Source organism: Roseomonas sp. F4 (assembly GCF_053891155.1).
On record NZ_JBSSHK010000007.1, the window covers coordinates 1 to 54755 of the forward strand.

A 54755-nucleotide genomic window follows, 5' to 3' on the forward strand; every position below is an offset into this window, starting at 1 on the left:
AGTCGCACGCCACCAAACATAAAAGCCGCCTCGGAGCACAGCTCCGCAGGCGGCTTTCGCGCGTCTCAACGTGCCAAAGCCACCGAAGGGCCGGAACGCCAACCCTTTATCCTGCGACGCAGGATCGGAAATCGCCCTGGCCTCTCAGACACATAAGCTTCACGCCAACGCCATGCCACTGAAATAGCTTGCCTCTACCCCTCCGGCGCGTTGTGCGGGGGCATCTGCCCAGAGGCGATTCATCCTCCGAACGGCGCATGCGGAGGATAAAGAGGCAGCATGGCGGGTATCGTCATTGAGGGCGTGCGAAAGCAGTTCGGCGATTTCGCGGCGCTGCGCGGCGTGTCGCTTTCCGTGGCGCCGGGCGAATTCGTCGCCCTGGTCGGGCCCTCAGGCTGCGGCAAGACGACGCTGATGCGCATCGTGGCCGGCATCGAGCGTCAGGATGTGGGCCGCATCAGCATTGGTGGGCGCGATGTGGGCGGGCTGCGCGCGGCGGATCGCGACGTGGCCATGGTGTTCCAATCCTATGCGCTCTACCCGCATCTGACGGTGGCGCAGAACATCGCGGTGCCGCTGACCATGCGGCGGCTGTCCACCATGCAGCGCATGCCACTGCTGGGCCGCTTCTGGCCGGGTTCGCGCGCCAGGCGGGCCGCCATCGCTATGGATGCGGCGCAGGCGGCGCAGGCGCTCGGCCTGCGAGAGATGCTGGATCGTCGCCCGGCGCAGCTTTCGGGCGGTCAGCGGCAGCGCGTGGCGCTGGCGCGCGCCATTGTCCGCAGCCCGAAGGCCTTCCTGATGGATGAGCCTCTGTCCAATCTCGATGCCGCGCTGCGGGTGCAGACGCGGCGGGAGATTGTGGACATCCATCGCCGCGTCGGCGCGACCACGCTCTACGTGACGCATGATCAGTCCGAAGCGCTGACCATGGCGGATCGCGTCGCCGTCATGCAGGCCGGCGAGATCCTGCAAGTGGATACGCCGACGCGCATCTACACCGATCCTGCGGATCTGCGCGTCGCCACTTTCATCGGCTCACCGCGCATCAACACGCTGGCGGCGGACATACAGGCCGATGGCAGGGTGCTGGTGGCGGACGCGCCCATGGGCCTGCGCGCCTCCGGCGCCCCGGGTGCCGCCACGCTGGCGCTGCGGCCGGAGGATGTGCGGATCGCCGCCGATGGCGCGCTGCCGGCCATCGCCGAGCATATGGAATTCCTGGGCGAGAGCACGCTGCTGCACGCCCGCCATGCCACCCTCGGCACGCCGATCACGCTGCGGCTGGCGCCGGGTGCCAGGGTTCCGGAAGGGGTCTTTCGGGTGGGTTTCGCGGCGGCGGGTGCGTTGGTTTTCGGCGCCGATGGCAAGCGCCGCGGCGTGCGGATTCGGGAAGCCGCGCATGTCTGAGGCGGTGGCGCTGGCACGCCCGCGGTCCGGCGCCCATGGCGAAGGATTCGTGGGCTGGATGCTCTGCCTGCCCGCGGCACTGTCCTACCTGCTGCTGTTGCTACTGCCGACGCTCGCCGCCGTGCTGCTGGCCTTCACGGATTATGAGCTCGGCGCGCCGGGGCTGAACTGGATCGGCCTCGGTAATTTTCTCGAATTGCTGGGCGACCAGGGCTTCCGCATCTCGCTGCGCAACACGCTGGTCTATGTCGGCCTGGTCGCGCCGGCCTCGATTCTCGGGGCGCTGGTGCTGGCCTTGCTGATCGAGGCGGCGACGCGTGGGCGTGCGCTGTTCCGCGCGGTGTTCTTCCTGCCGGTGGTCTCGCTGCCCGTCGCGATGGCGACCGCCTGGCAGTACCTGCTGCACCCGACCATCGGCCCGTTGAACGCGGCCCTCGCACAACTCGGCATCGCCGGTCCGGCCTGGCTGACGTCTTCGGATACCGTGCTGATCTCGCTCGCCTTCATCGGAGTCTGGGAGGCGATCGGCTTCAACCTCGTGCTCTTCCTGGCCGGCCTCACCGCCATCCCGCGCGAACTGTACCAGGCGGCGGAGGTGGATGGCGTGCCATTGGCCTGGGAACGTTTTCGCCTGGTGACCTGGCCGTTGCTGGGGCCGACCACGCTGTTCGTCGTGACCATCACCATGATCCGCGCGGTGCGCACCTTCGACAGCGTCGCGGTGCTGACCCAGGGTGGCCCGAACCGCGCCTCGGAGGTGCTGCTCTACACCATGTACACCGAGGGCTTCACCTTCTTCCGCCTCGGCTATTCCGCAGCAATCACGCTGATCTTCCTGGTTATCGTGCTGGCGCTGATGCTGTTGCAGACCAAGGTGCTGGACAAGCGGGTGCATTATGGCTGAGCCGCGCATGCGCCATTGGCCCGAGGCCCTGCGCCTGGCCTTCCTGCTGGCTCTCGGGCTGCTGTTCCTGATGCCCTATATCTGGATGATTTCGGCCTCCCTGAAGCCGCTGGACGAGATCTTCCGCGCCTCGCTGGAGCTGTGGCCGGAGGGTGGCGGCACGCTGCGGAACTATGCGCGCGTGCTGAATCAGGTGCCGGTACTGCAATATCTGTGGAACGGCGTCGTCGTCTGTGCGGGCATCCTGTTCTTCCAACTGCTCTTCGCCGTGCCTGCGGGCTATGCCATCGCCAAGCTGCATTTCCCGGGGCGGGATTTGCTGTTCGGCGCGGTCATGCTCGGGCTGCTGGTGCCCTATCACGTGCCGGCACTGCCGCTGTATGTCGGCTTCAGCGCCCTCGGCATGCTGAACACCTATGCGGCGCTGATCACGCCTTCCATCATCTCGGTCTTCGCGATCTTCCTGTTCCGGCAGTTCTTCAAATCGCTGCCCGATGAGCTGATCCACGCGGCGCGCATCGATGGCATGGGTGAGCTGTCCATCGTCTGGCGGGTAATCCTGCCCAATGCCATGCCCGCCGCCACGGCCTTCGCCATCTTCTCCGTCGTCGCGCATTGGAACGACCTGTTCTGGCCGCTGATCGTGGTGAGCGGCGCGGATCGGGCCACGCCCGCGCTCGGCGTGCTGACCTTCCGGTCGGAGGAGGCGGGCGACGATTTCGGCGCCTTGATGGCGGCTTCCGTGATCATGACCGCGCCGCTTGTCCTCGCTTTCCTGCTGGCGCAGCGGCGCTTCGTGGAAGGCATCGCGACCACCGGCCTCAAGGGCTGAAGCCTCTACTGACCAGGAGACCGCCATGTCCATCCGCATGACCCGCCGCGCCGCCTTGGCGCTGCCTGCCGCGCTTGCCCTGCCCAGCATCGCGCGCGCGCAGCAGCCGGTGGAGATCACCGTGCATTATGCGCAGCCCTTCATCTTCAAGCCGTCCTACGACGCGATCACCGAGGCCTTCGCCCGCGTCGAGCCGAATATCCGCATCACCTACGTCACCTCTCCCAGCTATCCGGAGGGCACGCAGCTTCTGCTGCGCCAGGCGGCGACGAACCAGCTGCCGGACCTGTCCTTCCAGGGCCTGAACCTGCTGCGCGTTTTTGCGGAGCGCGGCATCGCGCAGGACCTGATGCCCTTCGTGACGCGGGACGGCGCGCCGGCGGCGCAGGGCTACACCGATGGGCTTCTCAGCCTCGGCCGCTTCAACAACTACCAGGCCGGCCTGCCCTATGCGGCCTCCACCGCCATCACCTTTCTGAACGCGGATCTGGCGCGCCGCGCCGGCTTCGATCCGGACAACCTTCCGACCGACTGGGACGGTCATATCCGCCTCGCGGCTGCGGTGAAGGCGCGCGCCGGCGGCGCCGATGGCATCTGGTTCGCCTGGAGCGAATGGATGTTCCAGACCCTGGTGCTGGCCCATGGCGGCAGCATGATGACGCCGGACGAGAGCGACATCGCCTTCGACGGCGCCGAGGGCCTGGCGACGCTGCGCCTGCATGACCGCTATGTGCGGGAGACGCAGATGCCCGCGCTGAACGCCAATACCGCCTCCCAGGCCTTCGCGGCGGGTCGCCTCGGCGCCTTTTACTGGACCACGGCGGTGGTGCGGAACACCATCCAGAGCGTCGGCCAGAGCTTCGACTTCCGCACGCTGCCGCTGCCCGTCGTCGCTGGCGTGCCGAATGGTACGCTGGCCACTGGTGGCGCTGCCGGCATGCTGACGGCGCGCGATCCGGCCAAGCGTGAGGCGGCGTGGAAATTCCTGCGCTTCGCCACCGGCCCGGAAGGTCAGGCGCTGATGGTGATGAACAGCGGCTACGTGCCCTGCAACCAGATCGCCATCGACGATCCGCGCTGGCTCGGCGCCTTCTATCGCGAGAACCCGCTGTTCCAGGCTGCGGTGGCGCAGATGGCCCGCCAGGCGCCATGGTTCGCCTTCCCCGGCTCCAACGGCGTCCGCATCACCCAGGCCATGAACAACAACATCGCCCGCGTCATCGAAAGCAAGGCGACCCCCGAAGTCGCGCTGGCCGATATGGCGAGTGAAGTGCGCCGCCTGCTGCCGCGCCGCAGCTGACAGGACCCCACGCATATGACCCGCCGCGTCATCCAGATCAGCGACATCCATCTGTCGCCCGTCCATACCGAGTTCCAGGCGAATTTCGACACCCTCCGCGCCTGGCTTGCGGCCAATCCGCCGGACCTCATCATCTGCACTGGCGACATCGCGCTCGATGGCGCCGATGACGCGGCGGATCTGCGCCATGCCGCCGAACAGCTCGCCAGCCTGCCCGCGCGCTGCCTGATGATCCCGGGGAATCACGACGTCGGCGATTACGCCGCGCTCGGGGGCCGGCAGCCCGTCGATGCCACGCGGCTGGCGCGCTGGCGCGATGTGGTGGGCGCCGACCACTTCGTGGAGGATCTGCCCGCCTGGCGGCTGATCGGCCTCAACACGCAGTCCATGGGCAGCGGCTTGCCGGAGGAAGCCGCGCAATCCACTGCGCTGGCGGAGGCGGTTGCCAGCGCCGAGGGTCGCGCCATCGGCCTCTTCCTGCACAAGCCGCTCTGCCAGCAGCGACTGGACGACACGGCCGTGAATTACTGGCCTGTGTTGCAGCCGGCGCGTGGCGCGCTGGTCGCCGCCTTCGGCGCCACGCCGCCGCGCTTCGTGGCCTCCGGCCATATCCACCAGTGGCGCGACCATGCGCCGGAGGGGCTGCGCCAGATCTGGGCGCCGCCGGTCTCTTTCGTCGTCGGCGGCGAGGAAAGCCAACCCAGCATCGGCAGCAAGCTGCTCGGCGTGGTGGAGCATCTTCTGCATCCGGACGGCACGCATGACAGCCGGCTTGTCACCATCGATGGCCTGGCGCTGCTCGACCTTGGCAAGTTTCCGCATCTCTATCCCCGACCCGCGTCCTGAACCCGGAGAGAAGCCCATGAACCGCCGCGACATCCTGCTGGCCGGCCTCGCCGCTGGCCTTCCCTTGGGCTCCGCCGCCGCCCAGGCGGCGCGCGCCACCTGCTACAACTGCCCGCCGGAATGGGCCGATTGGGGCGGCATGCTGCGCCTGTTGCAAAGCCGCATCGGCGTGACCGTGCCGCCGGACAACAAGAATTCCGGCCAGTCGCTGGCGGCGATGATCGCCGAACGCGCCCGCCCGGTGGCCGATGTGGTCTATCTCGGCGGTCAGGTCGGCCCGCAGGCGCGGGAGGCCGGGGTGCTGGCGCCCTACGAGCCGGAACGCTTCGACCGCATCCCGGCCGGGCTGAAGGATGAGGAAGGCCACTGGTTCACCATCCATTCCGGCACGCTCGGCCTGTTCGTGAACACCCAGGCGCTGGGCAACCGGCCGGTGCCGGAAAGCTGGGCCGACCTGCTGAAGCCGATCTATCGCGGCATGGTCGGCTATCTGGACCCGACCTCGGCCGCGGTTGGCCAGGTAGGCGTCGTTGCCGTGAACCTGGCGCTGGGCGGCACCTATGAGAACTTCGACCCGGCGATGACCTTCTTCCGCCGCCTGCGTGACAACCAGCCGATCGTGCCGAAGCAGACCGCCTATGCGCGCGTGCTGTCGGGCGAGATTCCGATCCTGCTCGACTACGACTTCAACGCCTATCGCGCGCAATACGCCGATGGCGCGCCGACGCGCTTCGTCATCCCGGCGGAGGGCACGCAGGTGCTGCCCTATGTCATGGGCCTGGTGGCGAATGGGCCGAACCCCGAATCCGGCAAGCGCATGCTGGATTTCGTGCTGTCCGATGAGGGCCAGCGCCATTGGGCCGGCGCCTATCTGCGCCCGGTTTTCCCGGAACTGATGACGGAGGCCGCGCAGGCCCGCTTCCTGCCGGCGGCCGACTATGCCCGCGCCACGCCGCTGGATGTCCGCCGCCTGTCGGCCGCCGTGCGCAGCCTGGCCGAGCGTTACCAGCGCGAGGTCGGCTGATGCCGGACCGCCTGCGCGCCGCGCTGCTGCTTGCGCCCGCGCTGGTGGTCTTCCTCGCCTTCTTCCTGGTGCCGCTCGGCCAATTGGCCGTGGCCGGCGGCGCCGGGGGCTACAGCACCATCCTGACGGAGCCGCGCTATCTGCGCAGCCTCGCCTCCACCCTGCTGGTGGCGGTGGGCACCACGGTGATCACGCTGGCCATCGCCACGGCGGTGGGTCTGTTCCTGGCGCGCCGGCGCTTTCCCGGGCGCGGCACGCTGCTGGCGCTGCTGACCCTGCCACTGGCCTTCCCAGGCGTGGTTGTGGGCTACCTGGTCATCATGCTGGCGGGGCGGCAGGGGCTGGTGGCCAATATCTCGCTGGCGCTTGGCGGGGATCGCATTGTCTTCGCCTATTCGCTGGCCGGGCTGCTGCTCGGCTATGTGTATTTCTCCATCCCCCGCACGCTGCTGACGGTGATGGCGGCGGCGGAAAAGCTGGACCCGCGGTTGGAGGAGGCGGCGCGTTCGCTCGGCGCTTCGCCACTTGCCGTGCTGCGCGACGTGCTGCTGCCGGGGCTGGCGCCGGCGCTGACGGCGGCGGGGGCGATCTGCTTCGCGACGGCGACGGGCGCCTTCGGCACGGCCTTCGCGCTGGCGTCGCGCATCGATGTGCTGCCGATGGTGATCTATACGGAATTCACCTTGCAGGCGAACCTCGCCGTGGCGGCGGCTTTGTCCTTCCTGCTTGGCATCGCCACGTGGGCGGTGCTGGCGCTGGCACGCGGCGCCAGCGGGGGCGCGGCGGCATGAGGAGGGGCATCGGCTTCTGGACGGGTCTCGGCTTCACGCTGCTGATCTCGGCCTTCCTGATCCTGCCTGTGCTGGCCTCCGTCATCGCCGGCGTCACCACCAATCAGTTCGTCGGCCTGTCCAGCGGCTTCACCACGCGCTGGCTGCTGGAGGTCTGGGCGAATTACGGCGGCACCGTGCTGCTGTCGCTGCGCATCGCGCTGGCGACGCTGGTCTTGACACTGCTGCTGGGCATTCCCGCCGCCTATGTGCTGGCGCGCCATGCCGGCGTCGCGGCGCGGCTGGTGGAGGAGGCGCTGGTGATGCCGGTGGCGGTGCCCGGCCTCGCCACGGCGCTCGGGCTGATCCTGGCCTATGGCGCGGTTGGTGATCTCCGCGCTTCCTGGCTGTTCATCCTGGTGGGCCATGTCGTGTTCTGCCTGCCCTTCATGCTGCGCTCCGTCCTCGCCGTGCTGCTGGCGCTGGATCTGAAGGGGCTGGAGGAGGCGGCACGCGCCTGCGGTGCCAATTGGCCGCAGCGCTTTCTGGGCGTGGTGCTGCCCAATGCCCGCGGCGGCATTCTGGCCGGCAGCCTGATGGTCGTCACCCTGTCGCTCGGCGAGTTCAACATGACGCTGCTTCTGCACACGCCCTTCACCCGCACGCTGCCGGTGGGCCTCGCCGATGCCTATACCGCGCTGCGGACCGAAATGGCCTCCGCCTATACCCTGATCTTCTTCGTGCTGATCGTGCCGTTGCTGAGCGCCATGCAATGGGCCGCGAACCGCGCCGACCGCCCGGGCAGCATGCGATGAGCGTCGCCATCCGGCTCGAAGCCTGCGGCAAGACCTGGCCCGGCGGCACCGTCGCGCTGCATCCGCTGAACCTCGACATCGCGGCCGGCGAGACGCTGGTGCTGCTCGGCCCCTCCGGCTGCGGCAAGACCACGCTGCTGCGGCTGATCGCGGGGCTGGAGAGCCCGGATGCCGGTGGCCGTGTGATGTTCGATGGCGAGGACGTCACGCGCCTGCCGATCGAGCGGCGCCATGTCGGCATGGTCTTCCAGTCCTATGCGCTGTTCCCGAACATGGATGTGGCGACCAACATCGGCTACGGCCTGCGCGTGCGCGGCGTGGCCCGCGCCGAGGCGCGCCGCCGCGTGGATGAGATGTTGGCGATGATGCGTCTGACAGAGCTTGGCGGGCGGCGGATCGAGGCCTTGTCCGGAGGCCAGCGCCAGCGCGTGGCGCTGGCCCGCGCCATCGCGCCGCGGCCGCGCGTGCTGCTTTTGGATGAGCCGCTCTCGGCCCTGGATGCGCGGCTGCGCGAACAGCTTCGCCTGGAGATCGACGGACTGCTGCGCGGGCTCGGCATCACCGCGATCTATGTCACGCATGACCAGGCGGAGGCGATGGCGCTGGGCGATCGCATCTGCGCAATGGATCGTGGCCGCATCGCGCAGATCGGCACCGGGCGCGACCTGTATCACAGCCCCGCGAATGACTTCGTCGCCGGCTTCGTGGGCGACACCAATCGCCTGCCGACGCCGGAGGGTGAACGCCTGGTGCGGCCTGAACAGTTGACGCTGCACCCGCGCGATGACGGCGCCTTCACCGTGCTGCGCGCGACCTTCCTCGGCCCCTTCGTGCGGGTGCTGCTGCGCGACGCGCAGGGCCATGAGGTGCGGGCGGATCTGCGCGACGAGGAGATTCCGGCACCCGGCACGCGCGTCGAGATCCGTCTGCGGAACACGGCGCGGTCGGTCGTCTGACCGACCGCGCCACGCCGTCAGGCGATGGTCAGGCCGACATCGACATTGCCGCGCGTTGCGTTGGAATAGGGGCACACCTGGTGCGCCTTGTGGACCAGCGCTTCCGCCTGGTCGCGGGCGATGCCGGGCAGGGTCACGGTGAGGTCGGCGGTGATGCCGAAGCCGCCTTCGCTGCGCGGGCCGATGCCGACCTTGGCGGTAACGGTCGCCTGGTCCGGCACCCGCACCTTCTCCTGCCCTGCGACGAACTTCAGCGCGCCCAGGAAGCAGGCGGCGTAGCCGGCGGCGAAGAGCTGTTCGGGGTTGTTGCCCTCCCCGCCCGCGCCGCCCAGTTCCTTCGGCGTGGTCAGCTTCACGTCCAGCGCCCCATCGGCGGTGCGGGCGCGGCCATCGCGGCCGCCCTGGGCGGTGGCTTCGGTGCGGTATTTCACATCGACGGACATCGGGATCTCCTTCGGCGGGCGCCGCCCGCTGTTGTTGGTGAGCTATTTAATAGTGCACAATTTAATGGAACGCAATGGGGAAATCGCACTACAATGCCGCCATGACCCAGCCCGCCGCCTGCCTCCGCCTGGAGCAAAATCTGTGCTTCGCCGTCTACGCCGCGAACCACGCCTTCACCGCCGCCTACAAGCCGCTGCTGGAGCCGTTGGGCCTGACCTATCCGCAGTATCTGGTGCTGCTGGTGCTGTGGGAGGTGGAGGCACCCACCGTGAAGGCGCTCGGCCAGCGCCTGCATCTGGATTCCGGCACGCTGACGCCGCTGTTGAAGCGCATGGAATCGGCGGGGCTGGTGCAGCGTCGCCGCGATGCCGAGGATGAGCGCCAGGTGCGGATCGTCCTGACGCCAAGGGGCCGCGCGCTGGAAGCCGAGGCCATCGCGGTGCAGTCCCAGCTTTTCTGCGCGCTTCAGGCCCCCGGGGCGGAGTTGGAGGAACTTCGCGCGCGGCTCGCCACCCTGACCCGCAACCTCCGCCAGTCGCAGGCTGTCGAGGGCGCCGTCAGCCGCCCAGAAAATCCTTGATGGCGGCGTCATAGCCGGCATCCCGCTGCCAGCGCGCCGTTGCCGTCTTGTCCGGCAGCCCCGCCAGGTCCTTCGGCGCCGTCCCGTCCCGCAGCGCCTTCAGCGTCGCATGCACCGCCTGCATCGCCGCCGGGAAGGTGGCGTGGCCTTGCAGCGCCACCCGCGCGCCGTGTTCGGCCAGGGTCGCGGCGCCGCCAATGCCGGCCTTGGCGCTGCCGACCAGGATCGGCAGGCCGGTCGCTGACCGCAGGGCATCGAGCTGGGCGAGCTCGGTCAGGCCGGTGACGAAAATGCCGTCCGCCCCGGCCCCGGCATAGGCCTTGGCACGCGCCACCGCATCCTCCGTCCCCGTGATCGACAAAGCGGAGGTACGGGCGATGATGACCAGCGAAGGATCGATCCGCGCCGCCAACGCCGCGCGGATCTTGCCGAGGCCCTCTTCCGGCGACAGCAGCGCCGGCTTGTCGGGGCCATAGGGGCGCGGCAGCAGCGTGTCCTCGATGGTCAAGGCGGCGACGCCGGCCGTCTCCAGCTCCTCCACCGTCCGCATCACGGACAGCGCATTACCATAGCCGTGGTCGGCGTCGACCAGCAGCGGCGGGGCGCCGGCGCGGGTGATGCGGCGGATGAGGTCGGCGAATTCCGTTAGCGTCAGGATGATATGGTCCGGTGCGCCGAGCACGGCCAGCGAGGCGACGGAGCCGCCGAGGATGGCGGTCTCGAAGCCCAGATCGGCGGCGATGCGGCCGGAAATCGCGTCGAAGACACTGGCCGGATGCACACAACCTGTGCCTTCCAGCACCGCCCGGAAGGCCTTTCGCCGTTCTGTCGCCGTCATCGCGCAAATTCCCCCGGATCGTTTCCGGGGGGAAGGTTAGCGCGCCGCCGGGTGGCTGACAGCCCACCCGACGGCGCCTTTCCACCCGGCCGCGCCATGGGGGGGGCACGCGCGAGCCAGGTGGTAAGGATGCCGGCGAGTTACCCCTCGCCGGCCAGCGGCAGGGCGACGAAGGCGCCGCCACCCTCCCGCGACAATTGCAGCGCGATCGCCGGGCGCCCCTCGCGCCGGGCGGTGGCCACCGCCTCCGCCACGTCGCGTGGGTTGCGGACCTCGCGGCCACCGGCGCGGATGATAATGTCGCCAGCCCGCACGCCGCGGCTTTCGGCGACGCTGCCGGGGTCGACACCCGCCACCTGCACACCTGCCGCCGGCTCAGCCTGGGCTTGGCCCTGCGGCTGACCCTTGCGGGTGCCGGGCGCCAGCTGGGTCGGCGCCGGGGCAAGCCGCAGGCCCAGCGTGCCGGGCCGCGCCGCCGCATCCGGCCGCGCCTCCGCCTGCTGCTGCGCCGGGGGCTCGCGCTGGCCCAGCGTCACCGCCTGTTCCACCCTCTGCCCATCCCGCAGCACGGCCAGGGTTGCGCGGCTGTCGGGTGCCATCTCGGCCACCGCCAGGGCCAAGTCGCGCGGGGTTGCCACGTCCCGCCCTTCCAGCCCGATCACCACATCGCCGGGGCGAAGGCCGGCGCGGGCGGCGGGGCTGTTCGGCTCGACATTCGCCACCAGGGCGCCACGCGGATTGGGCAGGCGCAGCGCCTGGGCCATTTCCTCATTGATCGGCTGCATCGCCACCCCGAGCCAACCGCGGGAGACGCTGCCATCGCGCTTCAGATCCTCGATCACATGCCGCGCCATGCGCGCCGGCACGGCGAAGCCGATGCCGACATTGCCGCCGCCGCCGGGGGCGTAGATGGCGGTGTTGATGCCGACCACCTCGCCATTGCCGTTGAACAGCGGGCCACCGGAATTGCCCGGATTGATCGGGGCATCGGTCTGGATGAAGTCGTCATAGGGCCCCGCGCCGATCTGCCGCCCGCGGGCGGAGACGATGCCAGCGGTCACCGACCCGCCGAGGCCGAAGGGATTGCCCATGGCCACCACCCAGTCGCCCACGCGCAGCGTGTCGCTGTCACCCCAGGTCAGGGTCGCCAGCGGCCCACCGGCCTCCACCTTCAGCAGCGCCAGGTCGGTCTGCTGGTCGCGGCCGACCACGCGGGCCGGCAATTCGCGGCCATCGGCCAGTTCCACCCGCACCTGCGTGGTATCGCCCACCACATGGTTGTTGGTGACGATGAAGCCCTCCGCATCGATCACGAAGCCGCTGCCCTGACCCGTGCGGGCGCGGCCCTGAGGCGCACCCGGGCGAGGCACGCCACGGCGGAAGAAGGGCTCCATCGGGGAACCGCGCAGCTCCGGCGGCACCTCGGCCTGGGCCGCGGCTGGCGCCTCCCCGGTCACGGTCACGCGCACCACGGCGGGGGCGACGCGGGCGGCGAGGTCACCGAAACCTGCGGGGCCGGCCTGGCGCGGCAAGGTGATGGCCGCGCCTGGCTGGGCCGGCACCGTCTCCGCCTGGCCGGAGAAGGGCAGGGTGGTCAGTGCGGTGGTACCCAAAGCGAGCGCCAGCAGCCCGGCTGCGAAAAGCTTGCGCACCGGCTTGCGTGAGGTGGTGGTCTCGGCGGAGTTGCTCATGTGGTGGCGTCCTCTCTAGTCAAACCGCGTGATTCAGACTTTTCGGTGAGGCCACCTCAAGTCATCACGCTCTAGCGGCATGCCATCCGGGATGGCCCAATGCGGCATCTGGGGCGCCCGCCTCACCGCCGCTTCGCGGCCAGTCTACGAATTCGTAAGGTTGAGGAGGTCCTGCTTGCGCATCCTGCTGGTCGAGGACGATGCCGGCACGGCGGCGGAGGTGGCGCGGGGCCTGACCGGGGCCGGGCATCTGGTGAACCATGTGGCGGACGGCAAGGCCGGCCTCATGGAGGCAATCGGCGGCGGCTATGACGTGCTGGTGGTGGACCGGATGCTGCCGGGGCTGGATGGCCTCGGCCTGATCCGCGCCCTGCGCGCCGCCGGGGTGGCGACCCCCGCCTTGATGCTGACCGCCCGTGCCGGCCTCGGCGACCGGGTGGAGGGCCTGGATTCCGGCGCCGACGACTATCTCGCCAAGCCTTTCGCCTTTTCCGAATTATTGGCGCGGGTGCATGCGCTGGGCCGCCGCCCGGCCCTGCATGCAGAGCCCAGCGTGCTGCGGCTGGCGGATCTGGAAATGGACCTGCTGCGCCGCAGCGTTACCCGCGCCGGCCAGCGCATCGACCTGCAACCCCGCGAATTCCGCCTGCTGGAGGTGCTGCTGCGCCAGGCCGGGCGGGTGGTGACGCGGAACATGCTGCTGGAACAGGTCTGGGAGATCCATTTCGACCCGCGCACCAGCGTGGTGGAGACGCATATCAGCCGGCTGCGCGCCAAGCTGGGCGAGCCCAGCCTGATCCACACGCTGCGCGGCAGCGGCTATGTGGCGCGTGCCCCCGATGCGTGAGGAGGCACCGGCGCGCTGGTGGGCGACCACCGGCTTCCGCATCACCCTGCTGCATCTGGCGCTGACCCTGGCGGGCACCGCGCTGCTGGCCGGCATCGGCTTCTTCACCGCCTCCCGCTTCGCGACCCAGCAGATCCAGGCCGAGATCGAGCGCGATGTCGGCGTGCTGCTGAATGCCGGGCGGCTGGGTGGCGTGCCCTCCATCGCCCTGTCGATCGAGGCGCGGATCGCCGCCGATCGCAGCGGCACGCAGTATTTTCTGCTGACGGGGTCGGAGGGTGGGCGCATCGCCGGCAATCTGGCGGAGGCGCCGCTGCGGCCCGGCTGGGCGACCATGGCGCTGGATGCGGCGCAGGCGGAAAGCGCGCTGCTTGCCTACGGCACGCCGCTCAGCGGCGGGCATTTCCTGCTGGTCGGCCGCGACCTCGGACCGGTGCAGGCGCTGGAGGCACAGTTGCTGGCCAGCGCCGGCTGGGTCGGCGGCGCGGCGCTGCTGCTGGCACTGGGCGGCGGGCTGGTGGTGGGGCGCAGCGTGGTGCGCCGCGCCGCGCAGATGGAACGCGCCCTGGCGGAGGTGGAGGCCGGGCGGTTGGACACCCGCCTCGTCGCCCGCCCCGGCGGCGATGAATTCGACCGGCTGGCGCGGCGGGTGAATGCGACGCTGGACCGCCTCCAAGGCACCATGGCGGCGCTGCGTCAGGTGACGGACGACATCGCCCATGACCTGCGTACGCCCCTGACCCGGCTGCGCGGCCGCCTTGAATCCCTGGCCGAGGCGACGCCGGAGGCCGAGGAGGCGGTGGCGGAATGCGACCGCATCCTGGATATTTTCGCGGCCCTGCTGCGCATCGCCCAGGTGGAAAGCGGCGCCCGCCGCGCCGCCTTCGCCGAGGTGAACCTCAGCCAGGTGATGGAGACGGTGGCGGAGCTTTACGGCAGCGCCGCCGCCGAGCGTGGCCAGACCCTGGCCACCGATCTCGCGCCTGACGTGACCTTTCGGGGGGATCGGGAATTGCTGACGCAGATGCTGGCCAATCTTGTGGAGAACGCGATCCGCCATGGGCGGGAGGGTGGCCGGGTGTCGCTGGCGCTGCGGCCGGGGCCGGAGATCACCGTGGCGGATGACGGGCCGGGCATTCCAGCGGCCGACAAGCCCCTGGTCTTCCGCCGCTTCCATCGTCTGGACCACGCGCGCGCCACGCCGGGGGCCGGGCTCGGCCTGGCGCTGGTGGCGGCGGTGGCGGAATTGCACGGGCTGGCGGTGACGCTGGAAGATGCGGAGGCCGGCCCGATGCCAGGGCTGCGCGTGCGGCTAAACGCGGCCGGCTGACACCATCGCGGCGTTCAGCCATTCGCAAAAGGCCTGCACGGTGGACCGACGGGCGGCCATTTCGGTCATCACCAAGTGATAGCCGGTGCCGTCATCCAGTTCCTGTTGGAAAGGTCGCACCAGGCGCCCCCCCGCCAGCGCATCCGCCACCAGCACGCGCCAGGCGACCGCGATGCCCTGTCCAGCCTCGGCCGCGGCCAGGGTCAGGGCGGTTTCGTCGAAGCGGGGGCCGGCCGTCGCCAAGGCCGGGTCCAGACCGGCGGCGATCGCCCAATCCCGCCAATGCGGCCTTTCGGCGTAATGCAGCAGGGTGGCGCGGGGCAGGGCCTCCGACGGAGGCAGGTTTTCCGGCAGGTAGCCGGGGGCGCAGACCGGAAAAAGCACCTCCTTCGTCAAAGGCTTCACCACATGGCCGGGCCAGTCACCGTCCCCGGCACGGATCGCCACATCCACATCGGCGCCGTGCAGCTGCGCGAAATAGCGATGCGTCTCCAGCCGCAGGGCGATCCAGGGATGGGCGCGGGCGAAATCGGCGATGCGCGGGGCCAGCACCCGCATGGCGAAGGTGCGGGCGGCATTGACCACCAGGGTGGTGCGGCTGCGCGGCTGGCCGATGCGGAACAGCCCGGCCTCCAACTGCTCCAGCCCCCGCCGCACGTAATCCGCCAGCAGGTCCCCGGCTTCGGTGAGTTTCAGCCCGCGCGGGCCGCGCTTGAACAGGGTTTCGGCCAACTGGCCTTCCAGCGACTTGATCTGCCGGCTGATCGCGCCCTGGGTCACGCCCAGCTCCTCCGCCGCGCGGGCCATGTTGAGGTGGCGCGCGGCGGCGTCGAAGGCGCGCAGCGCCTGGAGGGGGAGGGCGGATACGCCTTGAGGCAGGCTCATGGCGGAACACCTTAAACACGCGCTACCGGCAGGGCCAGGGTGGGGGCACCCTGCCGCGAACCGTCCGGGAGTCGTCCACCCCCATGTCCGCCCGCTTCGATCCCGTCACGCTGCAGATCCTGTGGAGCCGGCTGATCTCGATCGCCGATGAGGCGGCGGCGGCGCTGCTGCGCACCTCCTTCTCCACCATCGTCCGCGAATCCAACGATTTTGCCACGGTGCTGATGGATGCGGAGGGCAACAGCCTGGCGGAGAACTCCATCGGCATTCCGAGTTTTGTGGGCCTGCTGCCGCGCACGCTGAAGCACATGCTGGCGGAATATCCGCTGGAGGAGCTGCGGCCGGGCGATGTGCTGATGACCAATGATCCCTGGATGGGGACCGGGCATCTGCTGGACATCACCACGGCCATGCCGGTGTTCCACCAAGGCAGGCTTGTGGCCTTTGCCGGCGCCACCTCCCACATGCCGGATATCGGCGGCACGCTATGGTCGGCCGATTGCACCGAGGTCTTCGAGGAAGGGCTGCGGATTCCGCCCACGAAATTCCTGGTCCAGGGCCAGGAGAACCGGGAGGTGGTGCGCTTCATCCGCGGCAATGTGCGCGTGCCGGACCAGGTGATGGGCGACATCCAGGCGCAGATCACCGCCATCACCGTCTGCGCCCGGCGGGTGGTGGAATTTTTGGGGGATACCGGCCTCGCCGATCTCACGGCCCTGTCCGCCACCCTGCAATCCCGCGCCGATGCGGCGATGCGCCAGGCGATCGCCGCGCTGCCGGACGGCACCTGGCACGGCACGGTCTACGCGGATGGCTATGAGGAGGCCGAGACGCGCATCCAATGCGCGGTGACCATCGCCGGCGACAGCCTCAGCGTGGATTACGCCGGCACTTCCCCGCAGATCGCGCGCGGGCTGAACAGCGTGATGAACTACACCTACGCCTATACCGTCTATCCGCTGAAATGCGCGCTGGACCCGATGACGCCGCGCAACGAGGGCAGCTACCGCGCCATCGGCGTGACGGCGCCGGAAGGCAGCATCCTGAACCCGCGCTGGCCCGCCGCGGTGAATGCGCGGCACCTGACCGGGCTTTTCCTGTCCGGGGCGCTGTACAAATGCCTGGCGCAGATCGCACCGCAGCTGGTGGTGGCGGACAGCGCCTCCCCAGCGCCACGTCCCGTCACGACCGGGCTGGATGCGCGGGGCGAGCGCTTCAGTCAGGTGCTGTTCGGCAGCGGCGGCATGGGTGCGACCCAGGGTCGCGACGGGCTGAACACCACTGCCTTCCCGACCAATAGCGGCTCCGGCTCCATCGAGGCCTTCGAGGCCTCCGCTCCCATCCTGGTGTGGCGCAAGGACCTGCTGCCGGACAGCGGCGGGCCGGGCCAGTTCCGCGGTGGGCTGGGCCAGGAGATTGAGCTGGAGGTGATGACCGACCAGCCGGTGCGGCTTTCCCTGATCTCCGACCGCATGAAGCATCCCGCGACCGGACTGGATGGCGGCGGTGCGGGCGCGCCGGCCCTGGTGCAGCTGCAGGATGGCCGCAAGCCGCATCCGAAGTCGCGCAGCATGCTGGCGCCGGGGGATCGGCTGACCATGCATCTGGGCGGTGGCGGCGGCTATGGCGACCCGGCGGCGCGGGACCCGATGGCGCTGCAGCGGGACATCGCGGATGGTTACGTCACGCCCGAGGGGGCGCAACGCGACTACCGGAGGAAACAATGACCCATAAGATCACCCGCCGCGCTTTGGCGGCGGCGATGGCGGCTGTCCCATTCGCGGCCCGCGCCCAGGCCCCCTGGCCGACCCGGCCCTTGCGCATGATCGTGCCCTTCGCGCCGGGCGGTGGGTCCGACACGCTGGGCCGGCTGCTGGCGACGCCGCTGGGCGCTGAGCTGGGTCAGCCGGTGGTGGTGGAAAACCGCGCCGGCGCCGGCAGCCAGATCGGCGCGGAAGCCGTGATGCGCAGCCCGCCGGATGGGTTGACGCTGCTGCTGGGCGACACGCCGTTGGCGACCATCCCGGCGGTGCAGGCGGCGACTGGCCAGGCGGTGGCCTTCGACACGGGGCGCGACTTTTCCGCCATTGCGACGCTCGGCGTGGCGCCCGCGCTGCTGGTGGTGTCCAGCGCCTCGCCCTTCCGCACGACACGCGATCTGCTGGAGGCGGCAAAAGCACGGCCGGAGGCGGTGAACGTGGCCTCCGGCGGCACGGCGACCAGCACGCATCTGATGATCGAGCTGTTGCAGATGCGCAGCGGCGTGAAGGTGACGCATGTGCCCTATCGCGGCACCGGCGCGGCGCTGCCGGATGTGCTGAACGGCACGGTACAGGCGATGATCCAGGCCATGGCCACGGCGGCACCGCTGGTCGCTTCCGGGCAGATGCGGGTGATTGGCGTGGCGGCGGAACAGCGCCTGCCGGCGATGCCGGACGTGCCGACGCTGCGCGAACAGGGCGTCGATCTGGTGGCCGGCTTCTGGTGGGGCGTGCTCGGCCCGGCCGGCATCCCCGCGCCCATCGTGGCCCGGCTGCGGGAGGCGATCGACAAGTCGATGGCGACGGAGGCGGTGCAGGCGCGGCTGCCGGCCCTGGGGCTGGAACGCCTGCAGATGGGCCCGGACGCGTTTCGCAGCATGCTGGTGAGCGAGACGGCGCGCTGGCGCGAGGTTGTGACGACGGCGGGGATAAAGCCTGAATGACGGATGTTTCTCGCCCGCTGCGCATTGGAGTCGATGTCGGCGGCACCTTTACCGATTTCGTGCTGGTGGATGACGCCACCGGCCGCGTGCTGACCGGCAAGCGGCTGACCACGCCGGATGATCCGGGTCGCGCCATCCTGGAAGGCATCTCCCGCATCCTGTCGGAAGCGGGGGCAGCCATCGGCGATGTGCGGCAGGTGGTGCATGGCACGACGCTGGTGACCAACACCGTCATCGAGCGCAAGGGCGCGCGCATCGGCCTGATCACCACGCGCGGCTTCCGCGACAGCCTCGAGATGGGGCGGGAGATGCGCTACGACCTGTATGACCTGTTCCTCGACAAGCCGGAGCCGCTGGTGCCGCGGCCGCGCCGCCATGCGGTGACGCAGCGCCACGATGCGCGGGGGCGCGAATTGGTGGCGCTGGTGGAATCGGAGGTGCGGGATGCCGCGCGTGCCCTGCGCGCGGATGCGGTAGAAGCGGTGGCGGTGTGCCTGCTGCACAGCTACCTCGACCCCGCGCATGAACGGCGCGTCGGTGCCATCCTGGCGGAGGAATTGCCGGGCGTGCCCGTCACGCTCTCCTCCGAGGTGGCGCCGGAGATTCGCGAATATGAGCGTGCGAATACCGCCTGCGTGAACGCCTATGTGCTGCCGCTGATGGATCGCTACCTGGCGAGCCTGGAGGCGGAGCTGCGGCGGCGCGGGCTCGGCGGACCGCTGCATCTGATGCTGTCGGCGGGCGGAATCGCCTCGGTGGGCTATGCGCGTGCCAACCCCGTGCAGTTGATCGAAAGCGGGCCGGCCGCCGGCGCCACCGCCGCGATGCATTACGGCCGCATCGCCGGCGTCGCCGACATGATCTCCTTCGACATGGGCGGCACCACTGCAAAAATGTGCCTGATCGAGAAGGGGGAGGCGGAGCATGCCTCGACCTTCGAGGCGGCGCGGGTGCGGCGTTTTCGAAAGGGCTCGGGCCTGCCGCTGAAGGTGCCGGTGATCGACCTGATCGAGATCGGCGCGGGTGGTGGGTCCATCGCCCATGTGAATGCGATGGGACTGCTGAATGTGGGGCCGGAGAGCGCGGGCTCCGTGCCCGGTCCGATCTGCTACAATCGGGGCGGCACGCAGCCCACCGTGACGGATGCGGACCTGCTGCTGGGCTATCTCTCGCCAGAGTATTTCCTCGGCGGCGAGATGGCGCTGGACCGCGCGGCGGTGGAACGCGCGATGCAGGATCATCTGGGCCAGAAGCTCGGCATGACGGCGCTGGAAGTTGCGGCGGGCATCCACAGCATCGTCAATGAGAACATGGCCGCCGCCACGCGCATGTATGTGGCAGAGAAGGGCCGCGATCCGCGCCGCTACGCCATGCTCGCCTTTGGCGGCGCCGGGCCGGTGCATGCCTATGGATTGGCGAAACTGCTGAAGCTGTCGCGAGTCATCGTGCCGCAGGGCGCGGGCGTTGCCTCGGCGCTGGGCTTCCTCGTCGCCGCGCCGGCGATCGATCTGGTGCGCTCCGGCGTGCAGCGGCTGACCGCCGTGGACTGGGATGGCGTGGCCGGGAAATTCGCGGAGATGGAAGCCGAGGCGCGCGCGATGCTGCTGGATGCCGGCGCCGCGCCGGGCGACGTGCAGTTCCGCCGCAGCGCCGACATGCGCTATGCCGGCCAGGGTTTCGACATCAGCGTGCCGATCCCGGAGGCGGCGGATGCGGCCGCGGTGGAAGCCGCCTTCCGCGACACCTACTTCGGGCTGTTCGACCGCCGTATCACGGGCGTGGCGATGGAGGTGCTCTCCTGGCGCCTGCACGCCACGGCCAGCCGCCCCGCGGTGCCGGAGGGTTTCACCCCGCCATCGGGCGAAGGCGCCGCGTTGAAGGGCCATCGCAACGTCTGGTTCGCGGAGACGGGCCTCGCCCCCTGCGCCGTCTATGACCGCTATCGTCTGCCCGTGGGCGAGCGCATCGCCGGCCCGGCGGTGGTGGAGGAACGCGAATCCACCGTCGTTATCGGCCCCGACGCGCAGATCACGCGCGACATCCACGGCAATCTGCTGATCGATATCACCTATCCGGAGGACACAACCCCATGAGCAAAGCGGCGGATTACGCCTGGCTCGACGGCAAGCTGGTGCCCTGGGCCAATGCCACCATGCACATCTCCACCGAATGCGTGCTGCGCGGCGAGAATGTGTTTGAGGGCATCCGCGCCTATTGGAACGAGGAGCAGCAGGAGCTTTTCACCTTCCGCCACGCCGACCACATCGCAAGGCTGCGGCAAGGCGTGCGCATCATGCGTATGACGATTCCGTATTCCGATGCGGAGATCGAGGCGGCGAGCCTCGAACTCATCCGCGCCTGCAACTACCGGGAGACGATCCACTACCGCCCGGTGGTCTATTTCGCGGAAGGCGAGCTGACGCATTACCTGCCCAGCGAAATCCGCACCGGCTTCTTCATCCTGGCCTTCTCCATGCCGTCGAAGAAGGTGCAGGAGACCGGCGTGAAAAGCGCCATCAGCACCTGGCGGCGCAACAGCGATCTGTCCTCCCCATCCCGCATCAAGTCGGGCGCGAACTACCACAACTCCCGCCTCGCCTATATCGAGGCGCGGATGAACGGCATGGGTCCGCCGGTGATGCTGAACGCCGCCGGCAAGGTGGCGGAAGGCCCCGGCGCCTGCGTGATGATTGTGCGACATGGCAAGCTCATTACCCCGCCCGTCACCGCCGACATCCTGGAATCCATCACGCGCGAGACGCTGATGGAATTGGCGCGGGAGGAGTTGGGCATGGAGGTGGTGGAGCGCGATGTCGACCGCTCCGAACTCTATGTCGCCGACGAGGCTTTCTTCTGTGGCAGCGGCGCCGAGGTGCTGCCGATGGTCTCGATCGACCATTACGACATCGGTGACGGCACGCCGGGCCCGACCACACGGAAGCTGCAACAGCTCTACAACGACGCGGTCCGCGGAAAACTTGAAAAATACCGGCATTGGCTGACGCCGGTCTGGCGCAGCAATGCGGCGAAGGTGGCCGCCGAATGACGCGCAGTGTTGGAAGGCTGGTCGCCGAAAGCCTCGCCGCGCATGGTGTGGATCTGCTGTTCTGCGTGCCGGGCGAGAGCTTTCTGGGCCTGACGGATGCACTGGTGGATGTGCCGGCGCTGAAGCTGGTGGTCTGCCGGCACGAAGGCGGCGCGTCCTACATGGCCGCGGCCGATGGGCGCATGCGCGCCGGGCGCGCTGGCGTCTGCATGGTCTCGCGTGGCCCCGGCGTCTCCAACGCCATGATCGGCCTGCACACAGCCTTTCACGACGCCATCCCGATGGTGCTGCTGATCGGCCAGGTGGAACGCCGCGACCGCGGCCGGGGTGCCTTGCAGGAACAGGATTATGCAAAATATCTGGCGGATACGGTGAAGGCCGTCATTCCGGTGGATATGGCGATGCAGGCCAGCGAGGCGATCGCGCGCGCCTTCCACCTCGCCGAATCCGGCACGCCCGGCCCGGTGGCCGTGGTGCTGCCGGAGGATGTGCTGGACGACGACGCCACCGAAATCCCGCTGGCCAAGCCTCGCATCCGCGCCACCCCTGGTCCGGCGCCTGCCCAGGTGGAGGAGCTGACCAGGCGTCTGGCCGCCGCGCAGCGCCCGGTGGTGCTGGTCGGCGGCGCCATGGATGGCCCGCCGGAGGCGCTGGCCGCGCTGAAGCGCCTGGCGGAGGAATGGTCGCTGCCCGTCGCGCCGACGCATCGCCGCCCCCACCTGTTCGACAGCCACCACCCCAACTATGCCGGCTATATCGGCAACCGCGTGCAGCCGCCGCTGATGGCCGCGCTGCGCGAGGCCGATCTGCTGGTGGCGCTGGGGGAGCGGATGACCGATGTGGTCAGCCAGTCCTACACCTGGCCCACGGCGCCCGACCCGCAGATCCCGCTTGTGCATGTCTGGCCCGATCCCTCCGAGCTCAACCGCGTTTTCCGCGCCGACCTGCCCATGGCCTGCGACCCCGCGCTGCTGGTGGAGGCGTTGCTCGCCCGCAAACCGCCCGCGACGCCCCCCGGCCGCGCCGCCTGGATCGCGCGACTGCACGGGTTGCACCGCGACCTGACCGCACCGCGCCACGATCCGGCACCGGATGGCGTGAATTTCTCCGCCGTCTGCATCGCCGTGGCGGCGCGGATGACGGCGGATGCGGTGCTCACCACCGATGCCGGCAATTTCACCAGCTTCGTGCACCGCCACATTCCGTTCCGGCCGGGCCAGATGTTTCTCGGGTCCGCCGTTGGCGGCATGGGGGCAGGGATGCCGATGGCGGTGGCGGCCAGCATCCGGCATCCGGGGCGGCAGGTCATCGCGGTCACCGGCGATGGTGGCGCGTTGATGACGGGCAATGAGATCGCCACCGCCATGCGCCACGGCGCCGCGCCGGTGCTGCTGATCTCCGACAACCGCACCTATGGCTCGATCGGCATGCACCACGCCAACCGCTATCCCGGCCGCAACTATGCCGATGCGGCGGATCTGGTGAACCCGGACTTCGCCGCCTGGGGCCGCGCCTTCGGGGCGGAGGGTTTTGTCATCCGCACGGAAGATGACATCGGCCCCGTTCTGGATGCCGCGCTGGCGCCGCGCCGGGTGCCGGCGGTGGTGCATGTGCACGCCTCCGCCTTGCAGGTCTCGGCCTGGAAGCGGCTGAAGGGCTAGTCAGGCGCGGGCTGGGCGGGCCGTCGGGCCGCCCAGTCCAGCAGGGCGTCCAGCACGGGGCACAACGCCTCGCCCCAGGCTGTCAGCCCATACTCCACCCGCGGCGGCACCTGCGCATGCAGGGTGCGGGTGACGATCCCGTCGCGCTCCAACTCCCGCAACTGCTGCGCCAGCATCTTCTGCGACACGGCGGGGATCGCCCGCTCCAGCTCCGAAAAGCGCAGCACGCCGCCACCGAACAGCTGGAACAGGATCTCCATCTTCCAGCGGCCGTCCAGCAGGCGTAGCGCGGCGTCCACCCCGGCGGCGGCCATTTCGGGGGTCACATCCGCCAGCTTACCTGTGGGTGAGTAGCTGACCTTTCGGTCCGTCATGGTCATGCGGCAGCCTATCGCCCATCTCCGCGGCCTGCCAACCACCGGATCGGACCGCGACATGACCCCCAGCCTGCCCCCCACGCTCGCCACCTATTTCGCCGCCAAGAACCGCCACGACACGGCGGCGTTGCTGGCCTGCTTCAGCCCTGACGCCACGGTGCGGGACGAGGGCCAGGACATCACCGGCCTGCCCGCCATTCGCGCCTGGATCGAATCGACCAGTGCCCGCTACGCCGTGCAGGCCGAACCGCTGGACTGCCGCGAGGAGGCGGGGCGCAGCCTCGTCCGCGCCCGGCTCTCCGGCACCTTTCCCGGCAGCCCGGCGGTGCTGACCTTCCGCTTCGGCCTCGGCCGGGACGGGCTGATCGACGCGCTGGAGATCGGCTGAAACCGACTTCCGCGCCACCGGCGCCACGCCCACCCCCCTCCCCGCCTGCGCCGTTTTGCCATACCCATGTGGCAACGGGCCGGGGGAACAGCATGGACCAGGTGGATTGCGTGGTGGTGGGGGCCGGGGTTGTCGGCCTCGCCGTGGCCCGGGCGCTGGCCCAGGCGGGGCGGGAGGTACTGGTGCTGGATGCCGCGGAGGGCATCGGCACCGAGACCTCCTCCCGCAATTCGGAGGTGATCCACGCCGGCATCTACTACAAGGCCGGCAGCCTGATGGCCAAAACCTGCGTCGCCGGGAAGTGGAAGCTCTACGACTATTGCGACAGCCACGGCGTGCCCTACCGCAATTGCGGCAAGCTGATCGTCGCCACCAGCGATGCGGAGGCCGAGCAGTTGGAGGGCATCCGCCAGCGCGCCGCCGCCAATGGGGTGGACGACCTGCGCTTCATCTCGGGCGCGGAGGCGCGGTCCATGGAGGCCTCGCTGTCCTGCACCGCCGCGCTGGTTTCCCCCTCCACCGGCATCATCGACAGCCACGCCTATATGCTGGCGCTTCAGGGCGATGCCGAGGATGCGGGGGCGATGTTCGCCTTTCACGCCCCCGTACTGCGCGGCCGGCTGGTGGGCGATGCGGTGGAGCTGGAGGTGGGCGGGGCGGAGCCGATGGCGCTGTCCTGCAACCTGCTGGTGAACTCCGCCGGGCTGCATGCGCCTGCCCTGGCCCGCAAGATCGAGGGCATGCCGCCCGAGCACATCCCCGGCGCCTTCTACGCCAAGGGCAATTATTTCAGCCTGACCGCGAAATCCCCGTTCAGCCGACTGATCTATCCGGTGCCGGTGCCGGGCGGCCTCGGCACGCATCTGACCATCGACCTCGGCGGCCAGGCGCGGTTCGGGCCGGATGTCGAATGGATCGACCGCATCGACTACAATGTCGATCCCCGGCGTGGGGAGCTGTTCTATGATTCCATCCGCCGCTGGTGGCCCGAACTGCCGGATGGCGTGCTGGCCCCCGGCTATTCCGGCATCCGCCCCAAGACGGTGCCGAAGGGCGCGCCGGGCCAGGATTTCGTCATCCAGGGCCCGGCGACCCATGGGGTGCCGGGGCTGGTGAACCTGTTCGGCATCGAAAGCCCTGGCCTCACCGCCTCCCTCGCCTTGGCGGAGGAGGTGATGGGGGTGCTCCCTAGAGGGTGAAGGCCACGCCCTTTTCCGGCACCAGCACCTTCGCCTTGGCCCCCGCCATCTCCCGCTCGAACAGAGAGGCATCGGGCGCGATCATGGGGAAGGTCCCGAAATGGCACGGGATGGCGGTGGTCACGCTGGGCAGGAAGCGCTTCACGGCCAGGGCGCCGCGCTTGCCGTCCATGGTGAAACGATCGCCCACCGGCACCATCGCCACGGTCGGGCTGTGCAGTTCCCCGATCAGCGCCATGTCGCCAAAAACCTCGGTGTCGCCCATGTGGTAGATCACCGGCTCGCCCTTGGCCTTCGGCGTGATCACCAGGCCGCCCGGCAGGCCGAGGTCCTGGGTGATGCCGTTCTCGTCCATGACGGAGGAGGAGTGGAAGGCGATGGTCAGGGTGACGGCGAAATCGTCCTGCTGGGTGGTGCCACCGGTGTTCATCGGGTCCATGGCCTTCAGCCCCTGGCGGGCCAGCCACATGCAGATCTCGAAATTCGCCACCACCTTGGCGCCCGTCCGCTGATGGATCGCCAGCGTGTCGCCGACATGGTCGCTATGGCCATGGGTCAGCAGCACATGGGTGGCGCCGGCGCTTGCCGCCACGGCATCGCCCTGGAACACCGGGTTGCCGGTCAAAAAGGGGTCGATCATCACGACCGAATTGCCGAATTCCAGGCGATAGGCCGAATGCCCGAACCAGGTGATTTTCATCCATCGTCTCCGTCTGTCGCTGCTGCCTTCTAGACCAGAGGCGCGTCCCGCGTCACCGCGCGGCCAGAATCTTCCAGACGCCGGTGGCGGCCACCACGCTGGTATCGCCCGCCTTCAACAGGCCGCGGACGAAGACCACGCTGCGGGTCTGCCGTGTGATCTCCCCCGACCCCACCAGGAACTGCCCCGGCATGGCAGCGGCCAGGTAATGCAGGTCGAGCTGAATGGTGGCCAGGTTCATGCCCCCGCCGATCGCCTTCCGCACCATCAACCCCAGGCTGTGATCCATGAAGGTGGCCAGGATGCCGCCATGAATGACGCCGCGCCCATTGGCGTGGTCCGCCCGGGCCTGGAAGCCGTATTCGTCCCCCTTCACCCAGAGCGGATCGACCACGGCGGGAAGGCCGGAGGGGGTGCGAAGGGTCCAGCCATGCTGGGCGGGGTCGAAATCGGGGTTGTCCATGCCCGGCAGATCAGCCGCTTTGGTCGTTCCCGTCCAGGGGGCCGGGGTCCCGCTTCGCGCCATCCAGCAGCGCCTGCCGCCGCGCCTCCGCCTGCCGGTCGGCCAGCTTTTCGGCCTTGCCGCGCCCATGCTTCACCCGATTGGCGGCGGCTTCCGCCTGGGCCTGCTGCTTGGCCCGCGCCTTGCGCGCATGGTTGAGGTTGACGAGGTCGCCCATGCGGGGAGACTAGCATCCAACCGGCCGCGGATGCGATCCTGCCCCCCGCCAAGGCCCGAAAACCTTCTGACGGGAAATGCCATGCAGATCGAGCTGACCGCCGCCGACGGCCACCGCCTGAACGCCTACCGCGCCGGCCCGGCCGATGCGAAACGCGCCCTGGTCGTGGTGCAGGAAATCTTCGGCGTGAACCGCCATATGCGCCATGTCTGCGACGCCCTGGCCGCCGAAGGCTACGCCGTGATCTGCCCGGCCCTGTTCGACCGCGTGGAGCGCGGGGTGGAGCTGGGCTATGCGGCGGAGGATGTGGCCCGTGGCCGCGACCTGCGCGCCAAGGTGGATGAGAAGGGCACGATGCTGGACATCGAGGCCGCCGCCGCCGCGCTGCCCGGCACCAAGGGCATCGTCGGCTATTGCTGGGGCGGCACCATCGCCTGGTGGGGCGCGACGCGCAGCACCAGCTTCAAGGCCGCCTGCGGCTGGTATGGCGGCGGCATCGCCGGCACCCGCACCGAGGTGCCCGGCTGCCCCGTGCAGCTGCATTTCGGGGAGGTCGATGCCTCCATCCCGATGAGCGATGTGGAGCTGATCCGGGAAGCCCAGCCGGGCGTCGAGATCTTCGTCTATAAGGGCGCAGGCCACGGCTTTGGCTGCGAGGAGCGTGGGTCCTACAAGCCGGCCGATGCCGATGTGGCGCAGGCCCGCACGCTCGCCTTCTTCGCCAAGCATCTGGGGGGCTGACGGTCATGCTCGGCTATTACATCACGGCGGGGATCAGCCTCGCGCTGCTCATCATGATCCCGATCTGGACGCCCAACAGCAACCAGCCGGTCTATCCCTTTTGGGTGATCCTGCTGCTGGCGCTGGTCGTGGTGATCGTCCCGATCGTGCTGAAGCGCCGCAAGCGGGAGGGCGCGGCCCAGACCGGCGACCTAGCGGTGCGGCTGGAGGAAGTGAAGGACTGAGCGACCGGGACCCTTTCGGGTCCCGGCCTGTCAGGATCAGTTCACGGTGATCCGCGCCTCGCGGATCACGCGGCCCCATTTCGCCGTCTCGTCGCGCATGGTGGCGGCGAGTTCGGCGGGGGTGGAGGAGACGGCATCGGCGCCGGCGGCAGCCAAGCGCTGCTGCACACCCGGCTCCGCCAGAATCTCCCGCAGCACGCTGCTCAGCCGTTCCGTCGTCGCGGCGGGCAGACCGGCCGGGGCCATCACGGCGCCCCAGGAGGTGGCCTGCGCATCGGCAAGCCCGGCTTCGGCGAAGGTCGGCAGGTCCGGCAACAGGCTCGACCGCCGCGGGCCGGTGACGGCCAGCGCGCGCACCCGCCCGCCCTGCACCTGCGCCAGGGCGCTGGGCAGCTGGTCCAGCATCACCTGCACATTGCCGGCAACGGTATCGTTCAGCGCGGGCGCGCTGCCTCGATAGGGCACATGCTGCATGTCGACCCGCGCCACCAGCTTGAACAACTCCGGCACCAGATGGGTGGAGGAGCCGTTGCCGCCGGAGCCGTAGGACAGCGCGCCCGGCCGCGCCCGCAGCAGCGCCAGGAATTCCGCCAGGTTCTGGGCGGGGACGGAGGGGTTCACGATCAGCACATGGTCGGTGGAGAAGGCCATGCCGATCGGCGCCAGGTCGGTCGCCGGGTTGAAGCCCATATTGGTGTAGAGATGCGGGTTGATGGTCAGCGTGCCCGTCGTGCCCATGAGGATGGTGTAGCCATCCGCCGCGCTGCGCACGACATTCTCCACGCCGACATTGCCACCCGCGCCGGTGCGGTTTTCCACCGTCACAGGCTGGCCCAGCTTGTCCTGCATGCGATCGGCAATGACACGCGCCACCACATCGGTGGCGCCGCCGGGCGGGAAGGGCACGACGAAGCGCAGCGGTCGCGTCGGCGCCCAGCCCTGGGCGAGGGCGGGGGTCGCGAGCGCCGTGCCCAGCAGGGCGCGGCGCGTGATGCGGAAACCTGTCATTCTTGTCTCTCCCGGTTTTTTGATAGTCAGACGGCGGCGGCGTGGCGCTCCTTCAGCAGGGACAGCACCTGTTCAGGGTCCTGCTGCCACCAATGCTTCGACAGAATTTCGACCTCGGCGAAGCTGCCATAGCCCTGCGCTTCGACCATCCGGCGGATGGCGGGGATGTCGATGCAGCCCTCGCCGGGGATGCCGCGGTCGAACACCGTGTCGAGGGTCGGCACCTTCCAGTCGCAGACATGGAAGGCGGCGATGCGCGAGCCCGCGCGCGCGATCTGCGCGGTGAGCTGCGGGTCCCACCAGACATGATAGACATCGAGCGCGACGCCCATGCCCTCGCCGAACGCGTCACACAGGTCGAGCGCCTGGCCGAGGGTGGACAGCACGGAGCGGTCCGCGCAGGTCATCGGATGCAGCGGTTCCAGTGCGATGGTCACGCCCGCGGCGCGTGCCGCCGGCATGATCGCGGCCAGCCCGTCCCGCACCATGGCGCGCGCCTCTGGCAGATCCTTGGAGCCGGGTGGCAGGCCACCACAAACCATCACCAGACAGGCCGCGCCGATCGTGTGGGCTTCCTCGATGGCGCGCAGATTGTCCTCGATGGCGGCGGCGCGGCCGGCGGCGTCGGCCGCCGGAAACATGCCGCCGCGACACAACCCGGTTACGGTCAGGCCGGCATCGCGAATCTGCTTCGCGGCCGCCTGCACGCCCATCGCCTGCAGCACGTCACGCCATGGCGAGATGCCCGGAATGCCGTGCCGGGCGCAGCCCTCGATGCATTGGGAAAGACCCCACTTCTCCTTCACCGTGACGGTGTTGAGCGACATCCGCATCAGGCAGCACCGTGCAGTGCGAGCAGGTTGCGCATGCGCGCCACCGCCATATCCGGATCCCGCAGCAGCCCGGCCTTGTCGGCCAGCCGGAACAGCTCCGAGAAGTGGCGGATGCTGCGGGTGGATTGCTGGCCGCCGATCATGACGAAGTGGTCCTGGTGGCCGTTCAGCCAGGCCATGAAGACCACGCCCGTCTTGTAGAAGCGCGTCGGCGCCTTGAAGATATGGCGGCTCAGCGGGACGGTCGGCGCCAGGATGTCGTGGAAGGTCGAAAGGTCGTTCTTGGCGAGGCTGGCCAGCGCGCCGCCCACCGCCGGGGCGATGGGATCGAAGATGCCGAGCAGCGCGTCGGAATAGCCATGCTCGTCGCCGGCGATGAGTTCGGCGTAGTTGAAGTCATCACCGGTGTACATGCGCACGCCTTTCGGCAGGCGCCGGCGCATGGAGATCTCCTTCTTGTCATCGAGCAGGGAGACCTTCACGCCGTCCACCTTGTCGGCATGGGCGTGGATGACCTTCAGCGCCGTTTCCATTGCGGCCATATGGTCGTGATTGCCCCAGTAGCCTTCCAGCGCCGGGTCGAACATCTCGCCCAGCCAGTGGATGACGACTGGCTGCTTCACCTGGGACAGGATGCGGTCATAGACGCGCTCATAATCCGCTGGCGATTTCGCGGCCTTCGCCAGGGCGCGCGACGCCATCAGGATGATGCGGCCGCCCATCGCCTCGACGGCGTCGCATTGCTCCTCATAGGCGCGGATCACGTCGTCCACGGTCACGTCAGGGCCGGGGGTGAGATGGTCGGTGCCGGCGCCGCTGGCCATCACCGCGCCGGGATGGTCCTGCATCGCGTCCAGCGAGCGCCGGATCAGCTCCTGCGCCGCCGTCCAGTCGAGCCCCATGCCGCGCTGGGCGGTGTCCATCGCCTCCGCCACGCCCAGGCCGAGCGACCACAGATGTTTCCGAAACGCGATGGTGCGGTCCCAGTCGATCTTGGCGTCGAGCCAGGGGTCCTGTTCGGCCAATGTGTCCGCCACCACATGCGCGGCCGCCAGCGCCACGCGCGGAAATGGCGGTGTCGCCGTGGCAAAATCGCGCGGACCTTGCAGCGTGTAGTCGCCCTCGGGAAGCTTGATGCTCGGCATGGCTCAGACCTCCAGCTTCGGCAGGTCGACCCAGCGGCGCTCCGCCCAGCTCTGCAAGCCAGCCTCGGCGAGCTGCACGCCCTTCGCACCGGCCAGCAGATCCCAGGGATAGGTCGCGACTTCGCCGGCCAGGTATTTGAAGAACAGCTCCCACTGCACCCGGAAGCCGTTCGGCATCGGCTCGGTGTCGGGGATTTCCTGCCAGCCTTCGAAGAAGTTGATCGGCTGGGGGGTGTCGGGGCTCCAGACCGGCTTCGGTGTGTTCACGCGCGACTGCGTCCAGCACTTCTGCAAGCCGGCCACGGCGCTGCCATGCGTGCCATCCACCTGGAAGGTCACCAGGTCGTCGCGCCGCACGCGCGTCACCCAGCTGGAATTGATATGGGCGATGACGCCGCCTTCCAGCTGGAAGGTCGCATAGGCCGCATCATCGGTGTCGGCCTTGTAGGGTTTGCCGGCTTCATCGAAGCGCGTGTCGATATGCGTCGCGCCAAGGCAGGAAACGCTTTCGACATTCCCGAAAAGATTGTCGAGCACGTAGCGCCAGTGGCAGAGCATATCGAGGATCATGCCGCCGCCTTCGGCCTTCTTGTAGTTCCAGGAGGGGCGCTGCGTCGGCTGCAGGTCACCCTCGAAGACCCAGTAGCCGAACTCGCCCTTCACGCTGAGGATCTTGCCGAAGAAGCCGCTGTCGATCGCCATCTTCAGCTTGCGCAGGCCCGGCAGGAACAGCTTGTCCTGCACCACGCCGGCCTTGATGCCCTTGTCCTTCGCCAGCTTCGCGACGGCCATGGCTTCCGCGAGATTGTCGGAGGTCGGCTTCTCGCAATAGATGTCCTTGCCCGCATTGATCGCCTTGGTCAGCAGGCCGGCGCGCATCTGCGTGGTCGCCGCATCAAAGAACAGCGTGTCATTCGGGTCGGCCAGGCAGGCGTCGAGGTCGGTGGAGACGCGCGACACGCCATGCGCCTTGGCCAGCGCCTCCAATTTCTCCCGATTGCGGCCGACCAGGATCGGGTCCGGCATCACCCGGTCGCCATTCGCCAGCTTCACGCCACCATCCTTGCGGATCGCCGCGATGGAGCGGATCAGATGCTGGTTCATGCCCATGCGCCCGGTGACGCCGTTCATGATGAGGCCGATGCGACGTTCCGCCATTTTTTCAAATATCCTTCAGGAGAGCCAGGTGTTGAGGTTTGCGCGGACGAAATCGTCGTCCGTCAGATGCGGGTAGCGCTCTGACACCACGGTCAGCAGTTCAGACTGGCCGGGGGAAAGGCCTTCATTCGGGTCCAGGCACCAGATGCCTTCCAGCAGGCCAGCTCGGAAAAGAATTTCGTGGCAGCCGGCGATGACGCCGTGGAAGTCATGCGCCACGTCGAAGACGGCGGCGTTCATCTCCGTCACCTGCGCATCCAGGGCGAGCAATTCGGGCGTGGCATCCGCACCGCAGAGCCGCGCATGCAGATCGACCGCCGCCTTGGTCCAGACGCTCCAATGCCCCAGCAGCCCGCCACGTATGCGCAGCGGTTTTTCCGCGCCGGCCAAGGCGAAAGGCGTCAGCAGGTCGGCCACGATGTGGTCGTCATTGCCGGTGTAGAGCGAAATCCGATCGGCCGCCCCGGCTTCGAGCACGCCGCGCAGGACGTCGAGCGTGGCGTAGCGGTTGAAGGGTGCCATCTTGATGGCGACCACATTCTCGATCGCGGCAAAGCGCTTCCAGAAGCGCATCGGCAGTGGCAGGCCGCCCACGGCCGGTTGCAGGTAGAAGCCGAAGATGGGCATCTCGGCCGCCACCGCCTCGCAATGGGCGATGATCTCATCCTCCGACGCGCCCTTCCAGGCGGCGAGGCTGAGCAGCACCGCGTGGTAGCCGAGGCCGCGGGCGATCCGCGCCTCCCGCACCGCCTGTTCCGTGCGGCCGATGGCGCCGGCGACCAGGATCGGCGCCTCGTCGCGCTCGCTCGCCGCTTCCGCCGCCAGCGACAGCACCCGGTCGAACAACCCGACCTGGCGGATGGCGAATTGCGTGGTGTGGACACCGACCGCGAGGCCCCCGGCGCCGGCGGCCAAATAGTAGCGGCCGAGCGCCCGCTGGCGCAGCGGGTCCAGCTCCCGCCGCGCCGTCAGCGCCAGGGGCTGGGCCGGAATGGCGCAGCCGGCGCGCAGCCGCGCGAGGACGCTTTCGGGCCAATCCTGCCAGCGCAGACCCACCGTGTTGTCCTCCCCGTCGACAGTAACCAGGTGGTTACTTTGTCGCGAGGGCAGCCTGCCGTCAAGCGGGCTTCGCCGATCCCTCCACCATCTCCATCGCCGTGCGGATCGGCGCGAGGGCATTGGTGCCGCCGGGCAGGCCCGCCTGGGCCATCACCTCCTCCGCCATGGCGAACAAGGCTTCTGCCTCCTCGGGCTGCAGCACGCCTTTCACCTTCAACATGCCAACCAGCAGGCCGAGCGTGGCGCCGGTGGCGGCGAAGCGTTGCAACTCGTCATTCTTGGAGAGGTCCATTCATCACTCCTTTGTGTCGGGATGTGCGTCTCAGGGGCGCAAATAGCCCAGCACCACCTCGGCGATATGCGCCTCCCGCGCCGCGATCGCGGCCTCGGTGTCCAGCGCGGCGCCGAAGATGGTGGACAGGGTGTGCCGGTTGGCGACGTAGAAATGCCCGAGCGCCAGGATGGAGATGTAGAGCTGCATCGCATCCACCCCGGGCCGGAAGACCCCGGCGGCGGCGCCACGCTCAAGCACCGCCGTCAGTGCCTGCAACATCGGGGAATACAGCGCGGGCACATGCTCTGAGCGGCGCAGATAGGCGGCGCGGTGCAGGTTTTCCTGGTTCAGCAGGGCGACGAATTCAGGGTGGCGGCTGGTGTAGCGCAGGTTGAAGGCCACCAGCCGGGCCATGGCTTCCAGCGGCGGCAGGCTGTCCACCGACAGCTCCCGTTCCTCCTCCCGCTTGGCGGCATAGGCGCGTTCCAGCACCGTCAGCCAAAGCTCCTCCTTGCTGCCGAAATAGGCGTAGAGCATGCGTTTGTTGGCGCCGGCCCGGGCGGCGATCTCATCCACCCGGCTGCCGGCCATGCCCTTCTCGGCGAACTCCACCAGCGCCGCGTCCAGGATGCGCTGGCGCGTTACCTTGGCGCGGGGGGAGAGCTGGTCCTCCGCCCGGATGGCGGTGTTAGAAGCGGCCATCCCGCACCTCGAACTTGGTCGCCTTGCCCAGCGCGCGGCCGCCGCCCGCCACCCAATCCGCCACCCAGTCGATCAGCACCAACAGCGGCACGCGCGGATAGCCGAAGGTGGCGAAGGCGCGGGCAGCGTTGGAGAGCAGGGCGTTGGGCGCCTCGCTGCCGGCGAATTCGGGCGTGCGGTCCATGCGCGCGCCAAGCTGTTCCGCCAGCCAGCGGATGGACACGGTCTCCGGCCCCGTCACGTTCAGGATGGGGCAGGTGGCATCGGCGCGGCTGAGCGCGCGCAGCGTCCAGGCATTGGCATCGCCCTGCCAGATGACATTGGCCTGGCCCATGGCCAGCGGCACCGGCGTGCCGGCCAGCACCTTGGTGGCGATGTCGTGCAGCACGCCGTAGCGCAGGTCGATGGCGTAGTTCAGGCGGATGCCGAAGCACTTCGTGCCGCGCATGGCGGCGGCATGCTGGAAGGCGCGCTCCCGGCCGAGACAGCTCGCCGCGTAATCGCCGATGGGGGCCGGCGGCGTCGCCTCATCCGGCATCGGCCCGTTCACCGGCAGCATCGGCAGCACATTGCCGGTGGAGAAGAAGACGATGCGGGACGCCGCCCAGCGCGCCGCCACCCGCGCCGGAAGCTGGACATTCATGGCCCAGGTCAGCGCCTCATTCCCCGTGGAGCCGAATTTCATGGCGGCCATGAAGACGACGTTCGGGGCGTCCGGCAGGGCGGCGAGGGCAGCGTCTTCCATCAGGTCCGCGGTCAGGCATTCGATGCCCCAGGATTCCATGCGGTCCCGCAGCCCGGCCTCCGACCAGCGCGCCACGGCGATCACCCGCCGCCCCGGGTCCGCCCGCTTGGCCAGACGGCACAGCGTCGGCCCCATCTTGCCGGCGGCGCCGAGCACCAGGATATCGCCAGGCACCTGGGCGAGGTCGGCCAGCAATGCCGGGTCGGGGCGCGACATCACCTCCTCCAGCGCCGCCTCATCCGCGATGCGTCCTGGCAGATCGGTCATGGTTCCCCTCCCGTCCATATCGCGCCAGCATGACGAGGAGCCCGCCCGGCGCCAAGACCGCCGGCCCATAGGAGGAAGACGCGATGACCTGGCAGGAAAGCCTTCGCTACCCGGACCCCGCCATCCGCAGCCTGGACCCGGCCTTCAACAGTCTGCGGCTAGGGCTGAGCTCGGTGGAGCGGCTCTGGACCGGCAGCCGATGGGGGGAGGGGCCCGTCTGGCTCGGTGACCAGCGCTGCCTGCTCTGGTCCGACATCCCCAACAACCGCGTGCTGCGCTGGGATGAGGAGACCGGCCAGGTCACCCATTTCCGCAAGCCGTCGAACAACGCCAACGGCCATACCCGCGACCGTCAGGGCCGCATCGTGGCCTGCGAACATGGCGGCAGGCGCGTCATCCGCCACGAATATGACGGCGCCATCACCGTCATCGCCGACCAGTTCGAGGGCAAGCGGCTGAACAGCCCGAACGACGTGGTGGTGAAGTCGGATGGCAGCATCTGGTTCACCGACCCGCCCTTCGGCATCGGTGGCTTTTATGAGGGCGAGAAGCACACCCCCGAACTGCCGCATACCAACGTCTATCGCGTCGATGGCGCGACCGGAGGGATCACGCTGGTCGCCGACGATGTTGACCACCCGAACGGCCTGGCCTTCAGCCCGGACGAAAAGATCCTCTACATCATTGAGAGCCGGTCAGAGCCGCGCAACATCCTGGCCTATGACTGCGACGGCACCCGGCTGAGCAACCGCCGCGTCTTCGTGAAATGCGCCCCCGGCGAGACACCGGACGGGTTCCGGGTGGATGTGGAGGGGAACCTCTGGTGCGGCTGGGGCATGGGCGGGCCGGGTATGGATGGGGTGAAGGTGTTCAACGCCGCCGGCACCGCCATCGGCTTCATCGACCTGCCGGAACGCTGCGCCAATGTCTGCTTCGGCGGGCGGCACCGTAACCGGCTGTTCATGGCGGCGGCGCATTCGCTCTACAGCCTGTACGTGAACACCCAGGGTGCGCCCGGGGGCTGAGGCCGTGGCCGTGTCGCTGATCGGGACAGGGCCGCCGCATCGGGCGTTTGCGCCGAGGAAATGGCGGCTCCGGCGACCCATGGCCTCGCCAAGCCTCGACCTGGGCGGCCCGCGGGTGCATAGGGGGCGCCCTTTAATCGGACCGGAGAGCAACACGGATGAAGCCAGCCGAGATCGCCCGCGTGCAGGCCTATCTGCGCCGCCTGCTGGGAACGGACCGCATCACCCTTCTGGCGCCGGCTCGCCCCGGGCTTTCGGTGGAGGTCTCGGTGCAGGATGAGGTCATCGGCACCGTGCATCGCGATGATGAGGAAGGTGAGCTGTCCTACGCCATCACGCTGACGGTGCTGGAAGAAGACCTGCCGCCGGACACCGCCCCGCCGGCCGCCCCCACGCGCGGCCGCCGCTGACTTTTGCGGGCCGCAAGCCAAGACGGCGAAGCGGCTCCAGCTATTTGTTTTTGCGCATTGTCCGGGTCGCACTGCGAGGCCGCAAGGCTTGAACGCCTGGACTCAGCGCGGCCGGCCCTCGCCCGCCCCCCAGCCCGGCCGCAGCAGCAGGTTCGGCATGGGCACCTGCTGGGGCGCGGCGGAGGGTGGCACCAGGCCGCTGCCGCACGCTGGGCGGAGGATGCCGCAATCCCAGGTGAAGCGGTCCGGCCGCCCGGTCATGCTGCCGCCCTGCGTGAAGCGGCAGGCGCATAGCTTGCCGGCGATGCAGGCCGTCACACCCTCCCGCGCCGCGGTGCAGGCCGGGGGCGTCGCCTCCGCCCGCGCGGGCGGGGCGTGCAAGGCCAGGATCAGTAAAGGCAGGATGCGCCACATCGCCGCATCCTGCGGGGTCAATCCTGAAGCAAGGCTTGATGCCCGGAAAACCTACACGCCGCCGAGCGCCTCCAGCACCAGACCCTCGGTCAGGATCTGCGGCAGCACCGCGGGCGCCGCGGCGCCCGGGGCCCAGTAGAGGTACATCGGCACACCCTCCCGCCCCTGTTCGCGCAGCAGAGCGCCGATCGCGGGATCGCCGCGCGTCCAATCCGCCTTGAGATAGGCGACGTTCCGGGCCGCGAAGGCGTCCCGCACCGCCGCGCTGCGCAGCGCCACGCGGTCATTGACCTGGCAGGTGATGCACCAGGCGGCGGTGGCGTTGACGAAGACCGGGCGGCCCGCCGCGCGCAGCTCCGCCACCCGTGCGGCCGACCAGGGCTCGGCGGTGGCATCGGCGGCGGCGGCCACGGCCGGGGCGGCGGAAAGCCGCGGCAGAAGGGCCAGCGCCACCAGCAGGGCGACGCCCGCCGCCGTCACACCGGCCATCCGCAACTTGCCCGTGCCGGCCCGCTGCGCCAGGCCCAGCCCCCAAAGGCCGGCGGCCAGCACCACGGCGCCGATCAGCCCGAACAACACGCCATCCGGCCCAGCCTGCAACGCCAGCACCCAGACCAGCCAGGCCGCGGTGGCATACATCGGGAAGGCGAGCGCCTGGCGCAGCCTTTCCATCCAGGCGCCGGGCCGGGGCAGGGCGCGGGCCAGGCCGGGCATCAGGCCCAGCAGCGCATAGGGCGCGGCCAGCCCCAGCCCGAGGGCCAGGAACACCGCCATGGTCGCCGCCGGCGGCATCACCAGCGCGGCACCCAGCGCCGCGGCCATGAAGGGGGCGGTGCAGGGGGTGGCCAGCAGGACTGCGAGCCCGCCGGTGGCAAAGGCCCCGAGCGCCCCGCCGCGCCCGGCCACCGCTTGCCCGGCGCCGACCGTCCCGCCAAAGGCGAAGACACCGGATAGGTTGAGCCCCACCGCCAGCACCAGCCAGGCCATGGCGGCGACGAAGGCCGGTTCGGTGAACTGGAAGCCCCAGCCGGCGGCCACGCCCGCGGCGCGGAGCGCCACCAGCAGCCCGCCGATCGCGGCGAAGCTGACCAGCACCCCGGCGGTATAGGCGGCGGATTGCAGTCGAATGGTGCCCCGTGCCGCGCCGCCGAGCCGCGCCAGCGCCATGGCCTTCATCGCCAGCACCGGGAAGACGCAGGGCATCAGGTTCAGCACCAGCCCGCCGGCCAGCGCCAGCAGCATGGCCTGCCACAGCCCGATTCCGCCTGCGGCCACGGCGGGACCGGTCGCGGGGGCGTCGACGGTGAAGGACGCGGTCTGGCCGCCGGCATCATGCAGCAGCAGCGTCCCTTCCAGCGCCGCCGGCGCCACGCCGGGCAGCAATGTCAGGCCCAGCGTCAGCGCCCCGTTGCGCAGCGCCACGGGCTGCGGGGCGGTGTTGTCGATCAGGCCGGGTTCGTTGGGGAAGAAGAAGGCGTCGCGCACCATCTCCGCCGTCAGGCCGGTGGCGGCGAGCGTCAGGCTGGCCCGGCCCGGCGTCTCGGCGGCGGCGCTGACACCAGCTTCGGCCGACCAGGGCAGCGGGCGCGGCAGTCGAGCCGCCGCTGCCTCGAAGATCGGGCTGGTGAGGGGGGAGGGGGTCGCGCTGTCCGCCACTGGCAGGGTCAGGCGGAAGCCGCCTTCCTCCGGAATGCAGACATCGGCGCAGACCAGCCAGCTCGCCTCGGCCGACAGGGTGAAGGCCTGGCCCGGCGTCAGCCCGGCGGGCACCGAGACCCGGAGGGGCAGCAGCACCTCGTCCTTGTAGCCGAAATTCACCAGCGGCCCGTAGGGGATGCGTTCCGGCGCCGGCCAGGCGAAGGGGCCGGCGCTGGCGCCCTCCGGCAAGGTCCAGGCGATCTCCGGCGCGGCGCCGGCATCGCCGGCATTGCGCCAATAGCTGTGCCAGCCGGGGGCGAGGCGCAGCCGCAGCCCGGCCTGGAAATCCTGCCCCGGCACCACGGAGGCCACATCCGTCACCAGCGTGGCGGTGGCCCGTGGCGACCGGACGGCCTGGCTTTCCACCGCCAAGGCCGGGGTGGTGAGCAGAAGCCCGAGGAGGAAGGCGGCGCGGCGCAGCATGAGCGGGATATAGCATGCCCGCCGCCGATTGCGCCCCGTCGCTGTGTCGCGGTCAGCCCCGCGGGCTTGTCGGGCCGGGCAGGTTGCCGGCGAGATCGCGAATCGCCCGCGCCACCATCTCCGGCGCCTGCCAGGGGATGTCATGGTCGGCGCGGTCGGTGATGCGCAGCTCCGCCTGCGGCAGCCGCGTCGCGAGGTCCTGCTGCGCCGCCAGCGCCGCCGCCTGCGCTTCGTCCGCCGGCATGCCTTTCGGCACCACCACCGCGCCATGGGTGGAGGCGAGGATGATGCAGGGCTGGCGTGGCGGCGGTGCGAGCTCGATGGCCGCTGTGTCGGCGACGAGATGGGCCAGCTCCGCCCGCGTTGCCCACAGCCCCCGGGCGGATTGGGACAGCCGGGTCCAGGCCTCCACCATGGTCTCCGGCGTCACCTCGCCGGGGCGCCGGGGCAGCCCCTTGCCCAGCCGCCACAGGCGCCAGAGGCCGAGCTGCGCGGCCGGCACCTTCCACCAGAGCGACCGGGCGAAGCTGGATTGTGTGATCGGCCCGGCCAGGCTGGCGGGGATCGTCTCCACCAGCAGCAGGGCCGCGACATCCTCCGGATGGCGGGCCGCGTGCAGGCGGGCGACGTGGCCGGAGCAGGAATGCGCCACCAGCAGCCAGGGCGGCGCCAGATGCAGCCCGGCCAGCAGGGCGCGCTGTTCGGCCAGCAGGGCCTCACTGTCGCGGGGTGCCTTGTCCGGAATGGGCCCGCTCCAGAGATGGCCGGCGCGGTCGTAGGTGAGCACCAGCCAGTCCGGCCCCAAGGCCTGGACCACGCCAGGCCATGTCAGGCTGCCATTGGTCAGCCCGCCATCCATCACCACCACCGGCTGGTCGATGCTGCGGCGGCGGCCCTGAAGTGCCGCATGCAGCAGCGTCTCGCCCAGCGCCACCACCTGGCCGGCCATGGCGATGCGCCGGCGATCACGGCTGGCGCTCCAGCCTTCCCACACCGCGCCGGACAGGCCCAGCAGGCCCAGCGCGCCGAGAATCAGCATGGCCGCCATCATCGGTGGGCGGGGTGCGGCCGGGTCGGACGGCAGGCGAGTCGTGGCGACAGGTTCACGGCTGAAGGCGATGCGTCGCGAGGTCGGCGCGACAGCCGCGCCGGCATGTCCAGGATGGTTCGGCCATGTCAGCGTCTCCCGCTCAACGCGCGAACGCGCCTTGTCCCCTGCATGGCGCCCCGAGTCCCCCGAGAGAGGACGCCCGCATAATCTCATGCCGTGAGGCATGCGATACATGCAAGGTGCGACGCATTTGCGAATGACGCAATGGGGCAATACCATAAGTCGTGAAACACCCGCACGGCCACCCCACATCCGATCGTGCCAGGACCGAAGCCGTATTCACAATGAACTCGACATGGTTCCAATGCGCGGATTGGTGTCGCTCTGAGTCAAATTCGTCTCTTTCGGGTCCGGATGTATGGAGGAGATCGGGGCAGCGCGCTGACCCGGCGCCGCCAATGCCGAAGGGCGCAGGGTCTACCGGCCGGCCGAGGAGCATTGAATCACCGCCACGGCAACCGCGACCATTTGCCCAGCCCCCGCTTGCCGGCCGCCGGGGGCTTCGCTATAGCGCACGCCTCACTGCCAGACGCCGGAGTGTAGCTCAGCCTGGTAGAGCACTGTGTTCGGGACGCAGGGGCCGGAGGTTCGAATCCTCTCACTCCGACCAACAACGCTGCAGTGAGCTGAACCCCGCCAGGACATGATCCTGGCGGGGTTTTTCGTGCCCTCTGGCACGGTCGCCGCCTTGTGCGATGCAAAACTGCAACAGAGCCCCTCGAATTTCCGCAAGACCGCGGAAATTGCTTCCGTCTGGCTACTGGCCTGCTACGTCTTGCATGACTGCTCACAAAACACGCAGCCGAACGCGAGACACGAGGATTGCCCATGATTCGTTCCATCTCCCTGGCCTCGGCTGCTCTTTTTGGCAGCATATTGCTTGCTCCGGGAGCAAGCTACGCTCAGCAGACCATCGAAAGCGCCGGGCTGACGATCCTCACCACCCCGACGATCGCCTCGGACTATTCCTTCCGAGGCCTGAGCCAGACGCGGAATCGCCCCGCCGCGCAGCTGACCCTGGATGTTGAGCACAGCTCCGGCCTCTATGTCGGTGCCTTCGTCAGCAATGTTGCCTTCGCCGGCACCAATGCACGCCAGGAAGTCGACCTCAACGCCGGCTACCGTTTCGAGCTGGCCGGGGTGAAGCTGGACCTCGGCGCCACTTACTACGCCTATCCGGGCTATGATGCGCCGACCGGCGGCTATGAGCTGAACTTCTATGAATTCGCGCTCCGCGCCTCCTATGAGATCGCGCCGCTGAAGTTCGTCGGCCTCGCCGCCATCTCCCCGGACTTCACCGGTGAATCCGGCCTCGGCGTCTATGTCGAGGGCGGTGTCGACATCGCGCTGGACTTCGGCTTCACCATCGGCGGCCGCTACGGCTACCAGTGGGTCGAGCGCAACTTCGCCACGCCCGGCCGCAACGAGGGCGCTTTCGGCGCCGAGGACTACGCCAACGTCTCCGTCTTCGTGTCGCGGGAGATCATCGGCGGCGTGATCGGCACCCTGTCGGGCGTCTTCACCTCGCTCGATGAACGCCAGGACTGCTTCGGCGGCTCCAAGATCTGCGACAACCGGGTGATCTTCACCCTCAGCCGCCCCTTCTGATCCGGTGAGGCGCCTCCGCCAGGGGGCGCCTTTTCAGCGGCCGCGCGCCGCCCAGAACATCAGCCATTTGGCAGGCCAGGCCCAGGCCATGCCGACGATGACGAAATAGACAAGCTGCAGCAGCCAGTGGGCCGCCAGCACGTGGTCCGCCAGCGCGACCACCGCCATCACATACAGGACGAAGCCGAGGAGTCCGCCCAGCAGGGCGATGGTGATGCGCGACATGGCGCGGATGTGGACCGGCCTGCCCCATCCGCCAAGCCCCCGTCATTCCGCGACAGGCTGGCGGTGCCCCGCGCTGCCCGCCATACTGCGCTGCTGGCAAAGCGCGGACGTGGCGAAATCGGTAGACGCAGCAGACTTCCATCGGAGTGCCCGCGGGGAAATCCGCGGTGCAGAACCGCTCAAAGTCGGGGAAAGCTAACGGGCGCAAGCCTCAGGCCAATCCCGAGCCAAGCCCCCTCGCGGGGGAAGGTGTAGAGACTGGACGGGCGGCGCCTAAAGCCCTCGGTGGGGATTTTCCCCGCTTCGGGGCCATGGCGAAGGGACAGTCCAGACCACGAACGTCGGGTGACGGCGGCGAAAGCCGAAGTGGTACGAAAATCTGCTTCTCATGGAGAGTACGGGTTCAAGTCCCGTCGTCCGCACCACGCCGCGACGCCGCGCGGATGGTCAGCCCGGTTCCTCATCGGTGATGACCTTGAAGCCCGACAGGGTGCAGGGGCCGAAGGTCGTGGCGATGGCCACATCGGTCGCATCCCGCCCCCGCGCCATCAGGATACGGCCAATGCGCGGCGTATTGTTGCGCGCGTCGAAGGTGTGCCAGGCACCGTCCAGATACACCTCGAACCAGGCGGCGAAATCCATCGGGCCATAGGGCGGCGGCATGCCGATATCGCCCAGATAGCCCGTGCAGTAGCGGGCGGGAATGTTGACGCAACGGCACAGCGTGACGGCCAGATGCGCGAAGTCACGGCAGACGCCGACCTGTTCCCGATGCGCATCGGCGGCACTGCGCGTGGCGCTGGCCCGCTGATAGTCGAACTGGATGTGGTTGTGCGCGAAGTCGCAGATGGCCTGCACCCGGTCCCAGCCTTCCGGCCCCTGCCCGAACTGCGCCCAGGCGAAATCCCCCAGCTTGTCCGTGTCGCAGTAGCGGCTGCCCAGCAGATAGACCAAGGCGTCGTCCGGCAGATCCTCGACCTTGTGCTGGCGCGCGCCCCGCAGCACCGGATCCGTCAGGCCACTGTCCTGAACCAGGAAGTTGGTGCTGATCACCACGCGGCCGGCCGGGGCGAGGATGCGGGTGCAGGTGTTGCCGAAGCCATCCTGGTAGTGACGGAACGGAATCGGGGGATCGAGGCTGACCTCATGCGGACCGATCAGGTCCCCCTCGCGCGACGGATGCGGGCTGATCATCAGCAGCATGGGCGTCGGCTGCGGGCAGTCATAGGTAATCTGGCAGCCGGCACGGATGCGCATGTGGAATCCTTCGGGGAGGTGAGGTTCAGGCAAGAACGAAATGAATCGGCCAAGGTTCCCCAGGCGGACCTTGGCAGCACGATGCCGGTATGAACCCTGTGGCCCCTGGTGGACAGCGGCTTGTTCCACCGCCACCATCGCCGCTCCCCATGCCGAGCAAGCCCAGCCGTCGATCTTCCGCCTCCGGTCCAAGTGACCCATGCGTTCCGCCGCGCCGGGGCGACCTGACATGGGAGGCGGAGCGCGGGGTTCCGGCGACGCAGCGCATCGGCTTCCTGCTGGTGCCGGGCTTCCCCCTGCTGGCCTATGGCTGCGCGTTGGAGCCTTACAGGGCCGCCAATGAATTGTCGGGCGTCAGGCTGTATGAATGGGTGCACATCTCGCCGGATGGCGAGCCGGTGCGTGCCTCCAACGGCGTTCGCATCGTGGCCGATCAGGGCCTGTCGCGGCCCAGCCAGCTGGATGCGCTGTTCGTCTGCGCCGGGGGCAATCCGGCGGAATTCACCGATCCGGCGACCTTCGCCTGGCTGCGGGCGGAGGCCTCACGCGGCATCCGCATCGGCGGCCTTTCGGGCGGCCCGCATATCCTGGCGCGCGCCGGCCTGCTGACCGGGTATCGCTGCACGGCGCATTGGGAATACATCCCGGCGATGGCGGAACGCTTCCCGGGGCTGACGCTGACCGGGTCGCTGTATGAGGTGGATCGGGATCGCTGCACCTCCTCCGGCGGGACCGCGCCGCTCGATATGATGCTGGCCTTGATCGAGGCCTCGCAGGGCCGCGTGCTGGCCCGCGCCGTGGCCGAATGGCTGCTGCATACCAGGCCAAGGGCGGGCGATGAGCCGCAGCGCATGGGATTGCGGGAACGCTACGACACCGACCATCCCAGCCTGTTGCTGGCGCTGGAGCGGATGGAAAGCAGCATCGAGGACCCGCTGCCGCGAAAGGCGCTGGCCACCAGCGCCGGGCTTTCAGTGCGGCAGATGGAACGCCTGTTCCGTGGCCAGCTCGGGCGGACCATCGGCGCGCATTATCTCGGCCTGCGGCTGGACCATGCGCGACGGCTGCTGCGGCAGACCTCGCTTTCGGTGCTGGAGGTGGCGATGGCCTGCGGCTTCGTCAGCGCGGCGCATTTCTCCCGCACCTATGCCGCGCGCTTCGGACGATCGCCGAGGCAGGACCGGCGCGGAGAGGTCATCGCTGCCCATCCCACAGGCTGATCGCGTCCTGCGTCAGGCCGCCCACGCGCGCATGCGGCCGCCCGCCCGTGGTCATGGCCAGCGCGAACAGGATCTCGTCGGCGCGCGGCGCATCCGGCACGGTCGCGGTGATGCCATCGAAATGGCTGCGCACATAGGCGGCGTTGCGGTGGTGGATGGGCAGGTCGAGCAAGGCGCCCATCGACCCCACCTTGGTCATCGACGGCACGATGGACAGCGCCTGGCCCAGCAGCCCGCGCATGGCATAGCCGCCCGCCACATGCCACAGCGCGCCATGCTCCAGCTCCCCCGCCGCGCCGACCAGGCCGCCCTTGCCATAGGCCTCGATCCGCGCCGGGTCACCGCCGAGGCCTGCCAGCAGCTTTTCTGCCACCATCAGGCCGATCGGCTTCATCGCCTCCATCATCCACATCAGCTCCGGCTCATGCCGCCCCGCAAAGGGGTTCTTGAGGATGACGGCGCACCAGCCCTTGAGGATCGGTGTTTCCAGCGGCGGGCCGCCGTCATGGCGGACTTCCTCCACGCAGAGCACGGTTTTGCGGATTTCGAGCGTCTGGGTCATGGGCTTGGAGCCTTCAGCAGAAGGGAGGAGGCGCCGGCCAGTCGGGCCCGGCCGCCAAGGCGCAGCGCGGCGGTGCGGACCAGTCCAGCCTGGCAGCAGGATTCGGCGAAGGCGGTGCCGGATGCCAGGGCGGCGTCGATCTCATTTTCCGTCAAGGCACCGACCTCGACCGTGACCAGCCGGTCACCGAGATCGCTATCCGGCTCAAGCGCGGAGGCGGGGCGGCGCGTGATGGCGGGGCTGTCCACATCCACCGCATTGGCGATCAGCGTCGCCGCGACATCCGCGGCGGCGGCATCGCGCGCCAGTACCGTGACGGCATCGGCGATGCCCAGCGAGAAGGAACGGCCATGCCGGCCGGAGGTGGCGATGCCGCCAATGCCATCGGCCGCGCGCAGATGTAGCGCGCCATCGAAGCCGCCGCCGGGCAGGGGGTTCGCCGCCATGCCGATATCCAGGCCATCGCCGGCCAGCACGGCGATGTCGCCGCCATCATTGACGAAGGCGCGGGCCAGATCCGGCGCGGCCGCGCGCATCGCCGCCAGCAGCGCATCCGCCACCGCGCCAGCCACCGCGGCCATCGGCGTGACGAACAGGCCGCGCGCCGCATAGGGCAGGCAGGCGGCGTGCATCGCGCGCGCAATGGCGCCACGCGGTGGCCTGGCCGGCTCGGCGGCGCGGCGCAGCAAGGGCAGTTCGGCGACCAGCTCGTCCAGCACAGTCTGGAACCGCGCAATGGCCGCCGCTTCCGCCGCGGCGACGGACTTCGGCGATCCCCAGGCGCGCAGCACCACATCGATCGGGCCATGCTGCAAATGCAGCCGGTCCTGCGTCAGGCGCTGCACGCTCGGCATCTCAGCCCGGGAAAGGCCAGGGATTGCCCGCCTGCCAATCCTCCACGCGCAGCGAAGGGCCGAGATCGCGCAACAGATCCTGCACCGGCACGATCTCGGACATATGCCCGCCGAGGCGTTCGTACAGCGCGCGGGGCAGGGTGAATTCGATGGGCGCGACCAGAGCGGGCGTGGGCACATAGCCAAAGGCATTCTTCGGCAGCCGCAGCACATCCGCCATCACCGTGATGCCGCCGCCCGGCCAGAGATAGACGGGCGCACCGCCCATGGTGACGCGGGTTTCGCCCGAGGCCACGCTGCGCGTCAGCAGCACCGGATTCTCGGTCACACCCGCGCGCAGTGATCCGCCGGCGCCGGCCATGAAAATGACGGTGCAGAGCGAGGGCTCGCAATTCTCGCCGATGCGCTCTACCACCTTCGCCACATTCGCCGGCATATCGGCCGGCACGGGGCGCAGCGCCTCGTCCAGCACGCACCACAGCGCATCCTCCCCGGTGGTGGAGGTCAGCAGCAGGCGAAGGCCTGGCCAGGCGGTCTTGGGGTCGATGCTCTCGATGATGGCCAGAGGGTCGCTGATATCCGTGCCGCCCCAGCCGAGGCCGGGATTGGCCACCTGGAAATACCGCCCGGGCGTGGAGCGCCGACCGCGCAACCGGATGCCGGTGGGCTTCATGCCGAGCACCTTGCCGGCCTGGTGTTCGGAGAGCAGTCCGGTGATGTGGTCATCGACCACGATCACCTCATCCACCTGGCCGAGCCATTGCTGCGCGAAGATGCCGATGGTAGCGCTGCCACAGCCGACGCGCATCCGCACTTCCGGCTTGCCATCCACCACCGGTGCCTGGCCGGCCTGCACGCGAACCGCGTGGCCGCCATCGATGGCGAGCTCCACCGCCTCGCCCGCACACAGCTTCAGCAGCGTGTCGCAGGTGGTGGTGCCTTCGCGCTTGCTGCCGCCGGTCAGGTGCCGCACGCCACCCAGCGACAGCATCTGGCTGCCATATTCGGCGGTGGTAACATGGCCGACCTGCTCGCCATTCGCGCGCACGGCGGCGGTCTCGGCGCCGAGGTGCCGATCCGTGTCGATCTTCACCTTGACGCCGCAATAGCTGAAAATGCCCTCGGTCACGATGGTGACGGTATCCACCCCCGCATGGCTGGCGCCGACGATGAAGGGGGCGGGCTTGTAGTCCGGATAGGTGGTGCCGGCGCCGATGCCGGTGACGAAGGCGCGGGACGGATCGAGCAACTGCCCATCCCAGCCGCCTTCAGCGAAGGCGACGACAGGCCCGCCGGATTCCACCGCGCGCGCCAGTGTCACCGCCGGATCGGTGCGGACCAACTGCCCATTGTCATTGGCATAGCGCGAACAGGCGCCGCTGCGGCCGGGGCGGATGCGACACAGGACGGGGCAGGCATCGCAGCGGACAATGCCCTGATCGCCCTCGGCCGCGCCAAATTTTTGGGAACGCGCGGCGAGGCTGCCATGGTCGCTCATCGCATCTGCTCCCACAGGCGGTGCGGCAGCACGGGCACCTGGCGCATGGTGACGCCGGTGGCGTGGCGGATGGCGGAGAGGATGGCCGGCGCTGTTGGCACCAGCGCGGGCTCGCCAACGCCCTTGGCGCCATAGGGGCCTTCGGGTTCCGGGTCCTCAATCAGATGCACGTCGATCTCCGGCACGTCGCCCACGGTCGGGATCAAGTAGTCATGCAGATTTTCGGTACGACCTGGTAGAAATTCCTCCATCAGCGCCAGACCAAGGCCCTGCGCGATACCGCCATGGATTTGGCCGAGGACGAGGGTGGGGTTCACCGCCCGCCCGACATCCTGCGCCGCAACAATGCGCCGCACCTTGGTGACGCCCAGCGCCGTGTCCACGGCGACCAGTGCGATCTGCGCGGCAAAGCCGTAGGTGGCATAGGGCGTGCCCTGGCCGTCTTCGTCCAGCGCCGTGGTCGGGGGGTCGTACTGGCCCTCCGCCTCCAGATCGGCGTCGAGCGTGGCGAGGTCGATGACGCGCGCGCTGCCGATGCGCAGCATCGTGCCCTCCAGCGTCAGCACCGTTTCCTCGCCGGCATTGGCCAGTGCCAGGATGCGCCGCCGCAGCGCCAGCCCCGTCTCCATTGCGGCGCGGCCACTGACAAAAGTCTGGCGGGAGGCGCTGGTCTTGCCGGCGTCATAGGTGAGGGCGGTGTCGCCCAGCACATAGCGGAACTGCGCGAGCGGCAGGCCGAGCGCATCCGCGCAGATCTGGGCCATGACGGTGGTGCTGCCCTGGCCGATATCCACCGCGCCGTTGAACAAAGTGAGCGTGCCATCGCGCGCCAGCGTGAGCTTCATGCGGGAGGGGTTGGACATGCTGGTGTTGCCGCAGCCATACCACATGCAGGCAATGCCGGCGCCGAGCCTTTCGCGCGGCGCCTTGGCGTTGTGCGCCGCGACCTGCGCCAGCATCGCATCCCAATCCGGCTTCAGCGCATCCAGGCATTCCGGCAGGCCAGCAGAGGCATGCAGCACCTGGCCGCTATGCGTCGCGTCGCCGCGCCCGATGGCATTGCGGCGCCTGATTTCCCAGCGGTCCAGGCCTAGCTGTTCCGCAAGATCATCCACAAGCGATTCCGTCGCGATCGCCGCTTGCGGCACACCAAAGCCGCGAAAGGCGCCGGCGGGCGTGTCGTTGGTATAGATGGCGCGCGCACGGTTGCGGAGGTTCGTGATGCGGTAGGGACCGCCGGCATGCACGGGCACGCGGTTGGCGACGGTGGCGCCCCAGCTCGCATAGGCGCCGGTGTTGAAATCCGCGTCGAGCTCATAGCTGGTGAATCGGCCCTCCGCATCGGCGGACATCCGCGCGGTGATGCTGGCGGGGTGGCGCTTGGTGGTGCTGGCCATGCTTTCCGCGCGGGAATAGATGATGCGCACCGGCCGGTTCAGCTTGCGCGCGGCGACCGCCAGCAAGGGCTGCACCGAAACATCCAGCTTGCCACCAAAACCGCCGCCGCAGGCGCTCGGGCGGATGCGCACCGCATCCTCCGCCACGCCGAGCACGCGCGCGGTTTCCTCGCGGTCCATATAGGGCGCCTGGGTGCAGGCGAAGACCTCCATGCCGATGCCATCCGGCGCGGGCTGGGCGTAGCCGGCTTCGGGTTCGATATAGGCATGCTCGACAAAGCCAGTGGTGAAAGAGCCTTCGGCATTGGCGACGTCGCGCGCGGGCCTGCCGCGGTTCAGTCGCCCCTCGATCAGCAGGTTCTGCGCCGCATGCGCGTGCAGCTGCGGCGCATCCGCCGCGCGCGCCGCGGCGGTGCCGTGCAGCGCCGGCATGGGTTGCCAGGTGATCGGCAGCGCCGAATCGCGCACCGCTGCCACGGCCTCCCGCGTTCCGACCAGGCCCAGCACCGCCTCGCCACGGAACCGCACGAAGCCATCGGCCAGCACGGGCTGGTCCTTCAGCTTCGGCATGATGCCGAAGCTGTTGACGCCCGGCACATCGGCGGCGGTCAGGATGGCCTCCAGCCCCAGCTCACGCCGCGCCGCCTCCAGATCGCCGAGCAAAAAACGCGCACTGGCATGGGGCGATCGCACCACGCGCAGCCACAGCGCATCGGCCGGCGCCTCATCCGCGCCAAAATGGTCCGTGCCGTCCAGCTTCGCCGCGCCATCCAGCCGCGCGATACTGGCGCCCACCGCCTCGCCGGCCAGTGGCAACGGGACGGCCCGCGGTGCCGCGTCCAGCACCGCATCCAGAATCTTGGCATAGCCGGTGCAGCGGCAGAGCACGCCGCCCAGCGCATCCCGCACCGCCGCGCGGTCCGGCGCCGCGTTGCGCAGCAGCAGGTCGGTTGCCGCCATCAACATGCCCGGCGAGCAGATGCCGCATTGCGCCGCGCCATGCGCCAGGAAGGCCGCGCGCAGCCGCGCGAGCAGGGCGCCCACCTCGCCCTCCGTTGCTTCCACCGTCTCCACCCGCGCGCCTTCCGCCTGGGCGGAGGGGACCAGGCAGGCGCAAGCCTGGGCGCCATCCACCAGCACCGTGCAGGCGCCGCAATCGCCGGCGTTGCAGCCCTCCTTCGTGCCGGTCAGGCCTAGCCTTTCGCGCAGCGTGTAGGACAGCGGCGCGAAAGGCGGCGCGGAGACGGTGCAGGGCGCGCCGTTCAGAGTGAAAGCGATGTCGATCATCCGCGCGCCTCCAGCAGATCCCGCAACAGCACCAGTGCGGCATCGCGCCGATAGGCGGCAGTGGCACGGATATCGTCAATCGGTGTCAGCGATGCCAGATGCTGCGGCTGCACCATGCGTGCCGCCTGCGCACGATCCACGCCCAGCAGTGCCGCTTCCAGCGCCGGCAGGCGCTGCGCCACCGCCGAGCAGGCGCCAAGCGCGATGCGGGCCGTGGTGATGCGCCCCGCGGCATCTGTGGCCACCACACCGGCCGCCATGGCGATGGAGATCACCAGATAGTGCCGGGCGCCGAGCTTGCGGAAGGCGCCCTGCGCCGCCTCCAGCCGCGGCACATGCAGGGCGATGGCCAGCTCATCCGCCGCCAATGCGGTCGCGCGATAGCCGGTCAGGAAGTGATCCACCGGCAGCAGGCGCGTGCCGCGTGGGCCCGCGATTTCCACGGAGGCATCCAGCGCCAGCAGGTTCGGAATGCCGTCGCCGGCCGGGGAGGCGGTGACGAGGTTGCCGATCAGCGTGCCGCGATTCTGCACCTGCATCCCGCCCACCTCCCGCGCCGCCGCCTTCAGCCCGTCGAACAGCGGTGGCAGCTTGGCATGCGCGATCGCGGACCATGTGATGAGGCAGCCGATGCGCCAGCCCGTCGCGGTTTCGTCAATGCCGCGCAATCCGGGCACGGCGCTGATATCCAGCACGTCCTTATGCGTCGGATCGCCCCAGGCGGCACGGGCGGTGCGGGCGGGGAAGACGTCTGTGCCGCCGGCGAGCACCATCACATCCGCCCCGGCGCGGATGGCCAGCGCATCACGCAGCGTCGTGGGGCGGTGATAAGCGATCATCCCCACAGCACCTTGGCCTGTTCGGCCGTGTAGTAGCCGCGCCGCACATCCTGCGCGACCAGCGCCGGATCGCGGTCGAGGGGATGGCCGTAGCCGCCGCCGCCTGGCGTCATCACCTCCACACGGTCGCCGGCGCGCAGGGCGAGGCCCTGATCCTTGGAAAGATGCAGCGGGATGGTGGTTACGCCGTTGCGGTGCAGCTTCACGACATTCTTCGCGCCATCTCCACCCCCGAGCACGCCGGGCGGGCCGAAGCGGCCGTGATCCATCACGAAGCTCGCCTTCGCCTCCCCGCGCAGCAGTTCGACCTCATAATGCACGCCGAACCCGCCACGCTGCGCGCCGGCGCCGCCAGAGCCTTCATGGATGGCGAAACGCCGGAAAAGGACGGGATAGTATTGCTCCATCACCTCCACCGGCGCGGTCTTGCTGATGCCGATGGTGGAGCAACCATTGGTCAGCCCATCGGCCTCCGCATGGCCGCCATAGCCGCCGCCTGTGATCTGGTACATCACATAGCCAGCCTTGCGCGCCGGGTCGAAGCCACCCAGCGCGAAGTTGCCGGAGGTACCCGCGGGCGCCGCCCAGACCTCCCCCGGCAGGGCCTGTGCGATGGCGAGAAATACCGCCTCTGCGATTCGCTGCGACACCTCGGCCGCGCAGCCGGACACCGGGCGAGGATAGCGCGCATCGAGAAACGTACCCTCCGGCCGGATCACGCGCAGTGGCGCAAAGGTGCCGGCATTGATCGGGACGTCCGGAAAAATGTGTTTCATGGCGAGATAGATGGCGGAACAGGTGGTGGCCCAGACGGAATTCATCGGTCCCTGGCAGGGCGGCGACGAATCGCCGAGATCGAAGACCAGCTCATCATCCTGCCGCGTCACGGTCAGCGCGATGCGCAGCGGCGCATCCACCACGCCATCCGAATCCACGAAGGTTTCTGCCGTGTAGACGCCGGCCGGGATACGCCGGATTTCCGCCAGCATGCGTTCCGCCGCGCGGGCCCGGATGCCGGCGATGGCATCGCGCAGCCTGGGCAGGCCGTAGCGCGCCACCATCTCGGCAAGCCGTGCCTCGCCCACCAGCAAAGCCGCGGCCTGCGCCTTGATGTCGCCGATGCGCTGGTCCGCGACGCGGATGTTCGACTGGATGATCGACAGAATCTCCCGATCCAGCACGCCCTTCTTGAACAGCTTTACCGGCGGCAGGCGCAGGCCCTCCTGCTCGACTTCGGTTGCATGCGCGGAAAAACCGCCAGGCACCATGCCGCCGATATCGGGCCAGTGGCCGGTGTTCTGCAGCCAGCAGAACAACTCGCCTCCGACGAAGAAGGGTCGGCAGAAACGCACATCCATCAGATGCGTGCCGCCGAGATAGGGGTCGTTGACAATGTAGATATCGCCTGGCTCCGGCGGCGCCACCGCGCCTTCACGGATCAGCCGCACGAGATGCGCCGCCGAATGCGCCATAGTGCCGACGAAGACCGGCAGGCCGAGCTCCCCCTGCGCGATCAGCGCGCCATCCTCCGCCGCATAGATGCCGTCCGACCTGTCATCGGCCTCCGCGATCACGGGCGAAAAGGCGGCGCGAGAGAAGGTGATGTCCATCTCGTTGCAGACCTGCTGCAACCCGGCCTGGATCACCGCGAGCGTCAGGGCATCGATCATGGCAGCACCGTGATGCGCAGATTGCCGATGGCATCGACAACGGCTTCGGATCGTGGCTCCAGCACCGTCGTGGCATCAGCCTGCTGGATGATGGCGGGGCCGGCAATGCGCGCGCCCTCGGTCAGCCTTTCGCGCTGCCAAACCGTGGCACTGTGCCAGGCGCCCTCGGCATAGAGGTTCCGCGCGCCCAGCCGCGCATCGCCCACACGCTCCGCGGGGTCCAGCAATGCCGAGAGGGGGAAGGCACGGCGGCGGCCGATGACGGTTGTTGTGAGGTTCACCAGCACGGCGCGAATCTCGGGAAGCCGCAGCTGAAAACGGGCAAAATAGGCGGCCTCGAAAGCGGCCTGGATCTCCGCGCGGGTCATGTCGGCGCGCGGCAGGGCGACGCGGATCAGATGCGTCTGGCCGCGGAACTGCATATCCGCCGCATGCAGCACATCGGTGGTCTCGATCTCTGCGCTGTCGGCGGTGACCACGGAGAGGGCGCGGTCGCGCTGCGCCGTCAGCACCTCCGTGATCTCCTCCGCCGAGATGTCGTCCAGCCCGCGATTTAGCGTGTTCACCGCATCCTGGCGCAGATCGGCCACCAGGCAGCCGAGCGCATTGGTCAGGCCAGGCCGCGCCGGCACCAGCACCATCGGGATGCCGATCTCCCGCGCCAGCGCCACCGCATGCAGCGGCCCGGCGCCGCCAAAGGCAAACAGGCAAAAATCGCGCGGGTCGTGACCGCGGGAGAGGGAGACCATGCGGATCGCGCCGGCCATATGCACATTGGCCAGGCGAAGCGTGGCCTCCGCCGCCTGTTCCACGCTCATGCCGAGCGGCGTGCCGATCTGCGCCGCGAAGCTTGCCCGGATCCGCTCCATCGGCACAGGCTCCCGCACCGCCAGCAAGCGTGCGGGATCGAGCCGCCCGAGGACCAGATTGGCGTCGGTGATGGTCGGCTGTGTGCCGCCACGGCCGAAGCAGATCGGCCCCGGCAGGCTGCCCGCGCTTTCAGGGCCGACACGAAACATCCCCGCGCGGTCGATGCCGGCGATGGAGCCACCGCCGGCGCCCACGGTTCGCACATCCACCATCGGCAGGTGGATCGGCAGCCCATAGGCGATGGACAGTTCCGCCGAAACCTCCGGCACGCCGCCGGCGATCAGCGCGACATCGGTGGAGGTGCCGCCCATGTCATAGGTGATGGCATTGCGCAGCCCGCTCTGGGCCAGCGTCGCCGCCGCGGCCATGACGCCGGAGGCGGGGCCGGACATCACGGTCTTCGCAGCCTCCCGCGCCACCAGCCTCGCCGGCACGGTGCCGCCATTGCCGTTCATCACCAGCAGTTCCCGCCTGTGGCCCTGGGCCGCGAGTTGCGTCTGCAGGCGGGTGATGTAGCGGTCCAGAATCGGCTGCACGGCCGCATTCACCGCGGCGGTGGTGCCACGCTCATATTCGCGGAATTCCGAGAGCAGCTCATGGCCCAGCGTGACATAGTCGTTCGGCCAGAGACTGCGCGCGATTTCGCCGGCGCGGCGTTCATGCGCGGGGTTGGCATAGGCGTGCAGGAAATGCACGACCAGCGCCTCGCAGCCCTCGGCCAGCAGCGCGCGCACCTCCCGTGCCACAGCCTCCTCATCCAGCGGCGTCACCACGGCGCCGCGCGCATCCATGCGTTCCGCCACTTCGCGCCGCCATTCGCGCGGCACCAGCGGTTCGAAACCGCCCTTCAGCCCATAGGGATTCGGGCGCGTGCGACGGCCGAGTTCCAGCACATCGCGGAACCCGGCGGTGGTGATCAGCCCGACCTTGGCCAGTTTGCGTTCCAGCACGGCATTGGTCGTCGCGGTGGTGCCGTGGATGATGAGGTCGAGCTCGGCCGGGGAACTTCCCGCGGCCGCGATGGCCGCTAATACGCCCTCCGCCTGGTTCGCCGTGGTGGTCGGCACCTTGGCCAGACGGATGCGGCCCGTCGCGTCTTGCAGCAGCAGATCTGTAAAGGTGCCGCCGACATCGATGCCGGCCGTGATGCGGGACATGTCTGTCAGACCGTCAGATAGGTGGTGCGGATATGCTCATCCGCTTCCAGCGCCGCCATGCTGCCGGCGAAGCGGATGCTGCCCTTCTCGATGACATAGGCACGGTCGGAAACGGCGGCGGCGAAATCCAGGCTCTGTTCGGAGAGCAGCACGGCCAGCCCCTCCGCCTTCATGCGCAGCACGGCCTCCGCCATCAGCTCCACGATCACCGGTGCCAGGCCTTCGGAGGGTTCGTCCAGAAGCACGGCCTCCGGATTGCCCATCAAGGTCCGCGCGATGGTCAGCATCTGTTGCTCGCCGCCGGACATCGCCGCGGCGCGGCGGCCGCGCATCTCGGCCAGGTTCGGGAAAATCTCGTAGAGCCGTTCCACGGTCCAGGCCGCGCGGCCGCCTTGTGCGGCGCGGCGACCGACCTCCAGATTCTCCGCCACGGTGAGATCCGTGAAGATGCGGCGATCTTCCGGCACATAGCCGAGGCCCGCGCGCGCGATGCGGAAGGGCGCCCAGCCGGTGATGTCTTGGCCGGCGAAGCGCACCTGGCCGGCGCGTGGCGGCAGCATGCCCATGATGGCCTTCATGGTGGTGGATTTGCCGGCGCCGTTGCGGCCCATCAGCGCCGCCACCTCGCCGCGTTCCAGCGTGAGATCGACGCCGAACAGCACCTCCGCTGGCCCGTAGCCGGCGGTGACGCCCGAAACTTCCAGAACGGTCTCAGCCATGCGCGCCTCGCCGCGCGCGCAGCGCCGCCTTGTGGCCGGACTGGCCGAGATAGACGCGTTGGACCTCCGGGTTCGCCCGCACCGATTCAGGCGAACCCTCCGCGATCACCTCGCCGCGCACCAGCACC

Annotated in this window: 55 protein-coding genes and 1 tRNA gene (1 of these 56 running past the window's edge); 26 read left to right on the top strand and 30 right to left on the bottom strand. The window is 69.2% G+C overall.

Translation table 11 applies throughout. The features are described from left to right. The first annotated feature begins 279 nt into the window (after window positions 1-279). The 9 genes from ACVFYP_RS25550 to ACVFYP_RS25590 are packed head-to-tail and all read left to right on the top strand — an operon-like array spanning window position 280 to window position 8857. Window positions 280-1410: an ABC transporter ATP-binding protein gene (locus tag ACVFYP_RS25550; protein WP_499203003.1), complete on the top strand. Its 1131-nt coding sequence runs from the start codon at window positions 280-282 to the stop codon at window positions 1408-1410. Next, complete coding sequence (locus ACVFYP_RS25555) at window positions 1403-2314, top strand: carbohydrate ABC transporter permease (RefSeq protein WP_499203004.1); 912 nt, start codon at window positions 1403-1405, stop codon at window positions 2312-2314. Before ACVFYP_RS25550 ends, ACVFYP_RS25555 begins: the two co-directional genes overlap by 8 nt. A 7-nt stretch (window positions 2315-2321) precedes the next feature. Next, a complete protein-coding gene (locus tag ACVFYP_RS25560) occupies window positions 2322-3146 on the top strand; it encodes a carbohydrate ABC transporter permease (protein ID WP_499203005.1) in 825 nt (274 codons plus the stop codon). Between the two features lie 25 nt (window positions 3147-3171). Further along, window positions 3172-4446, top strand: a complete 1275-nt coding sequence (locus ACVFYP_RS25565) for an ABC transporter substrate-binding protein (protein ID WP_499203006.1) — start codon at window positions 3172-3174, stop codon at window positions 4444-4446. Between the two features lie 15 nt (window positions 4447-4461). Next, on the top strand, window positions 4462-5292 hold the full coding sequence (locus ACVFYP_RS25570) for a metallophosphoesterase family protein (RefSeq protein ID WP_499203007.1): 831 nt from the start codon (window positions 4462-4464) through the stop codon (window positions 5290-5292). A gap of 16 nt (window positions 5293-5308) precedes the next feature. Next, entirely contained in the window at window positions 5309-6316 is a 1008-nt protein-coding gene (locus tag ACVFYP_RS25575) for an extracellular solute-binding protein (RefSeq protein WP_499203008.1), read from the top strand. Beyond that, window positions 6316-7107, top strand: coding sequence for an ABC transporter permease (locus ACVFYP_RS25580; protein ID WP_499203009.1), 792 nt, complete (start codon window positions 6316-6318; stop codon window positions 7105-7107). Before ACVFYP_RS25575 ends, ACVFYP_RS25580 begins: the two co-directional genes overlap by 1 nt. Continuing rightward, window positions 7104-7901 carry an ABC transporter permease gene (locus ACVFYP_RS25585; protein WP_499203010.1) on the top strand — a complete coding sequence of 266 codons (798 nt, stop codon included), beginning with the start codon at window positions 7104-7106 and terminating at the stop codon, window positions 7899-7901. Before ACVFYP_RS25580 ends, ACVFYP_RS25585 begins: the two co-directional genes overlap by 4 nt. Further along, window positions 7898-8857 carry an ABC transporter ATP-binding protein gene (locus ACVFYP_RS25590; protein ID WP_499203011.1) on the top strand — a complete coding sequence of 320 codons (960 nt, stop codon included), beginning with the start codon at window positions 7898-7900 and terminating at the stop codon, window positions 8855-8857. Before ACVFYP_RS25585 ends, ACVFYP_RS25590 begins: the two co-directional genes overlap by 4 nt. A 17-nt stretch (window positions 8858-8874) precedes the next feature. On the opposite strand, the gene ACVFYP_RS25595 is transcribed toward ACVFYP_RS25590, so the two are convergent. Next, a complete protein-coding gene (locus ACVFYP_RS25595) occupies window positions 8875-9300 on the bottom strand; it encodes an organic hydroperoxide resistance protein (RefSeq protein WP_499203012.1) in 426 nt (141 codons plus the stop codon). 101 nt (window positions 9301-9401) lie between these two features. On the opposite strand from ACVFYP_RS25595, the gene ACVFYP_RS25600 reads away from it, so the two are divergent. After that, the gene (locus ACVFYP_RS25600) at window positions 9402-9881 is read left to right on the top strand and encodes a MarR family winged helix-turn-helix transcriptional regulator (protein WP_499203013.1); all 480 of its coding nucleotides are present in this window, start codon (window positions 9402-9404) and stop codon (window positions 9879-9881) included. On the opposite strand, the gene ACVFYP_RS25605 is transcribed toward ACVFYP_RS25600, so the two are convergent. Next, window positions 9859-10719: an isocitrate lyase/PEP mutase family protein gene (locus tag ACVFYP_RS25605; protein WP_499203014.1), complete on the bottom strand. Its 861-nt coding sequence runs from the start codon at window positions 10717-10719 to the stop codon at window positions 9859-9861. The genes ACVFYP_RS25600 and ACVFYP_RS25605 overlap by 23 nt on opposite strands. A gap of 140 nt (window positions 10720-10859) precedes the next feature. Then, window positions 10860-12410 carry a Do family serine endopeptidase gene (locus ACVFYP_RS25610; RefSeq protein WP_499203015.1) on the bottom strand — a complete coding sequence of 517 codons (1551 nt, stop codon included), beginning with the start codon at window positions 12408-12410 and terminating at the stop codon, window positions 10860-10862. Between the two features lie 175 nt (window positions 12411-12585). On the opposite strand from ACVFYP_RS25610, the gene ACVFYP_RS25615 reads away from it, so the two are divergent. Together ACVFYP_RS25615 and ACVFYP_RS25620 are read left to right on the top strand one after the other, a co-directional pair. Continuing rightward, complete coding sequence (locus ACVFYP_RS25615) at window positions 12586-13257, top strand: winged helix-turn-helix domain-containing protein (RefSeq protein ID WP_499203016.1); 672 nt, start codon at window positions 12586-12588, stop codon at window positions 13255-13257. Further along, window positions 13250-14587 (top strand): sensor histidine kinase, encoded by a 1338-nt coding sequence (locus ACVFYP_RS25620; protein WP_499203236.1) that lies wholly within the window; start codon window positions 13250-13252, stop codon window positions 14585-14587. The genes ACVFYP_RS25615 and ACVFYP_RS25620 overlap by 8 nt, the downstream gene beginning before the upstream one ends. On the opposite strand, the gene ACVFYP_RS25625 is transcribed toward ACVFYP_RS25620, so the two are convergent. After that, entirely contained in the window at window positions 14570-15472 is a 903-nt protein-coding gene (locus ACVFYP_RS25625) for a LysR substrate-binding domain-containing protein (RefSeq protein WP_499203017.1), read from the bottom strand. The two genes, ACVFYP_RS25620 and ACVFYP_RS25625, sit on opposite strands and share 18 nt — an antisense overlap. Window positions 15473-15555: 83 nt before the next feature. On the opposite strand from ACVFYP_RS25625, the gene ACVFYP_RS25630 reads away from it, so the two are divergent. The 5 genes from ACVFYP_RS25630 to ACVFYP_RS25650 are packed head-to-tail and all read left to right on the top strand — an operon-like array spanning window position 15556 to window position 22883. Then, complete coding sequence (locus ACVFYP_RS25630) at window positions 15556-17199, top strand: hydantoinase B/oxoprolinase family protein (RefSeq protein WP_499203018.1); 1644 nt, start codon at window positions 15556-15558, stop codon at window positions 17197-17199. Next, window positions 17196-18176: a Bug family tripartite tricarboxylate transporter substrate binding protein gene (locus ACVFYP_RS25635; protein WP_499203019.1), complete on the top strand. Its 981-nt coding sequence runs from the start codon at window positions 17196-17198 to the stop codon at window positions 18174-18176. Before ACVFYP_RS25630 ends, ACVFYP_RS25635 begins: the two co-directional genes overlap by 4 nt. Continuing rightward, window positions 18173-20269 (top strand): hydantoinase/oxoprolinase family protein, encoded by a 2097-nt coding sequence (locus ACVFYP_RS25640; RefSeq protein WP_499203020.1) that lies wholly within the window; start codon window positions 18173-18175, stop codon window positions 20267-20269. Before ACVFYP_RS25635 ends, ACVFYP_RS25640 begins: the two co-directional genes overlap by 4 nt. Beyond that, window positions 20266-21222, top strand: a complete 957-nt coding sequence (locus tag ACVFYP_RS25645) for a branched-chain amino acid transaminase (protein WP_499203021.1) — start codon at window positions 20266-20268, stop codon at window positions 21220-21222. Before ACVFYP_RS25640 ends, ACVFYP_RS25645 begins: the two co-directional genes overlap by 4 nt. Beyond that, on the top strand, window positions 21219-22883 hold the full coding sequence (locus ACVFYP_RS25650) for a thiamine pyrophosphate-binding protein (RefSeq protein WP_499203022.1): 1665 nt from the start codon (window positions 21219-21221) through the stop codon (window positions 22881-22883). The genes ACVFYP_RS25645 and ACVFYP_RS25650 overlap by 4 nt, the downstream gene beginning before the upstream one ends. Here ACVFYP_RS25650 and ACVFYP_RS25655 read toward each other — a convergent pair. Beyond that, the gene (locus ACVFYP_RS25655; protein ID WP_499203237.1) at window positions 22880-23197 is read right to left on the bottom strand and encodes a winged helix-turn-helix transcriptional regulator; all 318 of its coding nucleotides are present in this window, start codon (window positions 23195-23197) and stop codon (window positions 22880-22882) included. The genes ACVFYP_RS25650 and ACVFYP_RS25655 overlap by 4 nt on opposite strands. 121 nt (window positions 23198-23318) lie before the next feature. Here ACVFYP_RS25655 and ACVFYP_RS25660 point away from each other — a divergent pair, with 121 nt between their 5' ends. Then, a complete protein-coding gene (locus ACVFYP_RS25660; RefSeq protein ID WP_499203023.1) occupies window positions 23319-23648 on the top strand; it encodes a nuclear transport factor 2 family protein in 330 nt (109 codons plus the stop codon). A gap of 92 nt (window positions 23649-23740) precedes the next feature. Beyond that, window positions 23741-24847, top strand: coding sequence for an NAD(P)/FAD-dependent oxidoreductase (locus ACVFYP_RS25665; RefSeq protein WP_499203024.1), 1107 nt, complete (start codon window positions 23741-23743; stop codon window positions 24845-24847). Here ACVFYP_RS25665 and ACVFYP_RS25670 read toward each other — a convergent pair. From ACVFYP_RS25670 to ACVFYP_RS25680, 3 genes are read right to left on the bottom strand one after another with little or no spacing between them, the layout of a single operon-like run. Further along, on the bottom strand, window positions 24837-25547 hold the full coding sequence (locus ACVFYP_RS25670; RefSeq protein ID WP_499203025.1) for a metal-dependent hydrolase: 711 nt from the start codon (window positions 25545-25547) through the stop codon (window positions 24837-24839). The two genes, ACVFYP_RS25665 and ACVFYP_RS25670, sit on opposite strands and share 11 nt — an antisense overlap. A gap of 52 nt (window positions 25548-25599) precedes the next feature. Then, window positions 25600-26010, bottom strand: coding sequence for a PaaI family thioesterase (locus ACVFYP_RS25675; protein ID WP_499203026.1), 411 nt, complete (start codon window positions 26008-26010; stop codon window positions 25600-25602). Window positions 26011-26020: 10 nt separating this feature from the next. Beyond that, window positions 26021-26227 (bottom strand): DUF4169 family protein, encoded by a 207-nt coding sequence (locus ACVFYP_RS25680; protein WP_499203027.1) that lies wholly within the window; start codon window positions 26225-26227, stop codon window positions 26021-26023. A gap of 81 nt (window positions 26228-26308) precedes the next feature. Here ACVFYP_RS25680 and ACVFYP_RS25685 point away from each other — a divergent pair, with 81 nt between their 5' ends. Together ACVFYP_RS25685 and ACVFYP_RS25690 are read left to right on the top strand one after the other, a co-directional pair. Further along, window positions 26309-26968: a dienelactone hydrolase family protein gene (locus ACVFYP_RS25685; RefSeq protein WP_499203028.1), complete on the top strand. Its 660-nt coding sequence runs from the start codon at window positions 26309-26311 to the stop codon at window positions 26966-26968. A 5-nt stretch (window positions 26969-26973) separates the two neighbouring features. Further along, on the top strand, window positions 26974-27192 hold the full coding sequence (locus ACVFYP_RS25690; RefSeq protein ID WP_499203029.1) for a hypothetical protein: 219 nt from the start codon (window positions 26974-26976) through the stop codon (window positions 27190-27192). A gap of 36 nt (window positions 27193-27228) precedes the next feature. On the opposite strand, the gene ACVFYP_RS25695 is transcribed toward ACVFYP_RS25690, so the two are convergent. The 8 genes from ACVFYP_RS25695 to ACVFYP_RS25730 form a co-directional block, all read right to left on the bottom strand. After that, the gene (locus ACVFYP_RS25695) at window positions 27229-28200 is read right to left on the bottom strand and encodes a Bug family tripartite tricarboxylate transporter substrate binding protein (protein WP_499203030.1); all 972 of its coding nucleotides are present in this window, start codon (window positions 28198-28200) and stop codon (window positions 27229-27231) included. Between the two features lie 26 nt (window positions 28201-28226). After that, window positions 28227-29033 (bottom strand): sugar phosphate isomerase/epimerase family protein, encoded by an 807-nt coding sequence (locus tag ACVFYP_RS25700; protein ID WP_499203031.1) that lies wholly within the window; start codon window positions 29031-29033, stop codon window positions 28227-28229. Next, on the bottom strand, window positions 29033-30178 hold the full coding sequence (locus ACVFYP_RS25705; protein ID WP_499203032.1) for a dihydrodipicolinate synthase family protein: 1146 nt from the start codon (window positions 30176-30178) through the stop codon (window positions 29033-29035). Before ACVFYP_RS25705 ends, ACVFYP_RS25700 begins: the two co-directional genes overlap by 1 nt. Before the next feature lie 3 nt (window positions 30179-30181). Next, complete coding sequence (locus tag ACVFYP_RS25710) at window positions 30182-31336, bottom strand: Gfo/Idh/MocA family protein (protein WP_499203033.1); 1155 nt, start codon at window positions 31334-31336, stop codon at window positions 30182-30184. Between the two features lie 15 nt (window positions 31337-31351). Beyond that, window positions 31352-32392 (bottom strand): dihydrodipicolinate synthase family protein, encoded by a 1041-nt coding sequence (locus ACVFYP_RS25715; RefSeq protein ID WP_499203034.1) that lies wholly within the window; start codon window positions 32390-32392, stop codon window positions 31352-31354. A gap of 61 nt (window positions 32393-32453) precedes the next feature. Further along, on the bottom strand, window positions 32454-32687 hold the full coding sequence (locus ACVFYP_RS25720; protein WP_499203035.1) for a hypothetical protein: 234 nt from the start codon (window positions 32685-32687) through the stop codon (window positions 32454-32456). A 30-nt stretch (window positions 32688-32717) separates the two neighbouring features. Continuing rightward, entirely contained in the window at window positions 32718-33371 is a 654-nt protein-coding gene (locus ACVFYP_RS25725; RefSeq protein ID WP_499203036.1) for a TetR family transcriptional regulator, read from the bottom strand. Beyond that, window positions 33358-34383: an NAD-dependent epimerase/dehydratase family protein gene (locus tag ACVFYP_RS25730; protein WP_499203037.1), complete on the bottom strand. Its 1026-nt coding sequence runs from the start codon at window positions 34381-34383 to the stop codon at window positions 33358-33360. Before ACVFYP_RS25730 ends, ACVFYP_RS25725 begins: the two co-directional genes overlap by 14 nt. 83 nt (window positions 34384-34466) lie before the next feature. Between ACVFYP_RS25730 and ACVFYP_RS25735 the strand changes: the two genes are divergently transcribed. Next, on the top strand, window positions 34467-35408 hold the full coding sequence (locus ACVFYP_RS25735) for an SMP-30/gluconolactonase/LRE family protein (RefSeq protein ID WP_499203038.1): 942 nt from the start codon (window positions 34467-34469) through the stop codon (window positions 35406-35408). A 158-nt stretch (window positions 35409-35566) separates the two neighbouring features. Beyond that, window positions 35567-35818 (top strand): DUF3126 family protein, encoded by a 252-nt coding sequence (locus tag ACVFYP_RS25740; protein WP_499203039.1) that lies wholly within the window; start codon window positions 35567-35569, stop codon window positions 35816-35818. 102 nt (window positions 35819-35920) lie between these two features. Here ACVFYP_RS25740 and ACVFYP_RS25745 read toward each other — a convergent pair whose 3' ends face one another. From ACVFYP_RS25745 to ACVFYP_RS25755, 3 genes are read right to left on the bottom strand one after another with little or no spacing between them, the layout of a single operon-like run. Then, window positions 35921-36232 carry a hypothetical protein gene (locus ACVFYP_RS25745; protein WP_499203040.1) on the bottom strand — a complete coding sequence of 104 codons (312 nt, stop codon included), beginning with the start codon at window positions 36230-36232 and terminating at the stop codon, window positions 35921-35923. Between the two features lie 51 nt (window positions 36233-36283). Further along, window positions 36284-38353 (bottom strand): protein-disulfide reductase DsbD family protein, encoded by a 2070-nt coding sequence (locus ACVFYP_RS25750; protein ID WP_499203041.1) that lies wholly within the window; start codon window positions 38351-38353, stop codon window positions 36284-36286. A 52-nt stretch (window positions 38354-38405) separates the two neighbouring features. Beyond that, window positions 38406-39392, bottom strand: a complete 987-nt coding sequence (locus ACVFYP_RS25755) for an alpha/beta fold hydrolase (protein WP_499203042.1) — start codon at window positions 39390-39392, stop codon at window positions 38406-38408. A 605-nt stretch (window positions 39393-39997) separates the two neighbouring features. On the opposite strand from ACVFYP_RS25755, the gene ACVFYP_RS25760 reads away from it, so the two are divergent. Further along, window positions 39998-40074: transfer RNA gene (locus ACVFYP_RS25760), tRNA-Pro, on the top strand. A gap of 218 nt (window positions 40075-40292) precedes the next feature. Beyond that, window positions 40293-41072 (top strand): TorF family putative porin, encoded by a 780-nt coding sequence (locus tag ACVFYP_RS25765; RefSeq protein ID WP_499203043.1) that lies wholly within the window; start codon window positions 40293-40295, stop codon window positions 41070-41072. A gap of 33 nt (window positions 41073-41105) precedes the next feature. Here ACVFYP_RS25765 and ACVFYP_RS25770 read toward each other — a convergent pair whose 3' ends face one another. Then, on the bottom strand, window positions 41106-41297 hold the full coding sequence (locus ACVFYP_RS25770) for a DUF2842 domain-containing protein (RefSeq protein ID WP_499203044.1): 192 nt from the start codon (window positions 41295-41297) through the stop codon (window positions 41106-41108). A gap of 447 nt (window positions 41298-41744) precedes the next feature. After that, a complete protein-coding gene (locus ACVFYP_RS25775; protein WP_499203045.1) occupies window positions 41745-42554 on the bottom strand; it encodes a transglutaminase-like domain-containing protein in 810 nt (269 codons plus the stop codon). 281 nt (window positions 42555-42835) lie between these two features. Between ACVFYP_RS25775 and ACVFYP_RS25780 the strand changes: the two genes are divergently transcribed. Next, window positions 42836-43774 (top strand): GlxA family transcriptional regulator, encoded by a 939-nt coding sequence (locus ACVFYP_RS25780; RefSeq protein ID WP_499203046.1) that lies wholly within the window; start codon window positions 42836-42838, stop codon window positions 43772-43774. Here the strand turns inward: ACVFYP_RS25780 and ACVFYP_RS25785 are convergent. The 9 genes in view from ACVFYP_RS25785 to ACVFYP_RS25825 are tightly spaced (at most 10 nt apart) and all read right to left on the bottom strand, a layout consistent with a single transcriptional unit that may run on beyond the window. Further along, window positions 43749-44336, bottom strand: a complete 588-nt coding sequence (locus ACVFYP_RS25785; protein WP_499203047.1) for an amino acid synthesis family protein — start codon at window positions 44334-44336, stop codon at window positions 43749-43751. The two genes, ACVFYP_RS25780 and ACVFYP_RS25785, sit on opposite strands and share 26 nt — an antisense overlap. Further along, on the bottom strand, window positions 44333-45181 hold the full coding sequence (locus ACVFYP_RS25790; protein WP_499203048.1) for a UPF0280 family protein: 849 nt from the start codon (window positions 45179-45181) through the stop codon (window positions 44333-44335). The genes ACVFYP_RS25785 and ACVFYP_RS25790 overlap by 4 nt, the downstream gene beginning before the upstream one ends. A 10-nt stretch (window positions 45182-45191) precedes the next feature. After that, the gene (locus ACVFYP_RS25795) at window positions 45192-46688 is read right to left on the bottom strand and encodes a 6-hydroxynicotinate reductase (RefSeq protein WP_499203049.1); all 1497 of its coding nucleotides are present in this window, start codon (window positions 46686-46688) and stop codon (window positions 45192-45194) included. After that, entirely contained in the window at window positions 46685-49372 is a 2688-nt protein-coding gene (locus ACVFYP_RS25800) for a molybdopterin-dependent oxidoreductase (RefSeq protein WP_499203050.1), read from the bottom strand. Before ACVFYP_RS25800 ends, ACVFYP_RS25795 begins: the two co-directional genes overlap by 4 nt. After that, a complete protein-coding gene (locus ACVFYP_RS25805) occupies window positions 49369-50211 on the bottom strand; it encodes an FAD binding domain-containing protein (RefSeq protein ID WP_499203051.1) in 843 nt (280 codons plus the stop codon). Before ACVFYP_RS25805 ends, ACVFYP_RS25800 begins: the two co-directional genes overlap by 4 nt. After that, window positions 50208-51881 carry a hydantoinase B/oxoprolinase family protein gene (locus ACVFYP_RS25810; RefSeq protein ID WP_499203052.1) on the bottom strand — a complete coding sequence of 558 codons (1674 nt, stop codon included), beginning with the start codon at window positions 51879-51881 and terminating at the stop codon, window positions 50208-50210. Before ACVFYP_RS25810 ends, ACVFYP_RS25805 begins: the two co-directional genes overlap by 4 nt. Further along, window positions 51878-53908: a hydantoinase/oxoprolinase family protein gene (locus tag ACVFYP_RS25815; RefSeq protein ID WP_499203053.1), complete on the bottom strand. Its 2031-nt coding sequence runs from the start codon at window positions 53906-53908 to the stop codon at window positions 51878-51880. The genes ACVFYP_RS25810 and ACVFYP_RS25815 overlap by 4 nt, the downstream gene beginning before the upstream one ends. 5 nt (window positions 53909-53913) lie before the next feature. Beyond that, a complete protein-coding gene (locus ACVFYP_RS25820; protein WP_499203054.1) occupies window positions 53914-54627 on the bottom strand; it encodes an ABC transporter ATP-binding protein in 714 nt (237 codons plus the stop codon). After that, window positions 54620-54755, bottom strand: partial view of an ABC transporter ATP-binding protein gene (locus tag ACVFYP_RS25825; RefSeq protein WP_499203055.1) — the 3' portion only. Its footprint extends 647 nt past the window's final position; the window shows 136 of its 783 coding nt (coding positions 648-783); the start codon falls outside the window, past its right edge; the stop codon is at window positions 54620-54622. Before ACVFYP_RS25825 ends, ACVFYP_RS25820 begins: the two co-directional genes overlap by 8 nt.

Coding starts and splice junctions, on each gene's coding strand:
- ACVFYP_RS25585 (WP_499203010.1), top strand. CDS start 7,104: ATGAGGAGGGGCATCGGCTTCTGGACGGGTCTCGGCTTCACGCTGCTG.
- ACVFYP_RS25685 (WP_499203028.1), top strand. CDS start 26,309: ATGCAGATCGAGCTGACCGCCGCCGACGGCCACCGCCTGAACGCCTAC.
- ACVFYP_RS25635 (WP_499203019.1), top strand. CDS start 17,196: ATGACCCATAAGATCACCCGCCGCGCTTTGGCGGCGGCGATGGCGGCT.
- ACVFYP_RS25705 (WP_499203032.1), bottom strand. CDS start 30,178: ATGCCGAGCATCAAGCTTCCCGAGGGCGACTACACGCTGCAAGGTCCG.
- ACVFYP_RS25630 (WP_499203018.1), top strand. CDS start 15,556: ATGTCCGCCCGCTTCGATCCCGTCACGCTGCAGATCCTGTGGAGCCGG.
- ACVFYP_RS25665 (WP_499203024.1), top strand. CDS start 23,741: ATGGACCAGGTGGATTGCGTGGTGGTGGGGGCCGGGGTTGTCGGCCTC.
- ACVFYP_RS25675 (WP_499203026.1), bottom strand. CDS start 26,010: ATGGACAACCCCGATTTCGACCCCGCCCAGCATGGCTGGACCCTTCGC.
- ACVFYP_RS25785 (WP_499203047.1), bottom strand. CDS start 44,336: ATGACCCAGACGCTCGAAATCCGCAAAACCGTGCTCTGCGTGGAGGAA.
- ACVFYP_RS25650 (WP_499203022.1), top strand. CDS start 21,219: ATGACGCGCAGTGTTGGAAGGCTGGTCGCCGAAAGCCTCGCCGCGCAT.
- ACVFYP_RS25710 (WP_499203033.1), bottom strand. CDS start 31,336: ATGGCGGAACGTCGCATCGGCCTCATCATGAACGGCGTCACCGGGCGC.
- ACVFYP_RS25590 (WP_499203011.1), top strand. CDS start 7,898: ATGAGCGTCGCCATCCGGCTCGAAGCCTGCGGCAAGACCTGGCCCGGC.
- ACVFYP_RS25810 (WP_499203052.1), bottom strand. CDS start 51,881: ATGATCGATGCCCTGACGCTCGCGGTGATCCAGGCCGGGTTGCAGCAG.
- ACVFYP_RS25550 (WP_499203003.1), top strand. CDS start 280: ATGGCGGGTATCGTCATTGAGGGCGTGCGAAAGCAGTTCGGCGATTTC.
- ACVFYP_RS25645 (WP_499203021.1), top strand. CDS start 20,266: ATGAGCAAAGCGGCGGATTACGCCTGGCTCGACGGCAAGCTGGTGCCC.
- ACVFYP_RS25555 (WP_499203004.1), top strand. CDS start 1,403: ATGTCTGAGGCGGTGGCGCTGGCACGCCCGCGGTCCGGCGCCCATGGC.
- ACVFYP_RS25735 (WP_499203038.1), top strand. CDS start 34,467: ATGACCTGGCAGGAAAGCCTTCGCTACCCGGACCCCGCCATCCGCAGC.
- ACVFYP_RS25725 (WP_499203036.1), bottom strand. CDS start 33,371: ATGGCCGCTTCTAACACCGCCATCCGGGCGGAGGACCAGCTCTCCCCC.
- ACVFYP_RS25610 (WP_499203015.1), bottom strand. CDS start 12,410: ATGAGCAACTCCGCCGAGACCACCACCTCACGCAAGCCGGTGCGCAAG.
- ACVFYP_RS25775 (WP_499203045.1), bottom strand. CDS start 42,554: ATGCGCATCCGTGCCGGCTGCCAGATTACCTATGACTGCCCGCAGCCG.
- ACVFYP_RS25620 (WP_499203236.1), top strand. CDS start 13,250: ATGCGTGAGGAGGCACCGGCGCGCTGGTGGGCGACCACCGGCTTCCGC.
- ACVFYP_RS25730 (WP_499203037.1), bottom strand. CDS start 34,383: ATGACCGATCTGCCAGGACGCATCGCGGATGAGGCGGCGCTGGAGGAG.
- ACVFYP_RS25605 (WP_499203014.1), bottom strand. CDS start 10,719: ATGACGGCGACAGAACGGCGAAAGGCCTTCCGGGCGGTGCTGGAAGGC.
- ACVFYP_RS25815 (WP_499203053.1), bottom strand. CDS start 53,908: ATGTCCCGCATCACGGCCGGCATCGATGTCGGCGGCACCTTTACAGAT.
- ACVFYP_RS25765 (WP_499203043.1), top strand. CDS start 40,293: ATGATTCGTTCCATCTCCCTGGCCTCGGCTGCTCTTTTTGGCAGCATA.
- ACVFYP_RS25750 (WP_499203041.1), bottom strand. CDS start 38,353: ATGCTGCGCCGCGCCGCCTTCCTCCTCGGGCTTCTGCTCACCACCCCG.
- ACVFYP_RS25805 (WP_499203051.1), bottom strand. CDS start 50,211: ATGATCGCTTATCACCGCCCCACGACGCTGCGTGATGCGCTGGCCATC.
- ACVFYP_RS25600 (WP_499203013.1), top strand. CDS start 9,402: ATGACCCAGCCCGCCGCCTGCCTCCGCCTGGAGCAAAATCTGTGCTTC.
- ACVFYP_RS25690 (WP_499203029.1), top strand. CDS start 26,974: ATGCTCGGCTATTACATCACGGCGGGGATCAGCCTCGCGCTGCTCATC.
- ACVFYP_RS25655 (WP_499203237.1), bottom strand. CDS start 23,197: ATGGCCGCCGCCGGGGTGGACGCCGCGCTACGCCTGCTGGACGGCCGC.
- ACVFYP_RS25570 (WP_499203007.1), top strand. CDS start 4,462: ATGACCCGCCGCGTCATCCAGATCAGCGACATCCATCTGTCGCCCGTC.
- ACVFYP_RS25695 (WP_499203030.1), bottom strand. CDS start 28,200: ATGACAGGTTTCCGCATCACGCGCCGCGCCCTGCTGGGCACGGCGCTC.
- ACVFYP_RS25565 (WP_499203006.1), top strand. CDS start 3,172: ATGTCCATCCGCATGACCCGCCGCGCCGCCTTGGCGCTGCCTGCCGCG.
- ACVFYP_RS25625 (WP_499203017.1), bottom strand. CDS start 15,472: ATGAGCCTGCCTCAAGGCGTATCCGCCCTCCCCCTCCAGGCGCTGCGC.
- ACVFYP_RS25800 (WP_499203050.1), bottom strand. CDS start 49,372: ATGATCGACATCGCTTTCACTCTGAACGGCGCGCCCTGCACCGTCTCC.
- ACVFYP_RS25755 (WP_499203042.1), bottom strand. CDS start 39,392: ATGCTGATTCTCGGCGCGCTGGGCCTGCTGGGCCTGTCCGGCGCGGTG.
- ACVFYP_RS25795 (WP_499203049.1), bottom strand. CDS start 46,688: ATGAGCGACCATGGCAGCCTCGCCGCGCGTTCCCAAAAATTTGGCGCG.
- ACVFYP_RS25720 (WP_499203035.1), bottom strand. CDS start 32,687: ATGGACCTCTCCAAGAATGACGAGTTGCAACGCTTCGCCGCCACCGGC.
- ACVFYP_RS25580 (WP_499203009.1), top strand. CDS start 6,316: ATGCCGGACCGCCTGCGCGCCGCGCTGCTGCTTGCGCCCGCGCTGGTG.
- ACVFYP_RS25740 (WP_499203039.1), top strand. CDS start 35,567: ATGAAGCCAGCCGAGATCGCCCGCGTGCAGGCCTATCTGCGCCGCCTG.
- ACVFYP_RS25820 (WP_499203054.1), bottom strand. CDS start 54,627: ATGGCTGAGACCGTTCTGGAAGTTTCGGGCGTCACCGCCGGCTACGGG.
- ACVFYP_RS25640 (WP_499203020.1), top strand. CDS start 18,173: ATGACGGATGTTTCTCGCCCGCTGCGCATTGGAGTCGATGTCGGCGGC.
- ACVFYP_RS25575 (WP_499203008.1), top strand. CDS start 5,309: ATGAACCGCCGCGACATCCTGCTGGCCGGCCTCGCCGCTGGCCTTCCC.
- ACVFYP_RS25770 (WP_499203044.1), bottom strand. CDS start 41,297: ATGTCGCGCATCACCATCGCCCTGCTGGGCGGACTCCTCGGCTTCGTC.
- ACVFYP_RS25745 (WP_499203040.1), bottom strand. CDS start 36,232: ATGTGGCGCATCCTGCCTTTACTGATCCTGGCCTTGCACGCCCCGCCC.
- ACVFYP_RS25660 (WP_499203023.1), top strand. CDS start 23,319: ATGACCCCCAGCCTGCCCCCCACGCTCGCCACCTATTTCGCCGCCAAG.
- ACVFYP_RS25680 (WP_499203027.1), bottom strand. CDS start 26,227: ATGGGCGACCTCGTCAACCTCAACCATGCGCGCAAGGCGCGGGCCAAG.
- ACVFYP_RS25560 (WP_499203005.1), top strand. CDS start 2,322: ATGCGCCATTGGCCCGAGGCCCTGCGCCTGGCCTTCCTGCTGGCTCTC.
- ACVFYP_RS25670 (WP_499203025.1), bottom strand. CDS start 25,547: ATGAAAATCACCTGGTTCGGGCATTCGGCCTATCGCCTGGAATTCGGC.
- ACVFYP_RS25595 (WP_499203012.1), bottom strand. CDS start 9,300: ATGTCCGTCGATGTGAAATACCGCACCGAAGCCACCGCCCAGGGCGGC.
- ACVFYP_RS25700 (WP_499203031.1), bottom strand. CDS start 29,033: ATGCGGATGTCGCTCAACACCGTCACGGTGAAGGAGAAGTGGGGTCTT.